Source organism: Nocardia alni (assembly GCF_019038435.1).
Classification (GTDB): domain Bacteria; phylum Actinomycetota; class Actinomycetes; order Mycobacteriales; family Mycobacteriaceae; genus Nocardia; species Nocardia alni.
In genome coordinates this window covers 1-56772 of the sequence record NZ_JAGPOX010000004.1, presented here as the reverse complement: position 1 = coordinate 56772, position 56772 = coordinate 1, and the positions used below count along the sequence as shown (strand labels likewise).

At 67.2% G+C, this 56772-nt stretch carries 60 protein-coding genes (1 of these 60 only partly in view); 41 read left to right on the top strand and 19 right to left on the bottom strand.

The features are described 5' to 3' along the window. Positions 1-555 carry the beginning of an NAD(P)-dependent oxidoreductase gene (locus JZ791_RS03095; protein ID WP_216892587.1) on the bottom strand. The gene continues 1329 nt to the left of window position 1, outside the view, so the window shows 555 of its 1884 coding nt (coding positions 1-555); it begins with the start codon at positions 553-555; its stop codon lies beyond the left edge, outside the window. 247 nt (positions 556-802) lie between these two features. On the opposite strand from JZ791_RS03095, the gene JZ791_RS03090 reads away from it, so the two are divergent. The 4 genes from JZ791_RS03090 to JZ791_RS03075 all read left to right on the top strand — a co-directional run bounded on the left by JZ791_RS03090 (position 803) and on the right by JZ791_RS03075 (position 4060). Next, entirely contained in the window at positions 803-1312 is a 510-nt protein-coding gene (locus JZ791_RS03090) for a hypothetical protein (protein WP_216892586.1), read from the top strand. A 26-nt stretch (positions 1313-1338) separates the two neighbouring features. Beyond that, positions 1339-2121 carry a helix-turn-helix domain-containing protein gene (locus tag JZ791_RS03085; RefSeq protein WP_216892585.1) on the top strand — a complete coding sequence of 261 codons (783 nt, stop codon included), beginning with the start codon at positions 1339-1341 and terminating at the stop codon, positions 2119-2121. 64 nt (positions 2122-2185) lie between these two features. Next, the gene (locus tag JZ791_RS03080; RefSeq protein ID WP_216892584.1) at positions 2186-3412 is read left to right on the top strand and encodes a M20 family metallopeptidase; all 1227 of its coding nucleotides are present in this window, start codon (positions 2186-2188) and stop codon (positions 3410-3412) included. A 447-nt stretch (positions 3413-3859) separates the two neighbouring features. Further along, positions 3860-4060, top strand: coding sequence for a hypothetical protein (locus tag JZ791_RS03075; RefSeq protein WP_216892583.1), 201 nt, complete (start codon positions 3860-3862; stop codon positions 4058-4060). Positions 4061-4386: 326 nt separating this feature from the next. Here JZ791_RS03075 and JZ791_RS03070 read toward each other — a convergent pair whose 3' ends face one another. Continuing rightward, complete coding sequence (locus tag JZ791_RS03070) at positions 4387-4890, bottom strand: EXPERA domain-containing protein (RefSeq protein WP_216892582.1); 504 nt, start codon at positions 4888-4890, stop codon at positions 4387-4389. A gap of 51 nt (positions 4891-4941) precedes the next feature. Between JZ791_RS03070 and JZ791_RS03065 the strand changes: the two genes are divergently transcribed. The 6 genes from JZ791_RS03065 (at position 4942) to JZ791_RS03040 (ending at position 11384) form a co-directional block, all read left to right on the top strand. Then, complete coding sequence (locus tag JZ791_RS03065; protein ID WP_216892581.1) at positions 4942-5736, top strand: DUF1295 domain-containing protein; 795 nt, start codon at positions 4942-4944, stop codon at positions 5734-5736. A gap of 103 nt (positions 5737-5839) precedes the next feature. Next, positions 5840-6292 carry a MaoC family dehydratase gene (locus JZ791_RS03060; RefSeq protein ID WP_216892580.1) on the top strand — a complete coding sequence of 151 codons (453 nt, stop codon included), beginning with the start codon at positions 5840-5842 and terminating at the stop codon, positions 6290-6292. Further along, positions 6289-7170, top strand: a complete 882-nt coding sequence (locus JZ791_RS03055) for an HpcH/HpaI aldolase/citrate lyase family protein (RefSeq protein ID WP_216892579.1) — start codon at positions 6289-6291, stop codon at positions 7168-7170. The genes JZ791_RS03060 and JZ791_RS03055 overlap by 4 nt, the downstream gene beginning before the upstream one ends. 745 nt (positions 7171-7915) lie before the next feature. Beyond that, complete coding sequence (locus JZ791_RS03050) at positions 7916-9610, top strand: AMP-binding protein (protein ID WP_216892578.1); 1695 nt, start codon at positions 7916-7918, stop codon at positions 9608-9610. After that, the gene (locus JZ791_RS03045) at positions 9607-10410 is read left to right on the top strand and encodes a PaaI family thioesterase (protein WP_216892577.1); all 804 of its coding nucleotides are present in this window, start codon (positions 9607-9609) and stop codon (positions 10408-10410) included. The genes JZ791_RS03050 and JZ791_RS03045 overlap by 4 nt, the downstream gene beginning before the upstream one ends. Then, on the top strand, positions 10407-11384 hold the full coding sequence (locus tag JZ791_RS03040; RefSeq protein ID WP_216892576.1) for a quinone oxidoreductase family protein: 978 nt from the start codon (positions 10407-10409) through the stop codon (positions 11382-11384). The genes JZ791_RS03045 and JZ791_RS03040 overlap by 4 nt, the downstream gene beginning before the upstream one ends. A 204-nt stretch (positions 11385-11588) precedes the next feature. On the opposite strand, the gene JZ791_RS03035 is transcribed toward JZ791_RS03040, so the two are convergent. Together JZ791_RS03035 and JZ791_RS03030 are read right to left on the bottom strand one after the other, a co-directional pair. Then, positions 11589-12005, bottom strand: coding sequence for a MaoC family dehydratase (locus tag JZ791_RS03035; RefSeq protein ID WP_216892575.1), 417 nt, complete (start codon positions 12003-12005; stop codon positions 11589-11591). Further along, positions 12002-12466: an FAS1-like dehydratase domain-containing protein gene (locus tag JZ791_RS03030; RefSeq protein ID WP_216892574.1), complete on the bottom strand. Its 465-nt coding sequence runs from the start codon at positions 12464-12466 to the stop codon at positions 12002-12004. The genes JZ791_RS03035 and JZ791_RS03030 overlap by 4 nt, the downstream gene beginning before the upstream one ends. Positions 12467-12533: 67 nt before the next feature. Between JZ791_RS03030 and JZ791_RS03025 the strand changes: the two genes are divergently transcribed. From JZ791_RS03025 to JZ791_RS02980, 10 genes are all read left to right on the top strand, one after another. Beyond that, on the top strand, positions 12534-13721 hold the full coding sequence (locus tag JZ791_RS03025) for an acyl-CoA dehydrogenase family protein (protein ID WP_216892573.1): 1188 nt from the start codon (positions 12534-12536) through the stop codon (positions 13719-13721). A gap of 13 nt (positions 13722-13734) precedes the next feature. Beyond that, the gene (locus JZ791_RS03020) at positions 13735-15684 is read left to right on the top strand and encodes an AMP-binding protein (protein ID WP_216892572.1); all 1950 of its coding nucleotides are present in this window, start codon (positions 13735-13737) and stop codon (positions 15682-15684) included. Positions 15685-15693: 9 nt separating this feature from the next. Beyond that, on the top strand, positions 15694-16761 hold the full coding sequence (locus tag JZ791_RS03015; RefSeq protein WP_216892571.1) for an acyl-CoA dehydrogenase family protein: 1068 nt from the start codon (positions 15694-15696) through the stop codon (positions 16759-16761). 63 nt (positions 16762-16824) lie between these two features. Beyond that, positions 16825-17991, top strand: a complete 1167-nt coding sequence (locus JZ791_RS03010; RefSeq protein ID WP_216892570.1) for an acyl-CoA dehydrogenase family protein — start codon at positions 16825-16827, stop codon at positions 17989-17991. Beyond that, positions 17991-18788 carry an SDR family NAD(P)-dependent oxidoreductase gene (locus tag JZ791_RS03005; protein WP_216892569.1) on the top strand — a complete coding sequence of 266 codons (798 nt, stop codon included), beginning with the start codon at positions 17991-17993 and terminating at the stop codon, positions 18786-18788. Before JZ791_RS03010 ends, JZ791_RS03005 begins: the two co-directional genes overlap by 1 nt. Before the next feature lies 1 nt (position 18789). Further along, entirely contained in the window at positions 18790-19989 is a 1200-nt protein-coding gene (locus JZ791_RS03000; protein WP_216892568.1) for a thiolase family protein, read from the top strand. Continuing rightward, positions 19989-21218: an acetyl-CoA hydrolase/transferase family protein gene (locus JZ791_RS02995; RefSeq protein ID WP_216892567.1), complete on the top strand. Its 1230-nt coding sequence runs from the start codon at positions 19989-19991 to the stop codon at positions 21216-21218. Before JZ791_RS03000 ends, JZ791_RS02995 begins: the two co-directional genes overlap by 1 nt. A gap of 34 nt (positions 21219-21252) precedes the next feature. Further along, positions 21253-22011, top strand: coding sequence for an SDR family NAD(P)-dependent oxidoreductase (locus tag JZ791_RS02990; RefSeq protein WP_216892566.1), 759 nt, complete (start codon positions 21253-21255; stop codon positions 22009-22011). A 2-nt stretch (positions 22012-22013) separates the two neighbouring features. Next, on the top strand, positions 22014-22862 hold the full coding sequence (gene menB / locus JZ791_RS02985; RefSeq protein WP_216892565.1) for a 1,4-dihydroxy-2-naphthoyl-CoA synthase: 849 nt from the start codon (positions 22014-22016) through the stop codon (positions 22860-22862). 22 nt (positions 22863-22884) lie between these two features. Then, positions 22885-23934, top strand: coding sequence for an LLM class flavin-dependent oxidoreductase (locus JZ791_RS02980; RefSeq protein ID WP_216892564.1), 1050 nt, complete (start codon positions 22885-22887; stop codon positions 23932-23934). 28 nt (positions 23935-23962) lie between these two features. On the opposite strand, the gene JZ791_RS02975 is transcribed toward JZ791_RS02980, so the two are convergent. Continuing rightward, a complete protein-coding gene (locus JZ791_RS02975) occupies positions 23963-24679 on the bottom strand; it encodes a FadR/GntR family transcriptional regulator (protein ID WP_254205132.1) in 717 nt (238 codons plus the stop codon). 182 nt (positions 24680-24861) lie between these two features. Here JZ791_RS02975 and JZ791_RS02970 point away from each other — a divergent pair, with 182 nt between their 5' ends. The 6 genes from JZ791_RS02970 (at position 24862) to JZ791_RS02945 (ending at position 31085) form a co-directional block, all read left to right on the top strand. After that, positions 24862-25644 carry an enoyl-CoA hydratase/isomerase family protein gene (locus JZ791_RS02970; RefSeq protein ID WP_216892562.1) on the top strand — a complete coding sequence of 261 codons (783 nt, stop codon included), beginning with the start codon at positions 24862-24864 and terminating at the stop codon, positions 25642-25644. Between the two features lie 39 nt (positions 25645-25683). Next, entirely contained in the window at positions 25684-26493 is an 810-nt protein-coding gene (locus tag JZ791_RS02965) for an enoyl-CoA hydratase/isomerase family protein (protein WP_216892561.1), read from the top strand. A gap of 27 nt (positions 26494-26520) precedes the next feature. Continuing rightward, positions 26521-27333: an enoyl-CoA hydratase/isomerase family protein gene (locus tag JZ791_RS02960; RefSeq protein ID WP_216892560.1), complete on the top strand. Its 813-nt coding sequence runs from the start codon at positions 26521-26523 to the stop codon at positions 27331-27333. A gap of 7 nt (positions 27334-27340) precedes the next feature. Then, on the top strand, positions 27341-28387 hold the full coding sequence (locus JZ791_RS02955; protein ID WP_216892559.1) for a phosphotransferase family protein: 1047 nt from the start codon (positions 27341-27343) through the stop codon (positions 28385-28387). Positions 28388-28401: 14 nt separating this feature from the next. Then, positions 28402-29424 (top strand): Rv3169 family protein, encoded by a 1023-nt coding sequence (locus tag JZ791_RS02950; protein ID WP_216892558.1) that lies wholly within the window; start codon positions 28402-28404, stop codon positions 29422-29424. A 140-nt stretch (positions 29425-29564) separates the two neighbouring features. After that, complete coding sequence (locus tag JZ791_RS02945) at positions 29565-31085, top strand: MFS transporter (RefSeq protein WP_216892557.1); 1521 nt, start codon at positions 29565-29567, stop codon at positions 31083-31085. A 5-nt stretch (positions 31086-31090) separates the two neighbouring features. Here JZ791_RS02945 and JZ791_RS02940 read toward each other — a convergent pair whose 3' ends face one another. The 4 genes from JZ791_RS02940 to JZ791_RS02925 form a co-directional block, all read right to left on the bottom strand. Continuing rightward, entirely contained in the window at positions 31091-31987 is an 897-nt protein-coding gene (locus JZ791_RS02940; protein ID WP_216892556.1) for an SDR family oxidoreductase, read from the bottom strand. A gap of 36 nt (positions 31988-32023) precedes the next feature. Next, the gene (locus tag JZ791_RS02935; protein WP_216892555.1) at positions 32024-33160 is read right to left on the bottom strand and encodes an acyl-CoA dehydrogenase family protein; all 1137 of its coding nucleotides are present in this window, start codon (positions 33158-33160) and stop codon (positions 32024-32026) included. Between the two features lies 1 nt (position 33161). Next, entirely contained in the window at positions 33162-33956 is a 795-nt protein-coding gene (locus tag JZ791_RS02930; protein WP_216892554.1) for an enoyl-CoA hydratase-related protein, read from the bottom strand. Positions 33957-34139: 183 nt separating this feature from the next. Further along, positions 34140-34466 carry a plasmid stabilization protein gene (locus JZ791_RS02925; protein ID WP_216892553.1) on the bottom strand — a complete coding sequence of 109 codons (327 nt, stop codon included), beginning with the start codon at positions 34464-34466 and terminating at the stop codon, positions 34140-34142. 122 nt (positions 34467-34588) lie between these two features. On the opposite strand from JZ791_RS02925, the gene JZ791_RS02920 reads away from it, so the two are divergent. Continuing rightward, on the top strand, positions 34589-35359 hold the full coding sequence (locus JZ791_RS02920) for a maleylpyruvate isomerase N-terminal domain-containing protein (RefSeq protein ID WP_216892552.1): 771 nt from the start codon (positions 34589-34591) through the stop codon (positions 35357-35359). Positions 35360-35381: 22 nt separating this feature from the next. Here JZ791_RS02920 and JZ791_RS02915 read toward each other — a convergent pair whose 3' ends face one another. Both JZ791_RS02915 and JZ791_RS02910 read right to left on the bottom strand, forming a co-directional pair. Next, the gene (locus JZ791_RS02915; protein ID WP_216892551.1) at positions 35382-37445 is read right to left on the bottom strand and encodes a catalase; all 2064 of its coding nucleotides are present in this window, start codon (positions 37443-37445) and stop codon (positions 35382-35384) included. 103 nt (positions 37446-37548) lie between these two features. Continuing rightward, complete coding sequence (locus JZ791_RS02910; RefSeq protein WP_216892550.1) at positions 37549-37740, bottom strand: DUF2795 domain-containing protein; 192 nt, start codon at positions 37738-37740, stop codon at positions 37549-37551. A 204-nt stretch (positions 37741-37944) separates the two neighbouring features. On the opposite strand from JZ791_RS02910, the gene JZ791_RS02905 reads away from it, so the two are divergent. Continuing rightward, positions 37945-38457 carry a DUF6328 family protein gene (locus tag JZ791_RS02905; protein WP_216892549.1) on the top strand — a complete coding sequence of 171 codons (513 nt, stop codon included), beginning with the start codon at positions 37945-37947 and terminating at the stop codon, positions 38455-38457. A gap of 18 nt (positions 38458-38475) precedes the next feature. Here the strand turns inward: JZ791_RS02905 and JZ791_RS44680 are convergent, their stop codons facing one another. Continuing rightward, entirely contained in the window at positions 38476-38808 is a 333-nt protein-coding gene (locus tag JZ791_RS44680) for a hypothetical protein (protein ID WP_254205131.1), read from the bottom strand. Between the two features lie 487 nt (positions 38809-39295). Between JZ791_RS44680 and JZ791_RS02895 the strand changes: the two genes are divergently transcribed. From JZ791_RS02895 to JZ791_RS02885, 3 genes are all read left to right on the top strand, one after another. After that, entirely contained in the window at positions 39296-40324 is a 1029-nt protein-coding gene (locus JZ791_RS02895) for a CE1 family esterase (protein WP_216892547.1), read from the top strand. Positions 40325-40657: 333 nt separating this feature from the next. Then, a complete protein-coding gene (locus JZ791_RS02890; RefSeq protein WP_254205130.1) occupies positions 40658-41593 on the top strand; it encodes a helix-turn-helix transcriptional regulator in 936 nt (311 codons plus the stop codon). A 170-nt stretch (positions 41594-41763) separates the two neighbouring features. Beyond that, the gene (locus JZ791_RS02885; RefSeq protein ID WP_216892545.1) at positions 41764-42588 is read left to right on the top strand and encodes a SigB/SigF/SigG family RNA polymerase sigma factor; all 825 of its coding nucleotides are present in this window, start codon (positions 41764-41766) and stop codon (positions 42586-42588) included. A gap of 28 nt (positions 42589-42616) precedes the next feature. On the opposite strand, the gene JZ791_RS02880 is transcribed toward JZ791_RS02885, so the two are convergent. Beyond that, positions 42617-43036 carry a helix-turn-helix domain-containing protein gene (locus JZ791_RS02880; RefSeq protein ID WP_216892544.1) on the bottom strand — a complete coding sequence of 140 codons (420 nt, stop codon included), beginning with the start codon at positions 43034-43036 and terminating at the stop codon, positions 42617-42619. Positions 43037-43258: 222 nt separating this feature from the next. Here JZ791_RS02880 and JZ791_RS02875 point away from each other — a divergent pair, with 222 nt between their 5' ends. Next, complete coding sequence (locus JZ791_RS02875; RefSeq protein ID WP_216892543.1) at positions 43259-44296, top strand: AraC family transcriptional regulator; 1038 nt, start codon at positions 43259-43261, stop codon at positions 44294-44296. Positions 44297-44302: 6 nt separating this feature from the next. Here the strand turns inward: JZ791_RS02875 and JZ791_RS02870 are convergent, their stop codons facing one another. Next, positions 44303-45331 (bottom strand): LacI family DNA-binding transcriptional regulator, encoded by a 1029-nt coding sequence (locus JZ791_RS02870; RefSeq protein ID WP_308162739.1) that lies wholly within the window; start codon positions 45329-45331, stop codon positions 44303-44305. 155 nt (positions 45332-45486) lie between these two features. On the opposite strand from JZ791_RS02870, the gene JZ791_RS02865 reads away from it, so the two are divergent. The 4 genes from JZ791_RS02865 to JZ791_RS02850 all read left to right on the top strand — a co-directional run bounded on the left by JZ791_RS02865 (position 45487) and on the right by JZ791_RS02850 (position 49387). Continuing rightward, a complete protein-coding gene (locus tag JZ791_RS02865) occupies positions 45487-46761 on the top strand; it encodes an arylsulfotransferase family protein (RefSeq protein WP_216892541.1) in 1275 nt (424 codons plus the stop codon). A gap of 432 nt (positions 46762-47193) precedes the next feature. Further along, the gene (locus JZ791_RS44675) at positions 47194-47634 is read left to right on the top strand and encodes an ABC transporter permease (RefSeq protein ID WP_254205129.1); all 441 of its coding nucleotides are present in this window, start codon (positions 47194-47196) and stop codon (positions 47632-47634) included. Next, positions 47634-48410, top strand: coding sequence for an ABC transporter ATP-binding protein (locus JZ791_RS02855; RefSeq protein ID WP_216892540.1), 777 nt, complete (start codon positions 47634-47636; stop codon positions 48408-48410). Before JZ791_RS44675 ends, JZ791_RS02855 begins: the two co-directional genes overlap by 1 nt. A gap of 11 nt (positions 48411-48421) precedes the next feature. Further along, positions 48422-49387, top strand: a complete 966-nt coding sequence (locus tag JZ791_RS02850; RefSeq protein WP_216892539.1) for an ABC transporter substrate-binding protein — start codon at positions 48422-48424, stop codon at positions 49385-49387. A gap of 14 nt (positions 49388-49401) precedes the next feature. Here JZ791_RS02850 and JZ791_RS02845 read toward each other — a convergent pair whose 3' ends face one another. Then, positions 49402-50079, bottom strand: coding sequence for a DUF1345 domain-containing protein (locus JZ791_RS02845; RefSeq protein ID WP_216892538.1), 678 nt, complete (start codon positions 50077-50079; stop codon positions 49402-49404). Positions 50080-50157: 78 nt separating this feature from the next. Continuing rightward, complete coding sequence (locus JZ791_RS02840) at positions 50158-50301, bottom strand: hypothetical protein (RefSeq protein WP_216892537.1); 144 nt, start codon at positions 50299-50301, stop codon at positions 50158-50160. A 189-nt stretch (positions 50302-50490) separates the two neighbouring features. On the opposite strand from JZ791_RS02840, the gene JZ791_RS02835 reads away from it, so the two are divergent. The 5 genes from JZ791_RS02835 (at position 50491) to JZ791_RS02815 (ending at position 55550) form a co-directional block, all read left to right on the top strand. Further along, complete coding sequence (locus JZ791_RS02835; RefSeq protein ID WP_216892536.1) at positions 50491-51297, top strand: hypothetical protein; 807 nt, start codon at positions 50491-50493, stop codon at positions 51295-51297. 290 nt (positions 51298-51587) lie between these two features. Next, positions 51588-51905: a WXG100 family type VII secretion target gene (locus JZ791_RS02830; protein ID WP_216892535.1), complete on the top strand. Its 318-nt coding sequence runs from the start codon at positions 51588-51590 to the stop codon at positions 51903-51905. 39 nt (positions 51906-51944) lie between these two features. Further along, complete coding sequence (locus JZ791_RS02825; protein ID WP_216892534.1) at positions 51945-53501, top strand: hypothetical protein; 1557 nt, start codon at positions 51945-51947, stop codon at positions 53499-53501. Next, complete coding sequence (locus JZ791_RS02820) at positions 53498-53974, top strand: hypothetical protein (protein WP_216892533.1); 477 nt, start codon at positions 53498-53500, stop codon at positions 53972-53974. The genes JZ791_RS02825 and JZ791_RS02820 overlap by 4 nt, the downstream gene beginning before the upstream one ends. Before the next feature lie 187 nt (positions 53975-54161). Beyond that, complete coding sequence (locus tag JZ791_RS02815; RefSeq protein WP_308162737.1) at positions 54162-55550, top strand: dihydrolipoyl dehydrogenase family protein; 1389 nt, start codon at positions 54162-54164, stop codon at positions 55548-55550. A gap of 18 nt (positions 55551-55568) precedes the next feature. On the opposite strand, the gene JZ791_RS02810 is transcribed toward JZ791_RS02815, so the two are convergent. The 3 genes from JZ791_RS02810 to JZ791_RS02800 all read right to left on the bottom strand — a co-directional run. Then, positions 55569-55787: a hypothetical protein gene (locus JZ791_RS02810; protein WP_216892531.1), complete on the bottom strand. Its 219-nt coding sequence runs from the start codon at positions 55785-55787 to the stop codon at positions 55569-55571. After that, positions 55784-56158 (bottom strand): DUF2218 domain-containing protein, encoded by a 375-nt coding sequence (locus JZ791_RS02805; RefSeq protein WP_216892530.1) that lies wholly within the window; start codon positions 56156-56158, stop codon positions 55784-55786. The genes JZ791_RS02810 and JZ791_RS02805 overlap by 4 nt, the downstream gene beginning before the upstream one ends. A 6-nt stretch (positions 56159-56164) precedes the next feature. After that, positions 56165-56772: class I SAM-dependent methyltransferase (locus tag JZ791_RS02800; RefSeq protein ID WP_216892529.1), on the bottom strand; the 608-nt coding region annotated here is incomplete at its 5' end.

The window sequence follows — 56772 nt, the reverse complement described above, 5'->3', positions numbered from 1 at the left end:
GGTGGCAGCAGCTGCGGCACCGACGTTCCCGCTGCCGATCACCACCACCCTGCCGGCCGGTGCGCCCTCGACAGCGCCGATCAGTACCCCTCGCCCGCCGAGATGCGACTGCAGTGCCAGCGCGCCGTGCATGACCGCTTGGACACCTGCGATCTGCCCGCCCGCGACCGCGAGCGGGAAACTGCCGTTCTGGCACAGAAATTCGTACGAGTACGCGCTCACCCCCGTCTCGGTGAGCGCCGCAAGCAGCCGTGGGTCTCCTTCGGCGTGGAACAGCGCGCCGATCGCCTGGCCCGGCTGCAATCGGCGCAGATCCGCTGGGTCCGGTGACTTGTACCGCAATACCAGCCCCGCCGACCACACCGTTTCCGGATCTGTGAAATGCACTCCCGCAGAGGACAGTTCGGTGTCGGATACGAACACGCCCGCACCGATTTCCGGTTCGGCGAGCACCTCGAATCCCGCCGCGGTCAGCGCGGCGGCCACCTGTGGGGTCAACAGTGTGCGCCGTTCGCTCGGCGCTGATTCACGGGGAAATCCGATCGTATGGCCCACTGCTGCCACCTCCGTGCCGGTTGATGTGAAATCTGTTGGGCTGCATCAACAATCCGGCACCGCTGACGGGAAAGCCAGGTCACGAGCGTGGCGCAATATTGCGGGAGGAAACGCAAATTCTCACGAATCTCGCGAAAACCCCACCCGGCCCATGGCGTCGCGGTAGCCCGAGCGCGGGTGGATAGACTGCGTCGCACGCACGATCGACAAGGGTGCGGTGGCGACCGGCCCGCGAAGGGGAGAGGTAGTGGACCTGTTCGAAGGTGCCGACATCGAGATTCGCCCGCCGAGAGTGCTGATGTCGCTGCACGCGGAGTACTACGACCTCATGTGGTCCGGGGAGAAGGTATTCGAGTACCGCAAGCGGTATGGCATCGATGGCCCATCCTCCTGGTACGTGTATCTCAACGCGCCGGTAAGCCGCCTCGCCGCGGTGATCGACCTGGATCCCCCGATCACGGGAGGCCCGACAGAGATTGCTGATCTGGCCGAACGCGCCCGCACCGGCAATGGCGCATCGGTCCTGGCCTATCTCGAGCCGGCCGGGCGAGGGGTCGCTCTGCCGATCCGGCATGTGCGCGAGTACCCCGGATTCACCGCCGAGCAACTGACCGCGGCACTGGGCAAATGGCACCCGCCGCAGGGATACACGGTGATCGATCGTCACCCAGCCCTGGCGAAAATCTGCGACGAACTCACGGCAGCGACGATTGTGCGTGAACAGCCCATCCAGGCGCGTATCGCCGTCGTACCCTGATCACATCATCAGGGAGGGGCTCGGCGGTGACCAGACACCATCCACCGGCCGTTCCGCCCGCCGCTGAACCTTCGGTGTCGCCGTTGCGGCAGGCCCGGCTCGATCGCCACGCGACTCTGGAGCACATTTGTGCCGAACTCGATGAACGCTCCGAGTCCGGCTCGTCGGGCGTGCACCCCGGCATGTTGTCCAAATGGGAAACCGGCATCCACCACACCAGCGCGAAGTACCGGCGGATGCTCAGCGACTACTACGGCCGCCCTGCCGAATCGCTGTTCGCCCACCAGGACCAACACCGAGACCATCCGGCGGTTGCGCCGCAACTGGTCCACACCCACAGTGCCCTGCAAGCCGCCATGCTCACGGTGGTTACCGAGGCCCGGGAGTACCTGGTCGGCACCGGGTCCCGCTCCCGCGACCCGGACTACCTGCACGCCATCGAAGACGCGCTCGCCCGCCGCGAGCACCTCGTGCACTACCGGGTCCTGTTCGGCCCGCCCCGTCACCGCATCCTGACCGAGCACCTGCTGCGCCTGATGGAACTACGCGACCCCGCCGACCGCTCCCACGGCGTGAAGACCCTGCACATCAGCATGATCGACAACCCCGACTACCCCGAACGACACCTCTTAGCCTCCGAACGCGGTGCCGTGGTCACTATTCCGTCGCTGACCTCCGCCGAGGGATTCGACACCGCCATCGTGCTCGGTACCCGCGAAGCGTCCCGCTATATCGAGCACGGCCGCCAGCTTTACCTGTGTGGTCGTAGGCTCGAAACGAACCAGGCCCTGACCACCCTGACCCCATGAATCCCCACCGGCTGGCACGCTTGTCACAGATCGCGGTACGACACCACACCGCAAGGAGCCCATCGTGACCTCATCCGCGCCCGCCGCGAGCACCACCATCACCCACGCACTGCGCCAGGCCGAGGCCGACGCTGTCTCCGTCACCGCCCTGGCCCAGGAACTGGTCCGAATACCCTCCTGCGGCGGAATCGACGACCCTGAACCGGTTCTCGCCGTCATCGAGACATGGTTCAACCAGCACGGACTACCTCACCGGCGGTTGTACGCCGACGACAAGACCCCCGCAGCGATCGTCATCGAGATATCGGGAGCCCATCCCGGCCCAGCCTGGGTCCTGGACGCATGCCTGGACACCGCGCCGATCGACGACGAAGCGACCTGGTCGTTCCCGCCCATCGCTGGGGATATCGTCGACAATCAGCTCCGAGGCCGTGGGGCTGCGGACTCCAAGATTGCCGCGGCCATGTTCTGCCACCTCGCTGTAGCGATCAGCCGCCAGAGCCGCGACCTGGCCGGCACGCTGGTCGTGCTGCTCGACGTCGACGAGCACACCGGAAACTTCAGCGGCGCAAAAGCATTACTCCACGCCATCGACCCATCGACCATCGGCGGAGCGATGATCGGCTACCCCGGCGCCGACGAGGTCATCATCGGCGGCCGGGGCGTATACCGCGCGCTGCTGCACGTGTACGGCCTCGCCGGGCACTCCGGCTCCTCCAAGCCCGCCGCCGCGAACGCCGCCACCCGGGCAGCCCGGCTCGCAGCCCGGCTCGAGGATCTCCCCCTGCCGAGCCCGGCTGCCGGAGGATTTCCGCTGCCTGCCAAGCTCACCGTCACCGAAATCCACAGCGGCGCAGGGTTCACCGTGGTCCCCGACCATGCTGTCGTCTCCATCGATGTCAGGCTCACCGATACCCTCGACGACACCGCCGCACACGAGCTGATCAGTACAGCCGTCGCACAACTGGACACCGACTACCCCGGCCCCCGCCCCACTGAGATCGAGTGCGTTCAATCATGGCCGCCCTACCGGCTCTCCGCCGAGGATCAGCCCGCCGCAGCCCTGATCCAAGCGGCTGCGACGGTCGGATTCTCCCCGCGGCCGAAGGTGGCCGGCCCCTCCAACATTGGCAATCTCCTCGCCCTCCACAGCATCGCCACCACAGCAGGATTCGGCCTGCCGTACACCGGCCTACACGGCACCGACGAACAAGTCGACCTGACTACCCTCCCGGCAGTCCAAGCCGCCTACCACCTTGCGACTTTGACCCTCATGCACCCAGAACGATGAAGCTGGACGGCCACAACGACCTCCGCGAAGATGAACTCCTGCCTGCGTGCGGAACGACCGCTGCGTCGGGGAATTGCATGTCATAAGTACGAAATCGACATTTATTCAGGTGCGTGCCACATCGGTCACATCGTCGAGTTTGTGTCAGGCAGGCCGAACGCGGCGGTTACAGCGAATCCGATGGTCTCGTAGTAGGTGATGTTCTCCTCACGAGTGCACACCAGGTAAGCGAGGTATTGGCACTGTCACAGTGCACGAGCCGAGGCCGCCTGACCGGCGTCGACAACGCCAATACCTGCCACCGCACCCACCAACTCGTGGTCGAGCACGCCCGCCGGTACGGGATCTCCGAGCCGACCGACATGATGAACCCGGGCGTCGACTCCGGCACGATCGCCGACATGGTGAGCACCGTGTTCCCCACCTACACGGCCGTCACCTGTGACAATGCTCTGCTCTTCGACGAACCAGCACCGGTGCTGGTTCGTCGAAGCATTGTTCAGCTTCTGCGGAATCGCAGCCGACACAGCCGAACGGCCTCAGATCATTACGGACCTGTCCAACACCGTCCACACCTGGTTCGAAGCGCATCCAGGTCAGCAATGGCGAGACCCCAAGGGCTACACCATCATCGTCGCCTACCGCTGACCCGGGTTCGGCAGTCGAACCCGCGTGACCTGGGGCGATGTGCCCACTCATGAGGTTGGTGCCACGGCAGCTGATCTGTGCTGACGTCTTCGTGGCTGCGGATACGGAACGGGGTCGGGCGGTTGTGCCGGCCGAGTGCCGCTATCTGACTACCGACTCACCGACACCGGCGTCATCGCCCCGGTGCTTCCGGTGATCGGCCCCGAACCCTCGAGATCATGACCACGGAACCAACTTTCTAAGACAGCACAGCTAGCTCACGGCTATCGAGCTGGCTCCAGGTCGCCATCGACGCCCTGATGATGAACACGATGTGGAACGGCGGATCAGAAGCGGCGGGTGAAGGGCAGTGGCTTGCGCATGCGGATCAGCAGGATCAGGGGTACGAGTACGTAGGGGAGGTTGAAGGCGAGGAACTTTGCGGGGTTGCCTGTGCGCGTTGCCGGGTCGCCGAAGAACTCGACGCCGAACACGACGATGCCGGTGAGTGTGACGATCATCGTCGCGTAGATCACGGCGAAGAGTTGGATCCAGTTCTTGCCCAGGAGTAGGCATACGACGAGCACGACGTAGAAGGGCATGTAGACGAACGCCGAGAGGCCTGTGACGATCCGCATCCAGTCCGGCGGGTGCATGAACAGTACGTCGGTGTCGTGGGCGTACCAGTAGTTGGAGTTGACGAAGAAGTTGCCGGACGGGTGCGAGAAGTTGACGCCGACTGTCGGCAACAGGTCGCTGATGAGCGAGGTGACGGTGAACGCGGCGAACACTATCGCGAAGAAGATATCGATCCTGCGTTGGCGTAGTGGCAGGTTCGCAGGAGCGGACATGCGCCGATCTTAAACGGATGGATCCGGCTGTGGCAGTAGAGTGGTGCGTTCGTGAACGCACTTCAGGTTTGCCTCTGTGTCTTCGTGGGTGTCTGCGCCCTGTGCTGGCTGCTCTCTGTCCTCACGCGGGAATACTCGTGGGTGGATCGGATCTGGTCGCTGGTGCCGGTAATCTATGTCGGCGTCTTCGCCGGCTTCGCGAGTTTCGCGGACGCGCGGCTCGACCTGATGTTCGCCTTGGTTCTGCTGTGGGGGGCGCGACTGACGTTCAACTTCGCGCGCAAGGGCGGATATGCGCGCGGCGGCGAGGACTATCGGTGGGTGATGCTGCGCGGGAAGATGGCGCCCTGGCAGTTCCAGGTTTTCAACTTCTTCTTCATCGCCATCTATCAAAATGCGATCTTGCTGCTGATCACGCTGCCCGCGTGGACGGCCCTGGCGAACCGCACGCCGTTGGGGATCGGTGACGTGGTCGTCGCGGTGGTCTTCGTCGCCTGTCTGGTGGGCGAGACCGTGGCCGACCAGCAGCAGTGGAACTTCCACGGATGGAAGAAGCGTGAGCTGGATGCCGGGCGCGTGCCGGACCCGATGTTCCTCCAGACCGGGTTGTTCCGCTTCTCGCGCCACCCGAACTTCTTCTTCGAGCAGGCGCAGTGGTGGCTGGTGTTCGCCTTCGGCGCCGTCGCGTCCGGCGCGGTGACCTGGACCATCGTCGGCGCCATCCTACTGACGCTGCTGTTCGTCGGCTCGACGACCTTCACCGAGAGCATCACGCGCGGCCGATACCCCGAGTACGCCGAATATCAGAGGCGCACATCGCCTATCGTCCCGTGGTTCCCGCGGTGACCGGCGATAAGCCGTATCGGCGAACCGAAGCAGCGGGTACAGGTCTGCTAATATAATTGGTCGTACCATAAAACTTTTCCTGTTCGATATGGAGGTGAGCGCCGTGGCTGGTGTGTGGTTCGACGAGTTGTCGGTGGGGCAGAGGTTCGAGCATCCGATTCGGCGCACGGTCACCGAGACGGACAACGTCCTGTTCACCGCCATGACGCACAATCCGGCGCTGCTGCACCTCGACGAGGAGTACATGAAGGGGACGCAGTTCGGGCAGCGGATCGTGAACAGCGCGTTCACCCTCGGGCTCATGGTCGGCATCTCGGTCGGCGACACGACGCTGGGTACGGCCGTGGCGAACCTGGGCTGGGACGAGGTCCGTTTCCCCAAGCCGCTGTTCCACGGCGACACGATCCACGTCGTCACCGAGGTGCTCGAGCTGCGTGACTCCAAGTCGCGCCCGGATCAGGGCATCGTGGTGTTCGGGCACCAGGCGTTCAATCAGCACGATGAACTGGTCGCGTCGTGTAAGCGGTCGGGTCTGCAACGGAAGAAGCTGCAGTGAGTTCGCCGCTGCGTTCGTTCCTGTTCGTCCCCGGCGACAGCGAGCGGAAGATCGCGAAGATCGCCGATTCGCCGGCGGACGCGGTGATCCTGGATCTGGAAGACGCGGTCAGCGCTGGCCGGAAGCCGCTGGCGCGACAGCTCGTGGCGGAATTCGTCGCCGCCGCGGCCGGTGGTCCGCAGTTGTGGGTGCGGATGAACCCGCTCGACACCGAGCACGCGCTCGCGGACTTGGCGGCGGTCGTCGCCTCGGGACCGGCCGGGATCATGATCCCCAAGATCGACGGCCCGGCGGATGTGCTGCGCGTGCACAATTACCTCGAGGTGCTCGAAGCCGCACACGGCCTGGAGCCCGGAGGCATCCGCGTGCTGCCGGTCGCCACCGAAACGCCGCGGGCGCCGTTCCGGCTGGGCGAGTTCGCCGACGCCGGTATCCGCCGGTTGTATGGGCTCACCTGGGGCGCGGAAGATCTGAGTGCGGCACTGGGGGCCTCGACCAACCTCGGGCCGACCGGTGAGTGGGCCACCACCTACCAGATGGTGCGATCGCTGACTTTGATGGCCGCGCGCGCCGCGGACGTCGAGGCCGTCGAGACGCTGTATGTGGACATCCGCGACGATGACGGCCTCGGCGAATCTTCTCGACGCGCCCGCGCGGAGGGGTTCAGCGGCCGAATCGCCATCCACCCCGGGCAGGTCGACACCATCAACGCCGCCTTCACCCCGTCGGCCGACGAAGTAGACTTCGCCAGGCGCGTGGTCGAAGCCTTCTCGGCCGATGTCGGAACCGTCGCGCTGGACGGCAAGATGCTCGATCTTCCGCACCTGAAGCAGGCCGAACGCGTCCTAGCGCTGGCCGGACATATTCAAGCGCCTTAATCCTGATACACATCCCGCGCGCCGCGACTTGAACGGACGGCGAGCGGCGCGGGACTCTCTCACGTGCTGTGGCTCGTGCGGCGGTCGCGTGGCGGATCGCCTGCTGGATCCCTGGTGGCCGGCTGCTGGGTCCCTGCTGGACGGGGAAGATGCTTGATCTTCCGCACCTGAAGCAGGTGTCCTCGCCCTCGCCGGACATAGGAAAGCCCGACGCACGCCCTGCACGCCGTCCGAACGGACGGCGGCGCGGCTGTTGCAGAGGGGGCGTGATCACCGCGTCCGCGCCGATCCGCGACGAATTGCGGAGCTGGCCCGGCACCGCATCCCGACCATATTCGCGGCGCCTTTGGACTCGTCGGCGGTCGTGTGGCAGGCCTCCCCACGGGCGCAGGCAAATGGGTTCGATCACTGCCTGTACCCAGGGCTCGGCAAGTCGCGCGGTGAGGGAATCCAGATGAGTGGCACAGGCGAGGGCACGGTCGTGACCGCTCGGTGACCTGTTCCTCATTGTGAACGGCATCACGCCGGATGACCAGATCTCGGTGAAACTGCCTCAGCGGTCTGTTCGGGCTACGTATCCGGTGTAGGTGCCGCAGCGGGACGATACTGCCTGATAAACAGCCCTGTATCGCATGCCGGACGGTTGCCCGGGAACGATTCGGCAGCTCCGAACGCTTGCGCTATTCGGTCCGACCATTCTAACCTTCAGACTAAGAGTCTGATAGACCGATAGAGGACGGGCACCATGACCAGCGAGCGAAACCTCGGTAGATACACCCCGGCGCAGATCGATGACTTCTACGCGACCGGACAGTGGGCCGACGTCAACTTCACCGAGTTGCTGCGCTCGCGTGCCGAGGCCAACCCGGACAAGGTGTTCGTCACCGACGGCACCTACGCCCTGACCTTCGTCGAGCTCTACGCCACGTCGCAACGGCTCGCGCTGGGCCTGCACGAGCACGGTCTGCGGGCCGGCGATCGCGTGGCCGTCCAACTGCCGAACTGGGCCGCCTTCGTGGCGATCGCGGCCGCGGTGTCCCGCATCGGCGCGGTGATGGTGCCGGTCATGCCGATCTACCGCAAGGACGAGGTCTCGCACGTCGTGTCGGACGCCTCGGTGCGCATGGCGATCGCACCGGCGCAGTACAAGGGCTTCGACTACCTGGCCATGTTCGAAGAGATCCGGGAAAGCTCGGACAGCCTCGAGTCGATCGTCGCGGTCCGCGCCACCGACGATGCCCGCGATTCGCTGACCGCGCGCGGGATCGCCGTGCTGGAAGACCTGATCCTCGCCGATGCCGATCTCGCCCACATCGACGCGACGCTCGACCGGCGCACCCACCCCGATGATCCGTTCGTCATCGTCTACACCTCCGGCACGACCTCACGGCCGAAAGGGTGTGTGCACACCTTCAACACCTACGCCTCGGGCGCACGCGCGCTGACCGTGGCCTTCGGGCACACCGAGGCCGACGTCCAGTTCGGCCCGTCGCCGATCACGCACACGACCGGCCTGGTGACCAGCGTGCTGATCCCGTTGATCGTCGGCGCGGCGACCCATCTGATGGCGGAATGGAATCCGGAACGTGGGCTGGCCGAGATCGAGAAGTACGGCTGCACCGCGGCGGTCACGGCGACGACGTTCCTGCAGACGCTGATCGCGGCGGCCCACGAGCACCCCGAAGCCGATCTGTCCTCGCTGCGGGTGTGGGTCTGCGCGGGCGCGCCGATTCCCGCGGCGGTGGTCGAGCACGCGAAAGCCCAGCTGCCGACCACGAATGTGCTGTCGCTGTACGGGCGCAGCGAGAACCTGACCACGACGACGTGCCGCATCACCGGAGATCCGCACCGGGCCATCGTCTCCGACGGCGCCGCCCTGCCGGGGTCGGAGGTCAAGGTCCTCGGACCGGACGACACGGAACTGCCCCGGGGAGCCGAGGGCGACATCGCTTTCCGGGGCCCCTCGCACATGATCGAATATCTGAATCGTCCGGAGGAGACGGCCGAGCTGTTCACCGCCGACGGCTTCTCGCGCTCGGGCGACCTGGGCATCATGGACGACATGGGATACGTCCGAGTCACCGGCCGCACCAAGGACATCGTGATCCGTGGCGGCATGAACATCAGCGTCCGCGAGGTCGAGGACAAACTGGCCGATCACCCGGATCTGGCGGAACTCGCGGTCGTGGGCATGCCCGATGACAGACTGGGGGAGAAGGTGTGCTGCTTCGTGGTCGCCAAGAAGGGCCACGCCGCGCCCACGGTAGAGCAGTTGCGCACCTTCCTCACCGACCGGGGAGTCGCCATCCAGAAGACGCCGGAACGTGTCGTCGCCGTCGATCAATTACCGATGACGGCGACCGGAAAGATCCAGAAGCACCTGTTGCGGATGCGTGTCGCCGCGGAACTCGACCAGCCGACCGCGGCGGGCGCCCGGTGAGCCTGACACCGGCTACCACCCGGGATTTTCTCTGCAACGGAGCCGAGGCCCTGGTCCGGGTCGAACCGGTCGAGCTGACACCCGAACGGGCGGAGTTGTCCGTCGACACGGGCCCCTGGCTGCGCGACCCGGTGGCGGGCTTCAGCCGTGCCGCTTTGGCGGTGCCGCTCGACGACGTCACCGGTCACATCATCGCGGCGGGCTCGGCGCGGGACAGATGGCCCGTCAGCCTCGGCATCCGGATCGATCTGCTGGCGGACCCGCCCGTCGACGGCTCACGGCTGACCGTGACCGGCGAGCTGATCACCCGCGATGATCGAGCCGGTACCACCCGGGGGACGACGACCGATGCCGCCGGAACGGTGATCGCGCTGATCACCCAGAGATCTCACCTGGTGTCGGTGGACGTCCCGCCGATCTCGCCCGCCACGCCCTTCACCCCACCGCCGAGCGAGGTATCGATCCGTGACGCGCTCGGCATTCGTGAACGCGGTCGCGGCATAGTCGACCTGCCGCCAACGGTGCTGGCGGCCAACGGGATCGGCAGTGTGCATGGCGGAATCATCATCTGCGGAGCGGAATTCGCCGCGATGTCGGCCCTGGAGGCCGGCGGTGAATTCCGTAGTACGAGTATCGATGTCGCGTTCGTCCGGCCCGGCAGCGCGCAGGACACCACGACCTTCCGCGGTGAGGTCGTGCACTCCGGCCGATCCCTGGCCGTCGTTCGTGTGAACGCCACGAACTCCTCGGGCAAGACGTGCGCGATCGCGACGGTCACGGCGCAGCGGGTGGACTCGTGAAGGCCATCGTGATGTCGCAGTACGGCGGCCCGGACGCGCTGGTGCCGCGCGAGGTCGACGAGCCGGTCCCACGACCCGGCTGGGTCACGGTCGATCTGCGAGCGAGCGCGTTGAACTGGCACGACGTCCTCGTGCGTCGCGGGCGGTACGGGTCGCCGCTGCCGCACACGCCCGGCGCGGACGGTGCCGGGATACGCACCGATACCGGTGCGGAAGTGGTGCTGCTTCCCTCGCTGTTCTGGGGTGAGCGCCCGTCCGCTCCCTCGCGGGAGTTCGAGATCCTGGGCGATCGGACTGCGGGCACCTATGCGCAACGGGTGTGCGTGCCGGAAGAATCGTTGGCGCCCAAGCCGATCGGGTATTCCTGGGAGCAGGCGGCGGCGCTGCCGCTGGTGGGTGTCACGTCCTACCGTGCGCTGGTCACCCGGGCCGGTCTGAGCGCGGGCGAATCGCTGCTCATCATCGGGGCCGGCGGCGGGATCGCCACGATGGCGCTGTCATTGGCGACCGCGCTGGGTGCGCGAACCTTCGTGACCGCGTCCTCGGAGGAGAAGCTGGCGCGAGCGCGCGCCGGCGGCGCCGCGGGCGGTGTGCTGCACACGAACGAGGGCTGGCCGTCGTGGGCGAAGTCTCTGTCACCGTGCGGCGAGGGCTTCGATGTGATCCTGGATCCGGTCGGACTGTGGGATCGCTCCGTACACGCGCTGCGTCCCGGCGGGCGGATCGTGGTCCTGGGCGCCAATGTCGCCGAACAGGTCATGATGGACGTGCGCGAATTCTTCTTCGGCCAGTACAGCCTGCTGGGCACCACGATGGGCGGTCCGGCGGACTTCCGTGGACTGCTCGATCTGGTCGCGACCGGCAGCGTGGCTCCGCCGCCCATCGCCGCCACCTACCCTTTGGAGGACGCCGCCGAGGCGCATCGTCTGCTGGAGGCCGGTGGCCGGTTCGGCAAGATCGTGCTGACCCCATAGCCGGTACACCCGAGTCGTTCGAGCCCGATCGCCGGAGCGGACCGGCCATGCGGTGCAGGGCGCTCCGGAATTGCCCGTCTCACCGAACGGATGGGCAGAACCCTGGTGGAGCAGAAGGATTCTCACCTGAGCGATGCCGAGGAGTCGGTGAGGGGCACACCAACTCCCCGGAATTCGCCACAGAATTCACGTTCGGACCCGACGTTATTGGGAGAGAAGTACTCTCACCCGCGCACTGCCGGCGACCACCACGCGATCCGCGCTGGTGGCGTGCAGCGACAACGTCGCCACGGACGTGGCGGGGTCGACCGATTCGACCGTCCCGCCCAATTCCAGTGTCTCGCCGATACTAAGCGGTGAGACGAACCGCACCGAATACGACATCACATGCTCCACGTGCGCGAGGTCGGCGACCCACGCGGCGAGCATCCCGGCCTGCATCTGCCCCATCGAGATGACGCCGGGTAGCCCGGCGCGCGCGGCATAGTCGCCATCGTGGTGCAGCGGATTGAAATCCCCGCCCGCGCCGGCGAACCGGACGATATCGGTCTGGGTTATCGGCCCGATGCGCTTGGCGTCGAGCTGCTGGCCGGCGGTCAGCGTCACCGGAGTGCGGCTCATCGCGCGGCCCTTTCGATCAGAACTTCGCGCTGCACGACCGAGGTCTCGCCGGAGGCGTCGACCCATTCGGTCTCCAGGGTGACCAGTCGCATCGTGCCGCCGCGCTTACCTTCGCGCGTGCTGTCGTCCGCGATCCGCCGGGTGCCGGTCAGATGGTCGCCCACGACGAGCGGACGGGTGTACTCCCATTCCACCGAACCGACGACCACCCGTTCGATGGCCAGGCCCAATGCCGCGACGAACTCCTTCTGATCCCTGTGGTGCCCGGCGACGACCACATGTGTCGGAGTCGCGGGAATGCTGGGAAACCCGGCGGCCACGGCGGCGTACCGATCGGTGTGCACCGGATCCTCCGCGCGCGTCGCGATCGCGAACTCCCTCACCTTTCCGGCCTCCACCTCGAACGATACGACGTCGAGGACGCTGCCGACGGATAACTTCCGAGCCGTGGAACTCGTCACGGTCACCTCCCTGGATTTTTTGGTCTGACCTATTGTAACGTTGGTCCGTAAACACGTGGAGGTTCAGATGGATCTGACCGATTCGCCGGACGAGGCTCGGTTCCGCACGCGCATTCGCGACTGGCTGACCGAGACCCTGCCGACGCTGCCGTGGCCGGAGCCGGCCCGGCTCGAGGACAAGCGCGCCTTCTGGTCGGTCTGGCAGCACAAGCTGTTCGAGGCAGGCTTCGCGGGTCTGTCGTGGCCGGCCGAATTCGGCGGCGCGGGCGCCGACGCCAAGATCAAGGCCATCTTCACCGAGGAGACCGACCGCGCCGGCGCGCCCGAACGGCTCAACATCATCGGCGAGGATTTCGCGGGCCCCACCATCGTCGCGTTCGGCAGTGACGAGCAGAAACAGCGCTACCTGGGACCGATCCTCCAGGGCGAGCAGATCTGGTGCCAGCTGTTCTCCGAGCCCGAATCCGGATCGGATCTGGCCTCGCTGCGCACCAAGGCGACCAAGGTCGACGGGGGATGGAAGATCCAGGGCCAGAAGATCTGGACCTCGCGGGCGCAGATCGCCGACAACGCGATCCTGCTGGCCCGCACCGGCGGCGGCGATCGCCACAAGGGCATCACCTACTTCCTGCTGCCGATGTCGTCCGAGGGCGTCACCGTGCGCCCGCTGGCGCACATGCTCGGCGAGGCGGAGTTCAACGAGGTGTTCCTCGACGACGTCTTCCTGCCGGACGACGCGGTCGTCGGCGCGGTCGACGGCGGGTGGAAGGTCGCGATGGGCACCCTGGCCTTCGAGCGGGTCGGCATCGCGACGGGCCGGGTGAACACCACCCGCGCGGTCGACGACCTCATCGCGCAGGTCAAGGCCAAGACCGACGAGCAGGGCGCCCCCCTGAGCGGCACATCCGAGATCCGGCAGCGCATCGCCGATCTCTACGGCCGCGCCCTGACCCACTACCTGATCGGCCAGCGAGTCATCACCGGCGCGGCGTCCGGGCAGCCCCCGGGGCCCGTCACCTCCATCGGCAAGCTCTACTTCTGCCCGCTGGTCGAGGACATCGCGGACCTCGGTCTGGAAATCACCGAATTCGGCGGGCAGTTCGGTCTCGCGGAGGACGGCGACAGCGCGGACCCGGACCAGCAGCGATGGCTGCGGCTGGCCTATCAGGCGCGCGGCACCGCCATTGCCGGCGGGTCGACCTTCATCCAGCGCAACATCGCCGCCGAGCGTGTGCTCGGAATGCCCCGAAGCTGAGAAAGACTGCGTGATGAGCACCTACGTGTGGAACCCGACACCCGACTACATCGAGAACGCGAACGTGCTGCGATTGGCGCGGGCGCACGGCATCGACTCGATCGACGAACTGCGCAGGCGATCGACCGCGGATATCTCCTGGTACTGGGACGCGGCGGTCACCGACCTGGACATCCCGTTCTCGACACCGTACGAGGCCGTGGTCGATCTGACGAACGGGATCCAGTTCCCGGACTGGTTCGTCGGCGGAACCTTCAACGCCGTCGACGCGTGCATCACCCGGTGGCTGCCCGAGAGCTCCGATCGGGCGGCGATCGTGCACGAGGCCGAGGACGGGTCGGTCCGCACGATCACCTACGGTGAACTGGCACAGCAGGTTTCGCGTGTCGCGACGGGGCTGGCGGAACTCGGGATCGGTGAGGGCGACGCGGTGGGCATCTACCTGCCGATGATCCCCGAGGCGGTTGTCGCGTGCTACGCCGCGGCGGGGATCGGCGCGATACTCGTGCCGTTGTTCTCCGGCTTCGCGGCGCCGGCCGTCGCCTCGCGACTGAACGACGCGCAGGTCAAGGCGGTCATCGTCGCCGACGGGACGATTCGCCGGGGCCGCAAGGTCGGCATGGCGGACGAGCTAGCCGCGGCGCTGGCGCAGACACCGTCGGTGCGAGCGGTCGTCGTGGTCGACAACATCGGCGAGGCAACCGATTTCGAGGGTCTGGGCGTCACCGCGAGCCCGTGGGACGCGCTCGTCGACGCCGTGGTCCCGTCGTACTCGTTCCGCCCGTTTCCCGCGATGCAGACGCTGATGCTCGGCTACACCTCCGGCACCACGGGCAAACCCAAAGGCGCGGTGCACACCCACGCCGGATTCACCATCAAGGTCGCATCCGAGGTCGCCTACTCCTTCGACATCAACGAGGGAGACGCCTTCTGCTGGATCACCGACATGGGCTGGGTGATGGGCCCGCTGGCGGCCTTCGGCACCCATGCCAACGGCGCCACCCTGGTGCTCTACGAGGGCTCGCCCGACGTTCCGGATGGTTGCAGACTGTGGGATCTGGTGCAGCGGCACCGGATCGCCATGCTCGGCGTCTCGCCCACACTCATCCGCGCGCTGCGCTCGACACCGGTCGCCGAGATCGCCGAGCGGGATCTGAGTTCGGTGCACACTCTCGGATCCACCGGTGAACCCTGGGACCCCGACTCCTACGACTGGATGGCCGAGCAGGTCTTCGGCGGCCGCGTGCCGGTCATCAACTTCTCCGGCGGCACCGAGGTCGGCGGCTCGTTCCTGGCGCCGTATCCGGTCGAGCCGATCCCGAGCTGCTCGCTGGGCGGGCCGTCGCTCGGCATGGACGTGGACGTGGTCGGCGACGACGGACAGCCGCTGCGCGGCAGCATCGGCGAACTGGTCTGCCGCCAACCGTGGCCGGCCATGACGCGCGGAGTGTGGCGCGATCGGGAGCGGTATCTCGAGTCCTACTGGTCCAGATTCCCCGGGATCTGGTGTCACGGCGACTACGCGCGGGTCGAGGACGGCCAGTGGTACCTGCTCGGCCGTTCGGACGACGTCATGAACGTGGCCGGAAAGCGGCTGGCCCCGGCCGAGGTGGAATCGGTCCTGACCACCCATCCTGCGGTGGCCGAGGCGGCGGCCGTCGGCGTTCCGGATCCGCGCAAGGGCGAAAGCGTCTGGGCCTTCTGGGTGCCGCGCAAGGGCGCCGACACCGAAGGGGTCTCCGAGGAACTGCGCGCGCTGGTCGCGGCGGGTGTGGGCAAGCCGTTCGCCCCGGCGAAGGTCTGGGCGGTCGAAGCCCTGCCCAAGACCCGCTCGGCCAAGATCCTGCGGCGCGCGGTCCGCGCCGCCGCGCTGGGAACCGATCCCGGCGATCTGTCTAGCGCGGAGAACCCCGAGGCCGTGGAGGGCATCCGAGATGTCGTCCACCGCACGAGCGAGAGCTGAGGAGAAGCGATGCACTGGGAGCTGTCCGAGGAGCAGGAGCTGTTCGCCACGTCCCTGCGTGAGTGGGCCGCCGCCAAATTCCCGCCCGAGGCCGTGCGGAAGATGCAGACCTCCGAGGAGATGAACCGGTTCACCGAGGCGCTCATCCGGGACGGTTGGTGGGGCGTCGGCTATTCGGAAGACGTGTCCGGGCAGGGCGGGGGAGTCCTCGAACAGGCACTCGCCGCTCGGGAGTTCGGCCGTGCCGCGGTACCCGACTCGCGCTGGCTCGCGGCGGCTCTGAGCGCCCCCCTGCTGACCACGCGGGAACTGAGCGAGCAGGTGGCGGGCCGGCATCGGTTCGCGGCGGCGATCCGGGCCGACCGGATCCCGGCGTGGACGCCGCTGCCCGCCGCGTCGGATCGGCTGAGCGCGACCGTGCCCCATGTGCTCGGCGCCCTCGAGGCGGACACCTTCCTCGTGCCGGTGACCGGGCCGGACGGTTTCGGCCTGGCCAGGGTGCTGGCGTCGGACGCGGTCGTCCGACGAGACGACCTGCTCGACCGCTCGCGCGTCACCGGCGCGGTCGAGTTCTCGGACGCGCCGATCGTCGAGATCGTCGCCGCGGACGAAACCTCGCTGTCCCGGACCGCGGCACTGGCCGCGGTGCTGACGGCCGCCGACGCCCTGGGTAGCGCGGAGCGCATGCTCGAACTCTCCGTCGAATACAGCAAGCAGCGCAAGCAATTCGGGCAGTTCATCGGTTCCTTCCAGGCCGTGAAGCACGCCGCCGCGCAGATGCTGGTGACGGTCGAGGCGTCGTATTCGACGGCTCTCTACGCCGCGGCCGCGCTCGACGCGGGAATCGCCGACGCCGCGACGATCGCCGCGGTCGCGAAGGCCCAGGTGACCGGGCCGGTGGCGGATCTCGCGGAATCGGCGCTCACCGTGCACGGCGCGATCGGCTACACGTGGGAACACGATCTGCACCTGTTCTACAAGCGCGCCAAGCTCGACCGCACCCTGTTCGGCCCGCCGAGCGCCTGGAACGAGCGGATCGCCGCCGCACTGCTGGACGAGCCGGCGCGTGCGGGCTGACCCTTTCGTCTTTTGGTCAGTCCATTGTTATAGTTAGTAGAGTTTGAGGGATGGAGTACGGACGTGGATTTCGAACTGACAGAGGATCAGGTCACGATCCGTGACGCGGTCACGGAGCTGGCGGCCAAGTTCGACGACCGGTACTGGCAGGAGAAGGACGAGAAGCACGAGTTCCCGACGGAGTTCTACAACGCGTTCGCCGCGGGCGGGTGGCTGGGTATCACCACACCCGAGCAGTACGGCGGCCACGGCTACGGGATCACCGAGGCATCGATCATTCTGGAACAGGTGGCCGCGTCCGGGGCGGGTATGAACGGCGCGAGCTCGATGCACCTGTCGATCTTCGGTATGCATCCGGTGATCGTGCACGGCAGCGAGGAGCTCAAGCAGCGGACCCTGCCGCGCATCGTCAACGGCGATCTGCACGTGTGCTTCGGCGTCACCGAGCCGGGGGCGGGCCTGGACACCACCAAGATCACGACCTTCGCCAAGCGGGACGGTGACAAATACATCGTCAACGGCAAGAAGGTCTGGATCTCCAAGGCCGTGGAGTCCGAGAAGATCCTCCTGCTGACCCGGACCGCACGGTTCGAGGATTCGCCGCGCAAGACCGACGGCCTGACGCTGTTCCTCACCGATCTCGACCGGGACAGGGTGGATATCCGGCCCATCAAGAAGATGGGCCGCAACGCGGTGACCTCCAACGAACTGTTCATCGATAATCTGGAGATCCCGGTGGAGGATCGTGTCGGTGAAGAGGGCAAGGGTTTCAAGTACATTCTCGACGGCCTGAATCCCGAGCGGATGCTGGTAGCCGCCGAGGCACTCGGCATCGGTCGCGCCGCCCTGCGGGCCGGGGTGCGGTACGGCAACGATCGTGAGGTCTTCGGCCGTCAGATCGGCAAGAACCAGGGCATCCAATTCCCCCTCGCGGATTCGCTGGCCCGGCTCGACGCCGCCGAGTTGATGCTGCGCAAGGCCACCTGGCTCTACGACAACGGCAAACCCTGTGGGCGCGAAGCGAATACGGCCAAGTACCTGTGTGCCGATGCGGGTTTCGAGGCTGCCGACCGTGCTCTGCAGACGCATGGTGGTATGGGCTATTCGGAGGAGTACAACGTCGCGCGGTACTTCCGTGAGGCCCGGCTGACCCGTATCGCGCCGATCAGCCAGGAAATGATCCTGAACTATCTCGGTTCACACGTGCTCGGCCTCCCGAGGAGCTACTGATGAGCGATCCGACAGCGACACCAGGCACTACGCCGTCCGGCATCCGGGCGTTCAGCCTCGACGGGCGGACCGCGCTGGTCACCGGCGCCGGCGGCGGCGTGGGAGCCGCAGTGGCCGAGGCCTTCGCCGCGGCCGGTGCGGCGGTGCTGGTGACCGATATCGACAAGGACGCGGCCGTCGCCGTGAGCGAACGGATTCGCGCGGCCGGTGGTGTCGCCGAGCCCTTCACCCTGGACGTCTGCGACGGCGACAACGCGCGTGAGGCCGTGGCCGCGGCGGCGAAACTCGGCGGCGGGGTGCTGAACATCCTGGTGAACAACGCCGGCGTGATCGCTCCGGCCATGTTCCCCAAGATGGACGAGGCCAAGTTCCGCAAGGTGCTGGACACCCACCTGATGGGCAGCTACCACTGCAGCCACGCCGCGCTCGAGTACCTCCCCGACGACGGCACCGGCCGCATCATCAACGTCACCTCGGCGGCGGGATTGACCGGGACGATCGGCCAGGCCAACTATGGCGCGGCCAAGGCGGCCATCGTCGGGCTGACCAAGTCGCTCGCCCGCGAGCTGGCCAGGCAGTCGATCACCGTGAACGCGGTCGCGCCGCTGGCCGCGACGGCGATGACCGAGAACATCCGCAGCAACGAGAAGCTCGCCGCCAAGACGCTGGCGCGAATCCCGTTGGGGCGCTGGGCATATCCCGACGAGATCGCCCCCACCTTCGTCTTCCTGGCCTCCGGCGCCGCGGGCTACATCACCGGTCAGGTGCTGCCGGTCGACGGCGGGACGGTGATCTGACATGAGCGCACGAGTCACCGGCCCCTTCGCCACCTCCGGACGAGAGGTCGTCATCGCCGAGGCGGTACGCACGCCCATCGGAAAATCACATCCGGACAAGGGTTGGTTCCGGGATATCCATCCCAACGCGATGCTGGCCGCCTGCTACCAGGACCTGATCGCCCGCGCGGGAATCGATCCCGGCGTCGTGGAGGATCTGGTCATCGGATGCACGGCCCCGTTCGGTGAGCAGTCCCGCAATATCGGCCGTAATGCGTGGTTGCAGGCCGGATATCCGGCGGAGGTCCCGGCCACCACGCTGGATCGCCGCTGCGGCTCTGCCCAGACCGCCGTGAATTTCGCCGCGGCCCTGGTGTCCTCGGGCGTGCACGACATCGTGATCGCCGGCGGCGTCGAACATATGGGACATGTGCCGATGAATTCACCGGCCAAGATCAGTGAACTGTACGGCGACCCGTGGCCCGCGGCGCTGCGCGAGCGCTACGACTTCGTCACTCAGGGCGAGAGCGCCGAACTCATCGCCGAGCAATGGAATATCTCGCGCACGGAGATGGACGAATTCGCGGTGCGCTCGCACGCGCTCGCTGCCGACGCCATCGCCGCCGGTCGTTTCGCCGACGAGATGGTGCGGATGGAACTGGACGGCGAGATTCGCACCGGCGACCAGACGGTCCGCCCGGGAACGTCGCTGGAGACGCTCGGGAAACTGAAGACCGTCTTCCGTCCCGAGAACGGCCGCATCACCGCCGGCACGTCCAGCCCGATCTGCGACAGCGCGGCCGCGGTCCTGCTGTGCACCCGGGAGGCGGCCGAGCGCCACGGCCTGCGCGTGCGCGCCCGCATCGCCGACCAGACGACCGTCGGCGTCGATCCGATCATCATGCTCACCGGACCGATCCCGGCGACCCGAAAACTGCTGGAGCGCAACGATCTGACGATCGACGACATCGACCTGTTCGAGGTCAACGAGGCGTTCTCCTCGGTCGTGCTGGCGTGGCAGCGCGAGCTGAAGCCCGATATGGACCGGGTCAACGTGAACGGCGGAGCGATCGCCCTCGGCCATGCGGTGGGCGCTACGGGCGCTCGGCTGATCGCCACGATCCTCGCCGAAATGGAGCGGCGGGACAGCGGGCTCGGCCTGGTGACCATGTGCTGCGGCGGCGGTCTGGGTACGGGCACGCTGATCGAGCGGGTGGACTGATGCTCGACTTCGCCGAGCATCTGCGAGCGGGTATGGGGGTCTGGTGGAGCCAGGCCGCCGCCGAGCCGCGCCCGCTGGTCGACCGGTTGCTCGCGCAGGCGCCGGAACTCGGATCTCTGCGCCTGTTCACCGGCTTGAGCTGGAACGACCAACTGGCACAGTCGATGTCGCCGACCGACATCATGGTGTCCTACGGTGGCCTCGGCGCCCTGCGGGAGCTGGGCGCCACCGATCGGCTCGAGGTCGTGCCCTGCCACTACTCGGCGCTGCCCCGGATGTTCGCCGAGCATCGGCTGCCGTGCGACGCCGGACTGCTCCAGGTCGCGCCGCCCGATCGGGACGGAATGTGTTCGCTGGGAATCGGCGTGGACTACATGGCCGACGCGATCTGTCACACCCCGCTGCTGTTCGCCGAGATCAACAAGCAGATGCCGGTGGTGCCGGGCTCACCGCGAATTGCGTTGAGCCGCTTCGCCGCGACGCTCGAGACCGACCGGCCGCTACAGCAGGAGGCCCTTCGCCCCGCCGGTGACGTCGATCGCCTCATCGCCGCGCACATCGCGAGTCTGGTGGACGACGGTGACACGCTGCAGGTCGGCATCGGCTCCATGGGCGCGGCCGTCTTCGACGCACTGTCGGGGCATCGCGATCTGGGCGTGCACACCGGGATGATCACCGACGGCGTCCTCGAGCTCATCGACGCCGGAGTGATCACCGGCGAGCGCAAGCAACTCGATCGCGGATTCGCGGTGGCGGGAACGGCACTGGGGTCGGCCGAGCTGTACGCCCGGGTCGCGGGGCTGCCCGTGCTGTTCCGGCCGACCAGCTACACCCATGCGCCGCAGGTGCTTTCGCAGCTCTCCACGCTGGTCGCGGTCAACTTCGCGATCGAGGTGGACCTGACCGGACAGGTCGGCGCGGAGATGAGCCGGGGCACCTACCTCGGCGCGGTCGGCGGCCAGGTGGATTTCGCTCGCGCGGCCGCGCTGACCGGCAAGCGCTCGATCGTCGCGCTGCGCTCGACCGTGCGCGGACGTTCGTCCATCAAGTTCACCCTCGACGAGGGGATCGTGACCACCGCGCGCGCCGACGTCGACTGCGTCGTAACCGAACACGGCGTCGCGCATCTGCGCGGTCAGCCGCTCGGCGAACGGCGCCGCCGGTTGATCGCCGTCGCGGCCCCGGAGTTCCGCGACGAACTCGCGAACGCCGTACAGCTCGCCTCTTGACCCCAATCCCTGTCATCGAAAGGAAACGACAACCATGAGTAATCGTGTCGCGCTGGTCACCGGCGGCGCCCAGGGGATCGGCGAGGGAATCTCGCGCAGGCTCGGCGCGGCGGGCTTCCAGGTCGCCGTCGCCGACCTGAATCACGAAGTGGCGCAGCAGACCGCCAAGGAGATCGTCTCCGCCGGCGGCAAGGCGATCGCGGTCCCGATCGACGTCACGAACACCGAGTCGGTCCAGGCCGCCGTCGCGCAGATCACCGAGAGCCTCGGTCCCGTGGACGTCGCGGTGAACAACGCCGGCTGGGACGACTTCATGACGTTCCTCGAGACCGACGAGGCGTTCTGGGACAAGATCCTGAACATCAACTTCAAGGGCGCGTTGCGGGTCAACCACACCGTCGTACCGGGCATGGTCGAGCGCGGCTTCGGCCGGGTGATCAACATCGGCTCCGACGCGGGACGGGTCGGATCGTCGCTGGAGGCGGTGTACTCGGGCGCCAAGGGCGGGATCATCGCCTTCACCAAGACCCTGGCCCGCGAGGTCGCCACCAAGGGCGTCACCGTCAACACCGTGTGCCCCGGCCCCACCGACACCCCCGCGCTGCGCAAGTTCGCCGACAACTCCGGACAGGACGCCGACAAGGTGCTGGGCGGGATGACGCGCGCGGTGCCGATGAAGCGCCTGGCTCAGCCGTCCGACATCGCCGCGGCCGTGGCGTTCTTCGCCTCCGACGAGACCGGTTACATCACCGGCCAGACGCTGTCGGTCAGCGGCGGCCTGACGATGGCATAGGGATGACGGTGACAGACGACACGCAGGAGTGGTCGACCGTCCGCCGATACGACGACGTCGACTACTCCCGGACCGCGGACGGCATCGCCAGGATCATGATCTGCCGCCCGCAGGTGCACAACGCCTTCCGGCCGCAGACGTTGATCGAGATCTCCGACGCGCTCACGCACGCCCGGGAGGATCCCTCGATCGGCGTCATCGTCCTGACCGGCGAGGGCGATCGCGCCTTCTGCTCCGGCGGCGATCAGCGTGTGCGCGGCGATACGGGATATCTCACGGACCCCGACCGGCCCGACGCGGTCGGGCGCTTCCACGTCACGGATTTGCAGGTACAGATCCGCCGGCTGCCGAAGCCGGTCGTGGCGATGGTCGCCGGGTACGCGATCGGCGGCGGGCATGTACTGCAGATCGTGTGTGACCTCACGATCGCCGCGGACAACGCTCGTCTCGGACAGGTCGGCCCCAAGGTCGGTTCCTTCGACGGCGGGTTCGGCGCCGGGCTGCTGGCCGACATGGTCGGTGTGCGCAAGGCCAAGGAGATCTGGTTCCTGTGCCGGCAGTACGACGCCGCCGAGGCGCTGGAGATGGGGCTGGTCAACACCGTGGTTCCCCTCGCCGACCTCGAATCGGAGACCCTGGCGTGGTGCCGGCGCATGATGGAGCTGTCACCGATGGCGCTGCGCCTGATGAAGGCCAGTTTTCACGCGGCCGAGGACGGCCTGGCCGGTATCCAGCAGCTCGCGCACGACGCGAATCTGCTGTTCTACGCGACCGAAGAGGCCAAGGAGGGCCGCGAGGCGTTCAAGGCCAAGCGGAAGCCCGAGTTCGACCGGTTCGCGCGTCGAGCCTGACTACATCCGGAGGATCTGCGATATGACGACGTTCGGAGTCAACGCATTCGGGGTCGGCCGCGGACCGGAACGGTTCGCGGCGATGACCGAGCTGGCACGGGAGGCCGAGGAGATCGGTTGCGCGGCAGTGTGGACGAGCGAGCTGTACAGCCGCTCGGCCACCGTGCCGATGGCGGCGCTGGCCGCGGGTACCCGCACGATCCAGATCGGCTCGAATATCGCCTACGGTGTGGGCCGCAGCCCGCTGATGTGGGCGGCGGAGGCGCGTGATCTGGACGAATTGTCCGGTGGCAGGGTCATTCTCGGACTCGGCAACGGCACGCCGAAGATGATGGAGGCCTGGCACGGTGTGTCCGGCGAGGCGCCCGCCGCGCGGATGGCCGAACTGCTCACCGTGCTCAAGGCGCTGTGGCGCCTGCACGAGGGGCCGGTGCACCACGACGGCCGCTTCTACCACGTGCACATCACACCGACATCCGATGTGCTGGAACCGATCCGGCCGGAGATTCCGCTCTGGATCGCGGGGGTGAACAAGCTGATGCTGCGCACCGCCGGTGAACTCGCCGACGGACTCGTCGGCCATCCGATGTACACGGCCGATTACGTCCGCGGGCCGGTCGCGGACGAAATCGCCGCCGGCGCGGCGGTTTCCGGTCGTGATCCAGCCGACGTGACCGTCATGGGCATCCGGATGTGCGCGATCAACCAGGACGTCGAGCTGGCGCGGCGTCAGGCGGCGTACGCCATCGGTCAGTACGCGGCTTCTCGTGTCTACGACCGGCTCTTCGAGCTGCACGGCTGGAGCGCCGAGCAGCAGAAGATCCGTCAGGCGGCCCGTGAGCGTGACGACGAGGCCCTGATCGCCGCCGTGACGGACGATATGATCGACGCGATCGCGATCGCCTGCGCGCCGGCCGATTTTCCGGCGGCGCTGGCACGGATCCCGGAGGGGTTCGACCACCTCGACCTGGTCGCGCCGCCGTGGGGACTCAGCGATCAGGAGACCCGTGCGATCAACACCGAAATCCTGTCGGGCTTGCGGATCCACCTCGCGAGCCCGGTATCGGTATGAGGCGTAGGCGAATTCAGGACTCCGCTTTTCAGGACTCCTCGATCTCGATCTCGGTGCGCTTCTCGACCTGCACCACGGCCTCGGCGTAACCGTGGACGTGCTTGGTCATGCGGCGCGTGGCGGCCGCGGAGTCGCCGAGGCGGATGGCATCGGTGATCGTCTTGTGCGCCCGGTAGGTGGTCGTGCGGACCTCCTCGTCGACGAAGGCGGTGTTCTCCGTCGAGCTGTAGATGGCCTTCGACAGCGCGGTCATGAAACCCGTCAGCAGTTCGTTGTGGCTGGCGGCGGCGACCGCGAGGTGCCAGTCCACATTGGCCTGGAGGAATCGTTCGAGCGGAATATCGAGATCGCCGAGTGTCGCGTTGGCCGCGTCGAGGACGGCGATGTCGTCGTCGGTGCGGTACTTCGCCGCCAGGCCCGCGCAGGCGGGCTCGATGGCCTCGCGGGTCTCCAGCAGGTCGATCAGCCGCAACTGCTGGCCACGGATGAGCAGGGTCGCCGAGGAGGCCACGGCCGCGCCGCCGGGCTGCTGCACGAACGCGCCGCCGGAGCGGCCGGTCTTGATGACGATCAGGCCCTGCACCTCGAGGATGCGCAGTGCCTCGCGGACGGTCGTGCGGCTCATCTGGGTCTGGGTGACCAGTTCGCGCTCGGGCGGCAGGGCCGTGCCCGAGGGAAACTCGCCGCGCAGGATGCGCTCGCGCAGGTCGTTCGCGAGGACGTCCGACGCCTTGGGCACCTGCATCGGCTGTAACTGAACCGGGTGTCGCGCAACAGTGCTCGACGAGGGCGACTCGGGCATCGTTACCTGCTTTCTGTGCATTTGGTCTTACCTAATCTATCAGCAAATAGTCCTGCCATGCGAGTTTGCAGCTGGGGCGGCTAAAGTGTAATTTGGTCTTACCAAAGAAATGGTTGGAGGGCGACGTGGCAGAACTGGCGCAGGATGTGGTCACCTGGAAGGCGGTCGAACCGGGGGTCGTGGCGGTGACCATGCGCCGCCCGCCCGCCAACGCGCTGGGGATCCCGCTGCTGGAGGGCATGCATCGCGCCATGGACGCCGCCGAGAAGGCGGGCGACGTCAAGGTCATGGTGCTCGAATCCGCCCTGACGGGTTTCTTCGCCGCCGGCGCCGACATCAAGCACCTCTCGACGATCGATGCGGCGAGCTTCACCGCTTACGGCGACAAGATGCGCGAGGTCAACGACCGACTCGCCGCGGCGCCCTGGATTTCCATCGCCGCCGTCGACGGTGTGGCGCTGGGCGGCGGCCTGGAGCTCGCGATGGCGTGCACGTTGCGGGTGGCGGGGCCCGGCGGCAAGTTCGGGCTGCCGGAGGTCAAACTGGGATTGATCCCCGGCGCCGGCGGTACCCAGCGGCTCCCGCGACTGGTCGGAAAGGGGCGTGCGCTGGACATCATGCTGACCGCACGGCAGGTCGCCGCCGACGAGGCGTACCGAATCGGCCTCGTGGATCGGCTGACCGACGGCGACGCGACAGCGGCCGCGCTGGCGTTCGCCCGCGAACTCCTCGGCCCCTCGCTGCCCGCCCAGCTCGCGGTGGTCCGCACGGTGGACGCGGCGTTCGACCTGCCGCTCGGGCAGGGGACGCGATACGAGGTCGAGCAGATTCAAGCGTTGTTCGAAGACGGCGAAGCGGCCGAGGGCATCAGCGCCTTCGTCGGCAAGCGCAAGCCGCGGTTCCGCTAGCCACTGTTCGCCGTCGTCCGCTCGTTGGAGGAGTTCCGGATGAAGACCCTGGAAGAGAAGTTCGAAACCCTGCTGGCCGAGGAGGTCGAGCCGGGCATCGTGGTGGTCACGTTGAATCGTCCCGAACGGTACAACGCGATGACCAATACGATGTTCGTCGAACTCGAACAGCTCGCGTGGGGGCTCGAGACCGAGGACGCCTGCCGGGTCGTGATCCTCACCGGCGCGGGCAAGGCCTTCTGCTCCGGGTACGACCTGGCCGACGCCGACGACCTGCCGAACCTGGGCGCCCTGGGCATGCTGGATCAGCAGGAGCGCGCCGCACGGGCACTGACCGCGATCCGCTCGCTGCGCGTTCCGGTGATCGCGGCGGTGAACGGACCGGCCGCCGGTGGCGGCCTGGCGCTGGCGCTCGCCGCCGATATCCGCCTGGCCGGGCCGAACGCGGTGTTCAACGCCGCGTTCGTGCGGATCGGGCTGTCCGCGGGCGATCTGGGCACCTCCTGGCTGCTGACCCGGCTGATCGGACCGGCGAAGACCAGTGAAATCTGTTTCACCGGAAGGAAAGTCGGCGCCGCCGAGGCGGTGGAGCTGGGCCTGGTCAACTCGGTCGGCGCGGGCGACGCCGTCTCCGACGCGCTGGCTCTCGCGAAACAGATCGTCGCGAATTCCCCGGGCGGCGTGCAGCTTTCCAAACGAGCGTTGCAGGCCAACCTCGAGGTCGGCTCCTACGCGGCGGCCATCGAACTCGAGAACCGCGGCCAGGCGCTGCTCACCCGCAGTCCGGACATGATCGAGGCGCTGAACGCCTTCAAAGAGAAGCGCGCGCCCGTCTTCGAGGGCAAATAGCAGAGCTGGACGAGACGAGGCCACGACATGAGCATCAACCTTCCCGAACTACAGACCCTGACCTTCGAAGAGGCCGAACCCGGCGTCGGCGTCCTGCGCATCAACCGGCCCGACCGGATGAACGCGCAGACCGTGGCGATGTTCCACGACTACCTGGCCGCGGGGCGTGCGCTGCGCGACAGCGGTCTACGCGCGCTCATCCTCACAGGGGCCGGAGAGCGTGCGTTCTGCGCCGGCTTCGACCTCGACGAGATCCAGGTGATCACCGAGATGGGCGTGCGGGAGTTCCTGCGATTTCAGGAGACCGCCACGGGCGGCATCCAATCCATCCGCCATCTCCCGTTTCCGGTGATCGCCGCCGTCCACGGCGCCGCGACGGGCGGCGGGATGGCGCTGGCGCTGGCCGCCGACATTCGGCTGGCCGCACCGACTCTCAAGATGAGCGCGGCGTTCGTGAAGGTCGGGCTGTCGGTCGGTGAGCTGGGCACCTCCTACAACCTGTCCAGGCTCGTCGGTCCGGCGCGAGCGGCCGAGATCGCTTACACCGCACGGATCGTCGGGGCCGAGGAGGCGTTGCGGATCGGCCTGGTCAACCAGGTCGTGCCGGCCGACCGGTTGCTCGACGAGGCGCTCGCCATGGCACGCGTGATCGCGCAGAACTCGCCCGGCGGCGTGCGGATGTCCAAGCGCGCCATTCAGCGCAACACCGAAATCGGCTCGTACGAAGCGGCTCTCGAACTCGAGAACCGCGGCCAGGCCCTGCTGACGAGGACCGAGGACATGCCCGAAGCGCTCGCTGCCTTCAAAGCCAAGCGCCCGCCGCAGTTCTCGGGCCGGTGAGGCCGCGATGACGTGGGATTGGACGGCCGAAACGCGAAAGGCGCTGGGGGAGTTCCTCGCCGCGCACGAGATACTGTCGGGGCCGATCACGACCAAGGCCATCGGAGACGGGCACTCCAACCTGACGTTCCTGGTGAGCGACGGCAGCACCGGCGTCGTGGTACGCCGCCCGCCGCCGCCGCCGATTCCCCCGGGCGCCAACGACATGCTCCGGGAGGCGACACTGCTGAAGGCGCTGCGGGACACCGCGGTGCCGGTCCCGCGGGTGCTCGCCGTGGCGGCGGAGGGCGAGGTGCTCGATGTCCCGTTCTACGTGATGAGCTTCGCCGCGGGACCGGTCGTCACCACTCACACACCCGCGCCGCTCGACTCGGTCCACCAACGGCGATCCATCGGCTACGACCTGATCGACACCCTGGCGGATCTGCACGAAGTCGATTGGCGTGCTGTGGGTCTGGCCGACATGGGACGGCCGGCGGGCTTCAACGCCAGACACCTGCGGCGGATGCGGCGGCTCGTGGCCGACGACGAGGGCAATCCACCGGCCGAGTTCGCGGATGTCGACTCCTGGCTCGAGGCGAACACGCCGCCGGAGTCGGGCGCCTCGCTCGTGCACTGTGATTTCCGGATCGGCAACCTCGTGCTCGCACCGGACGCTCCGGGGCGCATCGCGGCGGTGCTGGACTGGGAGCTCGCCACGATCGGCGATCCACTGCTCGACGTGGGGTATCTGATGGCGACGATCCCCGAGCCCGGCCGGCCGATGAACCCGACCGCGGAGCTCGGCGCGGCGATGCTGGAGAACGGCTATCCGTCGAAAGAGGAACTGGCACAGCGTTACAGCGCCCGTACCGGCCAGGATCTCGGGAACCTCGCGTGGTATACGACGCTGTCGTTGTGGAAGCTGGCCGTGCTGTACGAATACAGTCGCCGGCGCGTTCTGGATGGGATCGGGGATCCCTACTATTCCGATCCCGAGTTGGTCCGGCGGTTCCTCGACGATGCGCGACGCGTCGCCGGAATCGCGGCCGCCGACTCCACCGCCCGGCTGTAATCAAGGAGTTCTCGATGGCCATCACGCCCGGCACCGCCTTCCATGATCCGCTCGTCGGGCCGGAGGTCCGCGATCTCCCGGACGGCTTCTTCGATCGGCTCATGTTCAACATGCATCCGATCGATGCCGTAACCCCCTCGGTGATCATGGGTTTCGGCATCTACCCGCCCAAGGACACCGCGGACGGCTTCGTGGTCGTCAGCGACGGGGACCAGCAGCGCAACCTGCGGTTCTCCACCCAGCTGAGCGCGACGAACCGCGACGGCGCCGGCCCGTTTCGCTTCGAAACGGTCGAGCCGAACCAGCTGTGGCGACTTCACCTGGGCCCCAACCCGATCGGCGCCGAGTTCGATCTGACCTGGCGGGCTCGCACGCCCGCGTGGTCCGGCGAGATCGCCGTCACCAATACCTCCTCGGTCCGCACCTCGTTCGACCACCTCTTCCAATCCGGTTGGTACGAGGGCACGTTGCGCGTCGACGACCGGCAGTACGTCGCGGATGGCTGGTACGGGCAGCGGGATCGCTCTCGCGGCGTGCGCACGATGTCCGGCGGCCAGGGGCTGCACATCTGGTATCAGGCGCAGTTCCCGAGGTTCTCGATCGGCTTCCTGCTCGTCGAAACCCGTGCGCACGAAAGGCTTCTGCTCGAGGGGGCCGTCATGCACGAGGACGGCCGCCTGGACGCGATCACCGATGTGCGGCACGCGCTCGTGTTCACCTCCGACCTCGACCTGGTCGAGGGAGACGTCGAGGTCCGAACGGCCGACGGGAAGCGCTACCTGGTGCACGCCGACGGCCGGGCGGGTGGCGGCTATATGGCCGGGGCCGGCTACGGCGGCCATCACGGCGTCTCGTCCGGCGTCGATCACGTCGAGTCGGATCGTTACCCCCTCGACGGTTCGGTAACGCCACGCTCCCTGGACTCGGCCCTCACCGACCGGCTGTGCACCTTCACCCTCGGCACCATTCGTGGATCGGGCATCTTCGAGTTCGCCCTGACGCGCAGCAGTAGGTACCAGTACCAGCCGACGCTGTGATCAACGCACGGGATCTGCTCTAAATTGTAAAACAATATTGGCTATATGCTTCTTCTTTGGCGTCTCTGTAGGTGATACTTGCCTTCTGGCTTTCTGGATTGCATGACAATCTCGGCGAGCCGATGATGAAGGAGACAGCCTTGGACCACTCAACGACGCAGCACCACGACGAGGGGACGGGCGAGCCCCGAAACCCGGGCACCGACGGCCGAGGCAGCGGTCGCGTCCTGATCGCCATGTGTCTCGGCCTGATGCTGTCGATGCTCAACACGTCGATGATGCACATCATCACGCCGCAGATCGGGGCGGCGGTGGGCGTCTCCTCACTGACCGGGTTGCAGTGGGTGGGTGACATCTACACCCTCGGCTACGCTGCCCTGCTGCTGCCCGGTGGTGCGCTCGGCAACCGGATCGGCCGTCGCAACGCTTTTCTCTGTGGCGTCGCCCTTTTCGCGCTGGGGTCACTGCTGTGCGCGGTCTCGCTGAATCTGCCGATGTTGCTCGTGGCCCGGGTGGTTCAGGCTGTCGGCGTCGCGGTCATGCTCCCGCAGACCCTGTCCGTCCTGGTCCACGAGTATCCGGACAAGGGCGCTCGCGCCCGTGCCGTGGGGATCTGGGCCGGGGTGTCCAGCCTCGGCATGGCGGGAGGTCCGGTCCTGGGCGGTGTGCTGATCGCCATCGCCGACTGGCGGGCCGCTTTCTTGCTGTCCCTACTGCTCGCGTTGGTCGCCCTGGCGCTGGGCTACCGCGCGCTGCCCGAGTCCCGGCACGGTCGCCCCGCCGCGGCCGCGCCGGTCGACCTGCTGGGCGGCGCGGTGAGCGTGGTCTGGCTGATCGCGCTGGTCTACGGCTTGATCGAGGTGAGCGCCTATGGTTGGACCTCGCCACGGATCATCGTCTGTTTCGTGGTCGCCGCAGGGGGAGCCGTACTGTTCTGCGTGCTCCAAGCGCGGACCGCACGCCGCGGCCGGGTGCCGATGATGCCCCTGCACCTGTGGCGGGCCCGCGGATTCATCGCCGCCAACGTGGCCGGCCTGGTCTACTTCCTCACCCAGACCGGGATCATCTTCTACTACAACCTCTACTTCCAGCATTACCAGCACCGCTCGGCGCTGGTCTCCGGGCTGCTGTTCCTGCCGATGACGTGCCTGATGGCCGGGCTCGCCCCGTTCGCCGGACGGCTGGCCGCCCGCTTCGGCATCCGCGTCGTGCTGGTCGGCGGTCTGGTCGTGTCCGGACTGGGCTGCCTGGTGTTGGCGCTGCTGTCGGACGACGCGTCGGTGATACAGGTGGAATGGCGAATCGCGGTGTTCGGCATCGGAGTCGGGCTGATGAGTTCCGCGATGAGCAACGCCGCGGTGTCCAGCGTCTCGGCCGATTTCAGCGGTGTCGCCTCCGCCGTCCACAACACCTGCCGCAAGATCGGCAGCACCCTGGGCGTCGCACTGCTCGGTGTCATCGTCCAGGCGGGCGGATCGGGGACGGCGTCGCGGACCGGCTTCCTGTACGGGGTGAGCACCGCCATGATGTTCTGCGCGGCGCTGCTGCTGGCCTGCGCGGCGATAGTCCTGGTACTGATGTGGCCGGCCGCTGGCCCTGAAACAGACAGGGAGGGTGCGCATCTCGTGGATGCGCACCCTCCCTCGAGTGGTGAGCGCTGATGGGCTCACACGGTTCGCTGGGCCTTGCTCGACTCGGAGGCGGCCTTGCTGGTCTCCCTGATCTGCTGCCAGTCGGCGTCGGTGAGAGTGGTCAGACCGGCGAAGGTGCCCGGTCCGGCCAGCATCTGCCCGCCATCCATGGCGATGGTCTGGCCGGTCAGGTAGTCGCAGGCGTCCGACAGCAGGAACATCGTCAGGTTCGCCAGTTCTTCGATGGTCCCGGTGCGTCCGGCGGGGATCTGGTCGGCCTGGGTCGCGCCGACCGATGACTTGTCGGTCGGGTTGAGCATCTCCCACGCGTAGTCGGTCGGGATGGGCCCGGGGGCAAGCGCATTGAGCCGAATCCCGTACTTGGCCCATTCCACGGCCAGGGACATGGTCATCGAATGCACCGCGGCCTTCGCCATGGCGGACGGGACGACGAACGCGGATCCCGTCCACACCCACGTGGTCAGTGTCGACAGGACGCTTCCGGGTAGACCGTCGGCGATCCAGCGTTTGCCCGCCGCGTGGGTGGTGTGGAACGAGCCGTTCATCACCGTGCTCGTGATCGCCTGAAATGCCCTGGGGCTCAAGTCTTTCGTCTGGGCGATGAAGTTGGCGGCCGCGTTGTTGACCACGCCGGTCAGCGGACCGTGCTCGGCCCAGATCCGACCCATCGTCTCATCGACGTTCTCGTAGTCCCGGACGTCGACGGAGTGGTAGTGCACCGATCCGGGCCGGGAGGCGGAGGCCTCCTGCGCGGCCTCGGCCAGGACCGCCTCACGCCGGCCCCACAGGTGCACCTCGGCGCCGTGGTCGACAAGGTGCCGCGCCACGCCGCGGCCGAGTCCGGTGCCGCCGCCCGTGATCAGGATTCGCTTGCCGGACAACAGCGTCGGCGCGAAGGCCGTATCGGTCATCATGTACCTCGTCACTCGAAGGGTGGTTCCGGCGGTCTACAGGCCGATGTGCTTGGCGATGATCTCGCGCTGAATTTCGTTGGTACCGCCGTAGATCGGCGGCGCGAGGGCGCGACGCACCTGGCCTTCCATACCGTATTCCCGGGCATAGCCGTAGCCGCCCATCATCTGCATCGCCTCGAGGGTCGCGTGTTTGGCGGTCTCGGTGCATCGCATCTTGGCCATCGCGCTCTCGCGGGCGAGGTCGTCCTCCAACCCCGCGTCGATCTTGGTCGCCACGTCGTAGACGAACGTGCGCGCCAGCTCGATGTCGGTGGCCAGATCGGCGAGGCGATGGCGAAGGGCCTGGAACGAGGAGATCGGGCGACCGAACTGCTCACGTTCCCGCGCGTACGCGACCGCGTCGTCCAGTGCGCGGCGCGCGCCGCCGATGCTCATCGCGGCGATGATCAGGCGCTCGATGGACAGGCCGCGCATGAGCTGTTTCCAGGCGTTGCGCGGCTCGCCCACCACTGCCGACACCGGGACCTCGACGTCGCTGAAGAATACGTCGTTGCAGGTGTGCGGCTCCATCGTCTGGATGGCGCGAATGGTGAGGCCGGGGGCGTCGGTCGGCACCATGAGCAGCGTCATGCCCTGATGCTTGCTGCCGGAATTGTCCTCACGGGTCAGCACCAGGATGTGTTCGGCCACATGCGCCGCGGAGATCCAGGTCTTCTGGCCGTTGATCAGATAGCGCTCGCCGTCGAGGCGGGAGCTGACCCGCAGGCCGGCGAGATCGGAGCCCGCGCCGGGTTCGCTCAGCGCGATCGCCTCGAGGCGCCCGGCTGTGAGATTCGCGACGATCGTCTTCTTCTGGTCGTCGGTGCCCCAGCGCATATAGGTCTGCGCCGCGGTCAGACCGGTGGAGTACCCGGTGATGGGCGCGAGGCCGCGAGCGGCCTCCTCCAGGAAGATGCACTCGTCGACGAATCCCGCTCCGCCGCCGCCGAATTGCTCCGGGAGCGAAACTCCCAGCCATCCGTTGCGGGCCATATCGGCCAGCACCTGGGGGCTGTTGGACAGGGTTCCGCCCTCGGTGACCGCGTCGCGCTGTGCGACAGTCGCGAGATGGCGGTGGCAATACTCGGTGATCGCCGCCGCGAACTCGCGCTGTTCGGTTGAGAACTGCACCTCACTTACCCCGGAACGGTGTGAAGTCGGGCTTGCGCTTCTCGTTGAAGGCGTTGATCCCTTCCTGCGCCTCCGGGGTCTCGCCGAACATCGCCAGGGTGGAGTACGCCATGGTGCCGATGCTGACGAAGTGCTCGGTGTCGGTGTTCATCGACTGCTTGAGCACCTTGAGGGCCGTCGGCGAGAAGTCGAGCATCTGATCGGCCCAGGCGCGCACCTCGGCCTTCAGATCGGCGGCGGGAACGACCTTGTTCACCAGGCCCCACTCCAGCGCCTCCTGCGCGGACAGCCGGCGCAGCATGAACCAGATCTCGCGGGCCCGCTTCTCCCCGACGACGCGGGCCAGGTAGCCCGAGCCCAGGCCGGCGTCGAAGGAGCCGACGCGCGGGCCGTTCTGCCCGAACTGGGCGGTGTCGGCGGCGATCGTGAGGTCGCAGAGCACGTGCAGCACGTGGCCGCCGCCGATCGCGAGGCCGTTGACGGCCGCGATGACGGGCTTGGGTGCGTCGCGGATCACCCGGTGCAGGGCCTCGACCTCGAACAGCCCGCTCGCGGACGGGCCGTAGTCGCCGGTCTCCATGCGCTGCTTCTGGTCGCCGCCCGCGCAGAACGCCTTGTCGCCGGCGCCGGTCAGGGCGATGACCCCGACCTCGCTGCTGGCCCACGCGCGCTTGAAGGCCATGACCAGTTCATCGACCGTCTGCGCGCGGAAGGCGTTGTAGCGCTCCGGGCGGTTGATCGTGATCCATGCCAGCCCGTTGTCGATCTCGAACGTGATGTCGGTGAATTCGGTCATCAGACTCCAGTGTCCTTCCGGGTGATGAGTTCGGGTTCAGATGGTCTTTGGACTGACCATTTGCACAATAGTATATTTAACCGCGATCTACATGCAAGGGCGACGCCGGCGGGCCGGGAAACAGCTCGGCCACCCGCCGAGGAGTCAGCGGGTGGCCGAAGTGCGATGTGTCGACTTTCCGGGTCAGTCCCGGCCCAGGGCGTGGGCCAGCTGGGACTTGTTCATCTTGGAGCGGCCGTCGATCTTGCGTTGGCGCGCTTCGTTGTACAGCTGCTCGTAGGTGGGCCCCTGCGCGCCCGAATGGGAGCGCTGCCCGCCTCGCCGCTGTGGTGACATGTCCTGGACCGAGGAGCGGCTGGCCGTGCGTGCCTGGCCGGACTGGGCGCGGTTCTTGTTCACCGTGCGCGCGGCGATCTCCTTCGCCCGGGTGGCGCTCGCGCCTCGGGACTTCTCCGAGTCGCGGATGTGCTCGTATTCGCGTTCCTGTTTGTCGGTCCACGCCTTGGGCATGAGAGATACCTCCTGTCGGGGTGGGCCCGGGTTCGGGTCCGGAGCTATGGCCGCCATACCCGCTCGGCGGCGGTCCACACTCCGATTTGTTTGCGATGGACCGGATCGGGCAGTCGCGCGATATGAGGGAGATAGCCACCGATGTGCTGCCCGAGCTGGACGCGTTCGCCAATGCGGTGCGGGCGCGAGACCCGCGGGCCGGGTCGTGGTGCGAGGCGTGGACCGTGCGGGACATCGTCATCCACCAGGCCGGCAATGCCGAGGAGTTGGCGCGCGTGCTCTCGGCGCACCTGTCCGGGCGGCCGGTGCCGACGCGGCGGTTCGAGGAGCGGGAGACGCCCTACCGGGCGATGGGTGATCTCGAGCTGTGGTCGGCCTTCCTCGATCGCTGTACCGAACTCGCCGAAGTCTGCGCCGAGGCCGAAAGCACCGCGGAGCAGGACACCGAGATCGAATGGACAGGACGCACGGTCACGGTGCCGTTCTTCGCCGAGCACATGCGGGAGGAGCTGATTCTGCACCGATGGGACGTGACCGGCGACGATTCCACCGCGCAGCAGGCCCTCAGCGAGCCGTGGATGACCCGCCACAGCGTGCTGCAGGTCGGCCGTCCGCTGCTCGCCCGCGGCGCCGCCCATCTGCCGCTGGACGATCGGCATGTGATTCGCGGCAGGCTGCGCGTGTCCGGCACGGACGACATCGTCGTCACGGCGGGTGCCGAGAGCACCGACATAGGATTCGCCTCGCAGGAGGGGGCCGCCACGATCGAGAGCGACGCCGCGACCCGGGCACTGCTGCTCTGGGGCCGCCGCCCGGCCAATCCGAACAGATGGCACAGCGACGCCGAGCCCGAGGAGCTGCGCAGCTTACGGCTGCTGCTCTCGGGCTACTGAGGCGTGCGCTGTTCTCGGGGCCTTATGAACGGGCCCAGTACCGGATATCGCGGCACCGGACGACGAAATCGGCGGGCGAGCTGTCGCCGGCCAGGTCGATGATGCCCGCGTCATGCTCGCCGGTTACCCCTGCGGCGGTGAACAGCGCGTCGGCGCCGCGGTGCGCGATGAACTTGCAGTGGGCGTAGGCGTCGCTGACGAAGTCGCGGGCCGGGGGGAGTGCGGCCAGTTGGGCGGCGGCCTTGTCGGTCGCGAGGACGGCCACGGCGTCGTAGATCACCGACGGTGCGCCATCGATCTTCTGATCGGCCTCGATGTGATTTCCGTCGTCCGCGACGACGCCGCCGACCTTCGCGGCGATGATCTCGATCACCGCCCCCTCCTCGCGGATGGCGTCTCGCAACTGCGACAGCAGGTTCGCGTCCACACCGTCGGTGACGAGCACGCCGATCTTGCGGCCCGCGAACGTCCGCGGGCCGTTGCGCAGGATGCTCAGGGCGGGCGATTGCGGCAGGTCGGTGCGGGGTTCGCGGGCGCAGGGTGCGGGGTCGGGAAGTGCCGGCAGCCCGAGGCCGTCGGCCACGGACCCGGCGAGCGTGTCGTCCACATTGCGCAATGCCGCGACGACGCGCGCGCGAACCTCCACACGCTCACACTTGCTCAACTCGAACACGAACGCGTCGATGATGTGTTGCTGCTCGACTTCGGTCTGACTGGCGAAGAATTGACGGGCCTGGCTGTAATGGTCGGCGAAACTCTCCGGACGCAGCCGGCGCTTGGGGCCCGAAACGTCCTCCGGGACGGTCTGGAAACCCCGTTCCGGATCTTCGCGTGGGCCTTTGATCTCCGAGGGCCAGGAGTTGGGCTCGTAATTGACCCGGTTCGCCGGATTCGCCGTCGCCATGTGACCGTCCTGCTGAAATGTCGCGAACGGACATTTCGGCGCGTTCACCGGTAGCCGGGTGAAGTTCGGGCTGCCGAGGCGTTTGAGTTGCGTATCCAGATAGGAGAAGTTCCTGCCCTGCAACAGCGGATCGTTCGTGAAGTCGATACCCGGGATGATGTTCTGCGTGCAGAAAGCGACCTGCTCGGTCTCGGCGAAGAAATTGTCGACCACCCGATCGAGCACCAGCGTGCCGACCCGGCGCACCGGCACCTCCTCCTCCGGCACGAACTTCGTCGGATCGAGGATGTCGAAGGCGAACCGGTCGGCGAAGTCCTCGTCGAACAGCTGCATCCCGAGTTCCCATTCGGGGAAGTCGCCCGCCTGGATGGCGTCCCACAGATCACGGCGGTGGAAGTCAGGATCGGCGCCGTTGATCTTCACCGCCTCGTTCCACACCACCGACTGCATGCCCTGTTTCGGCTTCCAGTGGAACTTGACGAAGGTCGAGCGGCCCTCGGCGTTCACCAGCCGGAAGGTGTGGACGCCGAAACCCTCCATGAACCGGAACGAACGGGGAATGGCACGGTCGGACATGATCCACAGCAGCATGTGGGTCGATTCGGGGGTCAGCGAGACGAAATCCCAGAAATTGTCGTGCGCGGTCTGCGCCTGCGGAAAACCGCGGTCCGGTTCCTCCTTGGCCGCATGGACCACGTCCGGGAACTTCATGGCATCCTGAATGAAGAAGACCGGCATATTGTTGCCGACCAGATCCCAATTTCCTTCCCCGGTATACATTTTCACGGCGAATCCGCGAACGTCACGCGCGAGATCGGCAGACCCCTTGTTCCCCGCGACCGTGGAGAACCGCACGAACACCTCGGTCCTGCGGCCCGCCTCCCGAAACGGGTCGGCGATCGTCAGATCGTCCAGCGCCGCGTCGTTCTCGAAGTAACCGTGCGCGCCGAAGCCGCGAGCGTGCACCACACGCTCGGGGATCCGCTCATGATCGAAATGGAAAAGCTTCTCCCGAAAATGGAAATCCTCCAGCAGCGCCGGACCACGCTCCCCGGCTCGCAGGGTGTTCTGATCGTCCGCGACCACCACACCCTGCTGCGTGGTGAGGCGTACGTCGTCACCCGATGCCTGCTGGTGAGTCTCTCCGCCGTGTCCCTGTTCACCTGCGATGCCGTCGGTCATACGGTCGTCTCCTGTCCGGTGTGGTCGAACCTTTCGGATAGGGCGCGCCTACCCGCCGCCCACGCCGGTAAACAGTCGGTGCCGTACGCCGGGGACCGCCTGCTCACCGGTGAGTCACGGCCTGGCTCACCGCGTCCGGGCCGCGGTACAGATGATCGGGAATCTGCTCGAGCTCACTGATCACGGCCGCGTCCGCGCCGTTGCTCCGGGCCACACGCACCAGATCCTCGCGGTCAGCGGGATAATCGGCACCGTGTAAGCATCTCCGTACTTGAATCGGGTTGATCTGACTCATCGTCCGCGTTCCTCGACTTTCGACTTCCTTCGCTCGCGGGTGTTCTCGCGGGTGTTTCTACGCGATACCACCCGACACAGCGTGCAAACAGCACTCTCGGGTCAGCGTTCGGATAGGGCTTGGCGGTGGGGACGGGCTGCCTCGAACCGGTGTGTCAACCCATGGCGGGACGGGTAGATCGTCCCGGTACGAGAGGAGAGTGTCATGGATGGTGACCCCGCCGCAGGTGCACGTGATGGGGAAGATCGGTCGTGGGATCGCCAGGCACGGGGGGAGACCGAGGCGGAGCAGTTGGATCGCAATTTATCCAGCTTGTTGCAGGAGTTGCGGGTAGTACAGACGGGGGTGCAGCTGCTGACCGGATTTCTGCTGACGTTGCCGTTCCAGGCGAGGTTCACGGACCTGTCGGCCGCGATGCGGGACCTCTATCTCGTGGTCGTGTCCGCATCGATCACCGCGACGGTTCTGCTCACCGCTCCCGTGGCCGCGCATCGAGTGTTGTTCCGCCACCATCGGCTGGCCAGGGTGGTGCGGACGGCGCATCATTTCGCGCTGGCCGGACTGTTGCTGCTGGGGGTGGCGCTGACCGGAGTGGCCGTCCTGATCTTCGATACCGTGATCGGCACGACGGTCGCGTGCTGCGCGGGCGCGGTGGTCGCCGCGCTGTTCATCGGGGTATGGGTCGTTCATCCCTGGTGGCAGCGTCTGCGGCGATAATTGGGGGGAGTGCACCGATCAGGCGAGGGCGAACGTGAGCTGGATCGTCGGTGGGGTGGCGCCGCGCTGCCAGGAATAACCGAACCAGACGCCCGGGGTTATTTCGCGAATTTCGTCGTAGGTTTGCGGGGTTGGGGACTGGGCGTAGTTCAGTGCCCAGGTCGGTTTGCCATCCAGGATCGCGGGGGCGGTGTAGACGTCGGCGCGGATGCCCTCTATTCCGGCGCCGGTGAAGCGGTTCATCAGGTATCCGCCGTCGGGGCCCGTATAGAAGGTCTTGCCGATCCACAGGCCCGAGGTCGGCGCCTGCATATCGCGCGGCCGGACCACCCAGCCGTTTTTCACACCCATCGGGACCGCTCCGCGTTGCGCGTCGTGGAAAATCGCGTCCTGTTGGCGGTCGGAGCAGCGAAATCTCAGTGAATCGACGGTCACTGCGCGATTATTGTTGTCCAGAACGCAGCCTCCGCCGTAATCGGTTATGGGGGCTGCCGATGCCGCGGGAAGTGAAATAAAACTGGATATGCACAGGGAAAATGCGAGTGCGCACAAACTGATTACCCGGTTGATACGCATATCGTCTCCAGAATTGCCGTATGGATCGACCTGGTTCCGATGCTAGGGCCGAATTCGCCGCCGATCTACCGGTGATAGCCGAACTGTTACCGTGCGCCTTTCGCGGGCTACCGCATCGCCACCGCCGTCTGATCGGTCGCGACAGGCAACCGCCCGGGTGCATGTTGACCAGGTGTCCGGGCCTTGTGACCTGTTACAAACATCAGGTTTCCTGTTAATTCTGTCGATGGTCGATGAGAACATGCTTCTCATGTTCAGAAATATGACTTCCGCATGGAGAGCGCGGCGCGGACTGCGGCGCATCGTCGGGACCGCCACGGTGGTGATGACGGTTTCCGGGGCCTTCGCCGCACCCGTGGCCATGGCGCAGCCGGACGTGTCCGCTCCGGCACCCTCGGCGGGATGCGGTGTCGCGCATCCGGTTTCGGGCCAATCGAACCAGCAGTTCGGCACCGCGAGCCGGTCCGGTCACTACGTCCTCGATGTGCCTCCCGGCGCCGATCGGCCCACTCCGGTGGTCGTGGATCTGCACGGATACCTGGAACCGGCCGAGATCGAGCGCACGAGCAGCGGACTCGGTGAGTTCGGCGAGCGGCACGGGTTCGTGACCGTCACCCCGGCGATCGACGAATCCGGCCTGCCGCGTTGGGATTTCGAGCCGGGCAGCGCCGATGTCGCCTACCTGTCGAACCTGCTGACCCACGTGGAGTCGACGCTGTGTGTGGATCAGCGCCGGGTCTACGTGTCCGGGCTGTCGATGGGCGCCTTCACCAGTTCCGCTCTGGCGTGCCAGCTTTCGGATCGGATCGCGGCGGCGGCCCCGGTGGCCGGGCTGCAGGACTTCGGCTGGTGCCATCCCCGGCGGCCGGTGCCGATCGTCGCCTTCCACGGCACCGCAGATCCGATCGTCGCCTACAACGGCGGTACGGGCCCGAACGCCCGGTTCCTGCCGTCGCCGGACGGCAGCGGTTCGGTTCAGACGCAGAACAACGGTCCCGCGGTGGACGGTCCTGGGCCGCAGAGCATTCCGGCCAACGCCGCGGCCTGGGCGCGGCGCAACGGCTGCGGCAGCACGCCCACGCATCAGCGCGTCACCCACGATGTCGACCTGACCCGTTACCCGTGCCCGGCGACCGGTGACGTCGAACTCTATTCGGTGCTGGGCGGCGGCCACACCTGGCCCGGCAGCACGTACCCGAGTCCGGCCCCGCTCACCGGCGCCACCACGACGTCCATCAACGCCGACCAGCTCATCTGGGACTTCTTCCGCGCACACCCCATGCCGCGCTGAGACGCCCTCGCCGGCGCCCGCTGTGACTCCACGGGCCCGGCGTCCGGCCGCCCACGTCGACGGCCGGACGCCCGGTAGAGCCGGTAATCGGACAAACAGCATCAGCTCCGGGGGCGGTGGCCGGTATGCTGGTTTCCCTGCCCCTGCAACCCGCCTACGTGCAGGGACGGTGGATCAACGTCCCGGCCGAGGCCGGGGTCACGTGGCGGGACCGTATTCATCGAGACGAAAACGGGTATTGCTTGGTCCGGAAGTAGCAGCCCCGCGGACGATGTGGTTCGCCATAGCTCCGAGTTTGTCGTCGGAGCGGAGGAGGAACGCGACGGTATGGGGATGGAGTTCGATAGCGGCAGCCTGGAGGCTACCGAGGAGTTTCTGAACCGGAACTACACGACCATGCAGATCGGAAACACCGCCGAGGGGCCGATCCGCAGCCGAATCACGCGCGACACGGTCGCGGCGGTCAGCCTGGACCGGCTCGAGTTGGACTTCGATATGCGCTACGACGCCGACCCGCTGGGGAAGATCTGCGTGTGCGCGGTGGAGTCGGGGTCCATCGAGGAGAACTACCTCGACGAGGGAGTCACCGATGTCTTCGAGCCGGGGGATATCGGGGTACTCACGCCGCCCGACCTGCCGTACTCGGGTGTCCTCCATAACGCTCGCTACACGATCACCATGTTCGATCCGCAGGAGCTGGCCCGTGTCGCCTCGGCCGATGCGACGCCGGTGGCGCTGATCGGGCATCGCCCGCTCTCGCCGGCGGCCGGCGAGCGGCTGAAGTCGGCGATCGCACACGTGCGTGAGATGGCCGCCGAGTACGACGGCGTGATGCCGCGATTGGTCGCGTCGACGGCGACGCAGTATCTGGTGGCCAGCGTGCTGGAGGCGTTCCCGAACACCCTGGCCGCCGAGTCCGCGGCCGGTGATCGCAACGATGCCCACTCGGCCACGGTCCGCCGCGCGGTCGCGTACATGGAATCCAATGTGCGCGAGGACATCGCGGTCGGGGACATCGCCGCGGCGTCGTATGTCACGGTGCGCGCGCTGCAGCTGGCGTTCCGCCGTCACTACGGCACGACGCCGATGGAATATCTGCGGCGTCTGCGGCTCCGGGGCGCCCACGAGGAACTTCTCGCCCACACCGTCGACGACGGCGCGACCGTCGGTTCGATCGCCGCCAGGTGGGGATTCGGTCACCAGGGCCGTTTCGCTGCGCGATACCGCTGCCACTACGGGCAGTCACCGGGGACGACACTCGATACGTGAGCGGATAAAGCCCGGATGATCGTGGTTTTTCGCCCAACGGCTCGACCGCTTCGTTTTCTGCACTGACGTGACCCGGACCCTGGACCAGGCTGGAGAGTGCGGCCTGCTGATGGGTATGCGTTCAACACCGAGCGTCCGACCCGCAATCGATCCGTCGCCGGAGGCAGTTCATGACCTCTCTGACCGCAATCCCGCCCCTCAGCGCCTCACGATCGAACCGGGGAAGCGACCCATACGACGGCATCGAGCCGTGGCTGGAGAAGATGGCGTCGCTGCCCGAGCACAGCCCCGAACGCGCTGCGCTCCGCGAGGAGATCGTGGGTCGCTGCCTGTCCTTGGCCGAGCACATCGCGCGCCGCTATACCCGGCGAGGCGAATCGTACGACGATCTCTATCAGGTCGCGTCCCTGGGTTTGCTGCTCTCGATCGACCGTTTCGACCCGGTACGAGGGACCCCGTTCGTGGCCTTCGCCGTGCCCACGATCATGGGTGAGGTGCGCCGCCATTTCCGCGACCGCACGTGGGCGCTCCGGGTGCCGCGCGCGGTGAAACTGCTGCAAGCCGATATCGGGCCCGCCGTGGAACGGCTCGCGCAGCGGGGGCATCGCATGCCCACCGTCTCCGAACTGGCCGCCGAACTCGAGGTCGACCGTCTGGACGTCACCCAGGCACTGCTGGCCGCCAACGCCTTCTCGACCGAGACGATCGACAACTCGCCCGACGACAGCGGCCGGGTCCCCGCCGCCACCCGCGCGGCCGCGGAACTCGGTACCGAGGACGACGGCTACCACCTCACCGAGGACGCGCTCGCGGTAGCGCCACTGCTGCGCGAACTGCCGGCCCGCGAGCGGGACGTACTGCGGATGCGATTCTTCGAGGACCAGACCCAGCACCAGATCGCCGAGCGGCTGGGAGTCTCCCAGATGCAGGTCTCCCGCATCCTCACCAGAACCCTCGCCACGCTGCGGGAGCAAGCGCTGGCCGATCGACGGTAGTGGAGGCCGCCGCGCGACCGGGTGCGGCTCAATCCAGCGATCCGGGGCGGGCCGGGGGAAGACCCTCGCTCGCCCGCAGCTTGTCCGCCAGGGATGTCAGAAGATTCAGGGACTCCTCGGACAGATCGAACGCGCGGCTGGACAGCCGGCGTAGTTCGTATCCCTGGATCTGGGACAGCAGTTCGAGGTCATGGTCGATCTTCGCGGCGTAGACGTCGTCGGAGAAGTAACTCGGGTCGACCTTGAAGAACCGTGCCAGGGCCGCGATCGTATCCTCGGAGGGATGCGTCCGCCGACCCGACCGTAGTTGGGACAGATACGGTTTCGAGATCGGATGACCGGCCCTGGACAGCACGTCGCACACTTCGGAGTTGGTGTGCGGCGGACGACCTGGCGGATGCACCATGTCGAACAGTTTGTTCAAGCGCTCGGCGAACTCCGCGCTCATACCGGGCCACCTGCTAGAGATTTGCTCACAACGCCCCTCCGCTCCGGTGCTCGATCGCGGTTCCCGATCGTAGCGTGTATTGGCCTGGAGTTCAGCCGAAGTGGGCCATGCTGTCCGGTTTCTCCTCCTGGGACAGGGCGAATCGGACTGCTTCGCTACGCATTTGCCCAGCCGGTGCGGATTTGCCCCGAATACTTGCCAGTTGTTTGCGAGAATGGCGAGATGTACAACCAGGGGGACGCCGCGGCGCGTGTGCGGTCCATCCACAGTGCCGTACTGCTGGCCGAGTTCGGCATCGCGAGAGGGCTGCCGGTCGATGTTGTCCTGCGGGGCACGGGGATCGGGGCCGGCGATCTGACCGATCCGTCGGCGGAGATCACCCTCGAGCAGGAATTCGCCGTGATGCGCAATGTGGTCACCGGTGTCGGTGACGAGCCCGGGCTCGGTTTGCTGGCCGGGATGTCGTGCCATCCGGCGAGCATGGGTATCTGGGGTTTTGCTATCAGCGCCAGCCCCACCCTGCGGGACGCGCTGGAGATCGGTCTGCGGTACGCCGACCTGTCGTTCACCGCCGCGACGCATCACCTGACCGACCGGGGTCAGGACGTGCTCGTCGTGCGCGACGACAGTATGGTGCCGGCCGAGATTCGCCGGTTCGCGCTCGAGCGCGACCTGGTCGGCATCGGGACCATGCAGCAGGATGTGCTGCCGATCCGGCTTCCGGCGGTGCGGCTGGAGCTGGACCTCGTCGCGCACCTGGTGTACGAGGCGGTGATGCCGCAGTTCGGGGTGTGCGAGATGGTCTTCGACGCGTCGCGGACCGTGCTGATCCTGCGGGCGTCCTCGCTGGAGCTCGCGCTGCCACAGGCGAATCCGGCGAGCAGGGCGCTGTACGAGCAACAGTGCGCCGCGATCGTGCAGCAGCGCAATCACCGGCGCGGATTCAGCGCGCAGGTGCGTGAGCTGCTGATCGGTCACCGGGGCATGGCCGATCAGTCCGATATCGCGGCGTGTCTGGGGATCAGCGTGCGGACGCTGCGGCGACGTCTGGACCAGGACGGGACGAGCTTTCGGGAGTTGCGTTGCGAGACGGTCGGATTGCTCGCCGAGGAGCTGCTCGGCGCCGGGCTCACGGTGGAGAGTGTGGCCGCCCGGCTCGGCTATTCGAGCGTCTCGGCGTTCAGCCTGAAGTTTCAGTCATGGAAAGGACAGACACCCGGCCAATTCGCTCGCCGGCGCCGCATGCGGGGGCTGGACTGACACCGATCAGCAGCCGCACGTCTCGCCGATGTCGAGGTGGGCCTCGATTGGTTCGGGCGCCGGAGTGTCGCTGGCCGGCGAGGTGTCGGCGGCTTCCAGCACGCGCGAGAGGGCGGTGCGGGCAATCGTGTCGATCGGCTGCTGGACGGTCGTGAGCCTCAGTGCCGCATAGGCGTTCGCCGTGTCGGCGTCGTATCCGACGACCGCGATGTCGTGCGGAACGCGAAGGCCCGCATCGGAAATGGCGCGCAGGGTGGCGGCGGCCTGGCCGTAGGTGCCGACGACCATGCCGTCGGGTGGTGCCTGGTTCGACAGGTGCCGGCTCACGGCGTGGTAGGCGCCCGCGGGAGTGAGGTCGGTGTGGATCTGATGGGCCGCCCGCGCGCCCACGACCGATTCGTACCCCGCGTAGCGCTGGGCGACGGTCTCGCGGTCACCGTGCTGGACGTCGGCCGGGGTGAATCCGCCGACGAATACGGTGTTTTCGCGATGGTGGACGTCCACGAGGTGGCGGGTGGCCAGCGTGCCGGTGTGCACATGATCGGCGCCGATCACGTGTGAGTCGACCTGGTCCCGGTTGTTGTGCACCCAGACGATCGGGATGCGTGCCTGACGGCAGAGTTCGGCGGTCGCCGCGCCGCCCGCGCCGCCGACGACGATCAGGCCCTCGATCCCGGAATCGACGAAGGCCGAGGCGAATTCGACCTCGCGCTCGGGGTCGTATCCGGTGTTGCCGATCAACGTCAGGTGGTCTCGGTCGCGCGCTTCGACCTCGATATGGCCGACGAGGGTCGCGAACAGCGGCAGCCGCACATCGGGGACCAGCAGCCCGATGTGCCGCCAGCGCCGCGGCCGCCGCAGTGCGCGTGCGGCCCGGTCCGGCCGATAGTTGAGCTCGTCGAGCGCCTCGAGCACTCGGGCGCGCAGCCTGTCCGATACCGGTCGCGGGCCGTCGTTGAGCACATAGCTGACAACGGCCGTGGACGTCCCCGCCCGCTGGGCGACATCGGCGAGTGTCGCGCGTTTGACAGTCACATTCGTTCCAATCTCGTCGCCCGCGCGCCGCCGCACCATGCTTGAAATCGTTCTGATTCTTACAGTATCGACACCGGTGTAGTACGACGCAAATCGATTAGATTCGTAACATCCGCGATCTAATCGTTTAACAAGCGCATGATGGAGTGAACTGCATGGCATACGTACGACTCACCGGTGTCACCCACCACGACCCGGAGTCAGCCCATGACAGCTACATCCTGTTCACCGGCGCGGACTCGGTCACCCGGCTCATCGATACCGGCGGCGCGGTTCGCCGGCAGTGGCCTTTCCCGGGGGTTCCGCCGCGCATCATCGACCCGCGGTTCACCGGCGGCCGCCTGGGTGACGTGGGCCTGCAACTGTCGTCCAGCGGCGATTCCCGGGGCGGAATCTACGCCAATGGCACTGTGGGACAACTGACATGGGAGGGGGAGCGAGTGTGGGAGTGGGGTACGCAGGCGCCGGGCGGGGCCGCTCGGCAGAACCACGACTGGGAGCTGCTGGACAACGGCAACCGGTTGCTGCTGGTCACGATCCCGCGGGTGGTGCCCGCCCTGGGCCCATGGGTCGTCGGCGATCAGGGTCTGTACGAGGTCAGCCCGGACGGCGCGATCGTATGGGAGTGGCGCGCCGGCGATCACCTCGATGAGCTGGGGTTCTCCGAGGAGGGCTGGAAAGCCCTGCGTGAGACGGTCGCCCGTGATCCCGGCGACCCGTGGGGATACCTGGAGATCAACAGCGCCAAGACGCTGGGCCCGAACCGCTGGCACAGTGCGGACACAGGCAGCGTGTTCCACCCGGACAACATCCTCATCAGCTCCCGCAAGGCGAACATCGTCGCGCTGATCGACAAAGCCACGAAATCCGTTGTGTGGCAGCTGGGCCCGTACTTCGCCGCCGAATCCGGGGCGCAGCACCAGCGGATCAACGCGCACAAGGTACCCCGGCCGCTCGATCAGATCTCCGGGCAGCACAACCCGCACATCATCGCCGAAGGCCTTCCTGGAGCGGGCAATATCCTCCTGTTCGACTGCCAGGGCGGCGCGGGCTACCCACCGGCTCCGCTGGGAATCTACGCGGGATCGCGCGTGCTGGAGATCGATCCGACCACCGAGCAGATCGTCTGGCAGTACACCGCCGAGGATTCCGGGCTGCCCTCGTGGACCTTCTTCAGCTCCTTCGTCAGCAACGCCCAGCGGCTGCCCAACGGCAATACCCTCATCACCGAGGGTATGCAGGGCAGGATCTTTCAGGTGACCCCCGACGGGCAGGTGGTCTGGGAGTATCTGTCGCCGTACGTGGGATTGGGTGTCGCCGGTGAACCGGAGGTAGGCGAACCCCGGGTGCCGGGCGTGGACCGCCTCACCTCGACGCCGCTGATCTATCGGGCCCAGGCCGTGCCGTTCGAGTGGGTGCCCATCCCATGACCGCCCATTCCATGACATCGAGCCCGCACACCGTAACGGACAGCGCGGATTCGCCGGAGCCCGCGGCCAGGGCTCCGCGTCCGTGGTCGGCGCTGCTCACCGGCCGAGGCGCGCGGCGCTGGCGGGCCGTCGGCGGAACTGTCGCCGGACTCGCCGTGGCGGCGCTCGTCTGGTCGGCGGTGGCCGCGACCGGAGTCTTTCCGCGCCAGCTGTTTCCGGCGGTTCCGCAGATCATCCGAGCCGGGCACACACTGTGGACCAGCGGGCTCCTGGCACCCGACATCGGTGCGAGCCTGCGACGAGCCCTGCTCGGCCTGGCGGCCGGTGGCGGAGCGGGTGTCGCCGTCGCCATCGTCACCGCGACGACGCGCACCGGGCGCGGCCTGCTGCAGCCCGTACTGCGGCTGCTGGCGCCGGTGCCGACGATCGGCCTTGTGCCGCTGGCGATCCTGTGGTTCGGGCTGGGCGAAGGACAGCAAGATTCTCGTCATCGCACTCGGCGTCTTCGTGCCGGTCTGGATGAACAGCCATTCCGGATTCGCCGGCACCCCAGCCGATTACCTCCAGGCCGCGCGGTGTCTGGGCGCGGGCCGCTGGCAGACGCTGACCAGGATCGTCGTGCCCGAGGCGGTGCCCGATGTGGTGGCGGGCGTCCGGGTCGGCGCGGCGATGTCGTTCGTCCTGATCGTCGTCGCCGAGATGACCGGCACCACCGCGGGCATCGGCTATCGGATCTATCAGGCGCAGCTGTACTCGCAGGCCGACCGCCTGATCTTCTGCCTGATCGTGCTCGGCGTGCTCGGCGCGGCCTGTGACGCGGCGATCGTCGTGATCACCGCGCCTGTCGTGCGCTGGGCCCGGGAGGTGCGCTGATGGGTATCGCGGCAGAAGGACTCGTCGTGCATTTCCCGGGCAGTCCGCACCCCACCCTGCGCGAGGTCGAGATGAGCGTGCCCGACGGCTCGTTCACCGTCCTGGTCGGCGCTTCGGGAAGCGGGAAATCGACGCTGCTGCATTGTCTCGCCGGGCTCATCACCCCCACCTCGGGCACGGTCACCGACAACGGCGAGCCGGTCCTCGCGCCCGATCCGCGGCGGGGCGTGGCATTCCAGCGGGATGTGCTGTTTCCGTGGATGAGCGTCGCGGCGAATATCGACTTCGCGCTGCGCGCGCATCGGGTCGCCGCCGGGCAACGCCGCCGCCGGATCGAGGAGTTGCTCGACCTCGTCGGCCTACCCGGCGATGTCGGCAGGAAACGGCCGAATCAGCTCTCGGGCGGCATGCGCCAGCGCGTCGGTATAGCCCGAATGCTCGCCGGCGAACCGGAAGTCATGCTGATGGACGAGCCGTTCGCCGCGCTCGACGCCCTCACCCGGCTGAACATGCAGGACCTGCTCACCGACCTGTGGACCCGGTTGCGGCGCACGGTCGTGTTCGTCACCCACGACGTCGACGAGGCGATCCGGTTGTCGGACACGATCAATGTGCTGGGCGGCGGCCGGATCACCAACCGGATCACCAACCCGCTGGGCCGCCCGCGTCCCGCCGACACACTCGCCGATCAGCCCGCGTACAGCGAGCTGCGACGCACCCTCCACCATGAGCTCGGCATCGAGCGCAACGACTTCGCAGATCCACCGACACCATGAAGAGAAGATCCATGAAAACTGCCGTCTTCCGCCCGCTCGCCCTGGCCGTCGCACTCACCGCCGTCGTGGCGTCCCTCGCCGGATGCGGTGCGCGCGAGGATTCCGATCCATCCACGCTCACAGTCGGATTCGTCGTCGACCCGTCGTGGGCGCAGATACCCGTCGCCCAGCAGGACGGATATTTCGCGAACCACCACGTCAAGGTGAAGGTCATCGACTTCTCGACCGGTGTGGAGGCGCTGCAGGCACTGGCCGCGCATCAGGTCGATGTCACCACCGCCGCCGATGTGCCGACCGCGGCGGCGCTGACGCGCACACCGACGGTGCGCATCGTCGGGGACGGATCACGCTGGCAGGGTTCGCGAATCGTCGCCCGGCGCAGCGCCGGAATCACCTCCCTGCGGGATCTGGCCGGTCGATCGGTCGGCACGCCACTGGGTACCAGCGCGGCGTACTTCGCCTCGAATGCGCTGGCGCACACCGATATCACCGACAAGCTCGTCCAGGTGGCGCCGCAGGCCGCGGTCACCGCCGCGACGCAGCGCAATGTCGACGCCATCTCGATTTTCCAGCCGTACCAGGCGCAGGTCATCGCGGCGCTCGGCAATGACGCGGTCGAACTGGCCGGTGGCAGCTACAGTCAGCACAGCCTGTACCTGGCCACCGACACCGCGATCTCCGGTAAATCCGCCGCCCTGACCGCCTTCTTCGCCGCACTGAACGACGCGAGCGGGCAACTCACGTCCCGCACTCCCGCGGCGATCTCGGCCGTGGCCGCGGCGACACAACTGTCGCCGGACCTGATCGGGAAGATCCTCCCGGAGTTCGACTACACGCTGCAACTGCCGCCGGACCTGGCCCAGGTCCTCGCCGACCAGGCGCGCTGGGCGAAAATGCAAGGGGCGGTGGACCCGTCGGTCCAACTACCCGACTACGGCAGGTTGGCCGACGGTGATTTCCTGCCGCACGGCAAGTAGGGATCGCCCCACCGCTACTTCAGGACGTTCACCGCGCGGGCGATGACCAGGATCCCGGTCACGAAGGAGATCGCGGCCTGCACGGTCATCATCGCCTTCACCCACCGGGACAGCGGCATGACGTCGGTCGGGCTGAAGGCGGTCGCGTTGGTGAAGGCCAGATAGAAATAGTCGGCGAATTGCGGTTCCCACTCCTTGTCGGCCAGCTTTCCCATCTGCATTTGCGGGAACAACAGATCGGGATGTTTCTTGCGGCCGTGCGCGCGGGCGGCCGGGCCGCCCCGATCGAATTCCCAATACCACAGTGCGAATACCAGGACATTGGTCGCCCAGACCTCCGCGCCCGAGGAGAGTAATACGCCGGGGTCGTTGCTGAGTTTTCCGTCGATCAGCCCGGCGACCAGGCGGTCGACCGACCATGCTGTCGCCACGCTCAGCAGCGCCGACAGCGCGAGGCCGGCCGAGCGCAACCAGGTGGCCTCGCGGTCGATGCGGACCGGATTCGCCACGATCAACACCACCATCAGGATCAGCGCCAGTCCGGGAATCACCGCGACCGGTTTCACCACGAGCCGATCGGGGAGCAGCAACTGCAGGGCGATGACGACGATGACGGCGACCGTGGCGGCGATTCGGGACTCACCCGCGCTACGCCGCGCCCAGGCTGGGACCGAGTCGGTGTCTTCATTCATCGGGCACAGTATTCACCCGTGAGCGCTGGGGGCGGTCGATCTTGTGCCCCGGTGCGAACTGTGTCGGCGCGGCGCGGGCTATTCGAGGACTTTTCCGGCCAGCAGCAGGACGGCGAAAACGCCGACCGCGATCACGAGCCCGTAGTGATCCCCGGACCTGCCGTAGTCATAAATCGATGCGCCGACGACGACCGCGATGACGAGAAATAAAAAACGCTTCACCTTGACCCCTCAACCTCACCTCACCCTAGAAAGCGTGGCTTCGGTTGCGCCACAAGGGAGTACGCCAGTGGCAGCTGAGTGGCGGCGACAGGACAGCGGGACCGCCCCTCGTGCCGAGCGGTCCTGGACTGAACCCAACTCGCCCCCGAGTCGTATTGATCTGTATCACCGGCCGACACAAGGGGCATCATGCAGATACCGACCTGCCTGCACGCTGGCGTCGCAGCCACGGGGATCGCCGTCGCGGGCATCGCCGCCATGGGGGTCGCATCCGCGGCCCCGGTACCTCAGTCACCGTCGGCCGTGGCGCCCGCAGTGGTTCCGCCCGGCGGTCTGATCACCACCTTCGTGCACAATCAGATCGTCTACTGCTCGATCATCTGCCCGCTGATGGTCCAGACCGGCGAAACGGCTGTCACCACGACCGCGCAGGCGCCGGGCACGTACCGGGCCGCACTACGATCGGGTGACCAAGACAAGGCGATGGGCGTCACCGCCGCGTCGATCACCGGGCCCACGAACGTCGCGGCGGAGAAGGCCATCCTCGCCGACGGCACGGAAGTGGCGCCGCGGGCGCTGAACGCGTTCGAGGTCGGCGTGGTCGGCCTGCTCGACGTCGGCCCCGCCGCCGCGGGCGGCCCGCCCGCGATTGCCGCGGCGCTCCAGACCGCCCGCCAGGACACCTACACCGCGATGAACCGGCCGATCGTGCCCAACCCCACGCCGACCGTCGAGCCGCACGGCGTCGGTCAGGTCGCCGTGGTGGGTGCGATCAACATCGGCGCGTCGGTCGTCTTCCCAGCCTTCAACGACGTCCTGTCCGGCGCATTCGAAGCCCCCGACGCCGCAGCTCGGACCCTGGCGACAACCGGCGACCCCGCTCGAGCGGCCGCCGCGGCCGCCGACACCGCAACCGGAGTACACACCGCGGCCGACGCCGTCATCTCGCAGGCGGTCACCACCGCGGTCGACAACCTCCGCGCGGCCAACGGCTAACCCGCACCCACCAGCCGGACTCTGCTTCTCAGCAGGCCGGCTGCGAAGCCCTAGCAGACTCGTCCAACCTGGGCCGATTCAATAAGCCTCCGCCGCCCACCACTGCCATCCACGACTCGGCAGATACAGTTCCCGATCGGTTCGCGCATGTTCCCGACCTGGAGCCAGCTTCGGTGACGTCGCCGCCCCGTGGACCTCGCGCGGTCTTGTGTTCCCACGGGATGGAGGCCTGCGGGTCGGTGCTGGCAATAGCCTCCTGATGTAGATTCCGATCGTCAGGAAGGCCGACCATGCTTGATCCGATTGCCAAGAGCTGGAACGGTACCCAATTCAAGGTCGATCCCGCGACTTTGAACGGTGCGGCGGGACGGATCGGTGCCGCATACGACGAAGTAAACACAACACTCGGCGCGCTTACGGAGTCCGGCACTCCGTCTGCCGATTTCGGCGCCGTACTGTCGGCGCACGATAGGTTCGCCGCGGCATGGCTGCCGGAGACGTCGGTATTCCTGTCGGCGTTGGGCGAGACCGTCCAGAAGTTGCTCGATTCCGCGCAGCTTTACCAGGAGACTGATGCCTCGTCGGCTCGACTGTTCACCACGGGGTAACTGCCCTGACCTCGGACGGACCCGAAGGATACGACAATCATGAGCGCCGGCTCAGAATTCAAGAGCATTATGGACCAGCTGCTGGCGAACTATAAGAGCATGACGGCAAGCGAGCTCGAAGGGTATCTCGTCGAGGCGCTGAAACCATCAGGCCCGCCCGGTTCACCGAGCTCGATCGCGAGTCAGGCGCAGGTCTACCAGAACGTCCAGAAGAATTGCAGCAGCGCCCTGCAGGCATTGCAAGGCATCGGCCCCCATCTGATCTGGCAGAGTTTCGGAGCCGATAAAGCTCAGCAGGTCATTGCCGGGCTCATTTTCGAGGCCGGGCTGGCGAGCCAGGCGTTCGGTGCTGCGAACACCGCCCTGACCAACTGGGCCGACTGGCTGTCACAGGCACAGCAGAACGATGCCGCCGCGTGCCAGGGGATGAATGAGTTGCTCGCGGACCTGGCCGCACAGCAGGCGCAGTCAGCGGAGGAGGCACACCCGATACCCGTGGGGATGACAACGGTCCTGAGCGCCGCCGGGTTCTGCTCGGATCGTCTGAGTGTCGCACAGCAGACCGTGGCGGCGGCGGCAGAGGCTGCCAGCATACTGGGCGAGTTCACTGAAATGGCTTGGGCGCATCAGATTGCCGGTCCGTCGGGCGACCCGCTAGCAGCCGTGGTGACCGCCGCCACGGGTGGCGGCAATTCGGCGATCGTGAATCCGGCGGTTCTCGCGCGCGCAGCCCAGCAGTTGGAGAACATGACGCCAGCCGAGCAGAAAAGTTTCGACGCCTTGCTGGCCGACTGCAAGTCTCCGGCCGAGGCGGCCTACGTGTGGAAGGCTCTGGGCGCCGGTTACACGGTGAGCCAGGTACAGGCGTTCGATGCCGCGATCCATCCACACGGCGGCGATGACAAGTGGCTCAACACCCATCTGATGCCCGACATCACCAACGACACTCTGGCCACATACGACGGCAAGGTGGATCCGCAGTTGGACACTATCGGCCTTGATATCTATGACCAGGGCGAAGTAGGTGATTGTGTTGCCGCGTCGACCGTGGTCGCCAGAGCAAGTGTCGATCCGGTGTACATGCTCGGCCTGACCACTGGGTACGGTCTGCCCGCCCCCAGCGACAAACGCTCCAACGGCATGCCACCTGTCGGCGATGACAGCGCGCCGGCGTTCTATGACCGGCTCCAGCAGGCCTATGCAGGTGGATTCGACCAATACGGGACCGATTCGTCATCGCAAGCGGTGGCACTGCTGGATCAACCGACCGGCAAAGTCTATGTGCCCACCTCGCTGGGTTCTGCGGCGGACCGGCAGGCGGCAATACCACAGATCGAGGCGGCGGTGAACTCGGGCCAGCCGGTGCCGATCGACATATATGGGACCTCCACCAACGCGCAGGGGCAGGTGGAGGAGCCCGCGCACCAGGTGGTCATCATCGGTCGGGCGGGTGCGGCGCTCGAGATCTACAACCCGTGGGGTTCGACCACGTGGGTAAGCGAGAAGGACTTCGTCGACGGCACAATGGGTGATGTCACCTCCAACAGTCCAGAGGGCGGGATGCCGATTCCCTACGAAGTCATCACGCCCCAGTGACGATCCGAGATCTGGTGAACCGGTCGCCCCGACGCGATGCCGACCTGCGTGGTCTGGATGTAACGGCGGTCATCACACAAGGCATGTTGCTGCCGGGTACTGCACGTTCGGCTATGTTCACCGAGGCCGCTATCGCCGCATCCTGGGAGGTGCAAGATCACGGCATCGGCCCGTACCCGCTGCGATTCCTGGCGGGATGCGTCCGTGCGATGGGGCTGCGTGCCGCGCTCGCGCTGCCACAACCGCTGATCGGAGCCGAACCGGCTGAACTGGTGCACGGCTGGCTGGCAGCCGCGGTCGGATGGCAGGACAGCATCGCAGACGACGAGATGTTCGCCCGGTGGCTGGACATGGTCGCCACCATGCTCGCCGTCCGCCGGGCCGTCGGTCGTGATGTCGCCGGACGATCCGGGCGACCTTCGCCGCAGGAAGGCGAGATCAGCTCTGGAAGTCCGGACAAGCCGCGTGCTTGACGTCTCCGAACCGTTCCGCATTTCTCAACTGCCCGGCCGGCACGCCATTCGGTGCTGAACTGCACGTCAATCGCGATGGTGGTTGTGCGCTCTGGCTGCGGCCGACTGAACGGCAGTGATCCGGGGTATGGCGAAGAATATGACGGATGGTCGAATGGATAACGACTACGCGACAGGGAGTGTGACCGTGACGACCGATGGGACAGGGACGATCGACACCGCGGACGCTGTGGTGATCGGGATGGGACCCGGCGGCGAGGATGTGGCCACCCGGCTGGCCACCGCGGGCCTGGAGGTGGTCGGCGTCGAGGGTCGTCTGGTCGGCGGCGAGTGCCCCTATTACGCCTGTGTCCCGACCAAGATGATGATCCGTGCCGCGAACACCCTGGCCGAGGCCCGGCGGGTCGGCGAGTTGGCCGGGGCCGCGACGGTGCGGCCGGACTGGGGTCCGGTCGCGGCGCGTATCCGGGAGGAGGCGACCGACAACTGGGACGACACGGTAGCTGTCGAACGATTCGAGAAGGCCGGGGGCCGGTTCGTGCGCGGCTGGGGCCGGATCAGCGCGCGAGGTGAGGTCACCGTGGAGACCGCGAACGGCCCTCGAATCATTCACGTACGCAAGGCAATCGTTCTGAATCCGGGCACCTCGCCGCTGATCCCGCCGATCCCGGGCCTGGACGGCACGCCGTACTGGACCAACCGCGACGCCGTGGCGGTCACCGAGGCGCCGGAGTCGCTGATCGTCCTCGGCGGCGGGCCGGTCGCCAGCGAATTCTCCCAGCTGTTCGCACGGTTCGGCGCGGAGGTCACGACCCTCGTGCGGTCGAGCCTGCTCTCCCGCGACGAGCCCGAGGCCGGTCGGCTGCTGGCCGATGTCTTTGCGAAGGAAGGCATTACGGTCCTGACCGATACCGAGGCCACGCGGATCGAACACGACGGGCGCCGCTTCGCCGTGCACCTCGGCGCCGGCGAGGTCCGCCACGCCCAGCACCTGCTGGTCGCCACCGGCCGCCGCACCGACCTCGCCGCACTGGGCGTGGCCACGGCCGGTATGGACGACACCGCGCACACCATCCCCGTCGACGAGCGGATGCGCGCCGCCGAGGGCGTCTGGGCGATCGGCGACGTGACAGGTCACGGCGCATTCACCCACATGTCGATGTATCAGGCCCGCATCGCCGTGGGTGACATCCTCGGCGTCACAACCGAATCGGCCGACTACAGGGCCACGCCCCGGGTCACGTTCACCGATCCGGAGGTAGGCGCCGTCGGCCTCACCGAGGCCCAGGCCCGCGCCGCGGGCCTGCAGGTCACAGTGGGCGCCACCCAGGTCCCCACATCGGTCCGCGGCTGGATCCACAAGGCGGGCAACGAGGGTTTCATCAAACTCGTCACCGACGCCGACCGTGGCATCCTCGTGGGCGCCACCTCGGTCGGACCCACCGGCGGTGAAGTATTGGGCGCGTTGGCTGTCGCCGTACACGCCCAGGTCCCGGTGAATACCCTGCGCGAAATGATCTACGCCTACCCGACTTTCCACCGCGCGATCGAATCCGCACTGGAGGCTCTGGAGTAAACAGACTTCGGCGGCGGTTCAGCGGCGGCGTGTTCGCACGGTGCGATATCCGAGCATCAGCAGGAGCTTGGCGACGGCGGCCAGTCCGGCGATGCCCAGGGCGGTTGCCGACCACCGCCAGTGGGTGAGCGCGTAGTCGGCCAGGCCGAGATGCACGGCGACGGCTGCGACGGCGACCGCTGCGAGCAAGGGGATCGGTCGCCGGATCGGGTGTGTGGGCAGGTGCGGGCGCTTCACCGGGGATCGGGGGCGGTGTCGTCGACCTCGGTCCAGTCGATGGCGAGCCCGCTGCGTCCGAATCGTTCGAGATCGCGGCCTATGGTGTCGCGGATTCGTTGCAGCGCTTGGTTATCGACCGCGTCGATCCGCACGGTCAGGTCGTCGGGCGAGGCGTCCATTCGGCACCTTCCCAAGGGGTCGAAGACGATCGTGGCGTGGGTATCGGCCTGTTCGACGCGTAGGCGGACCTCGCCGAGTGCGGACGGTGCGCCGCCGTGCATGCGCATGCGGTGGGCCTTCGGTGAGCCCATCGCGGTGGCGTGCTTGCAGAATTGGCGCAGATATCGGGCGGCTCGGTCGGTCGCTATCCGGGTTTCGATGGTAGGCATCGTCGGTCACACGCGGGTGATAGCGGCGAGCCACGCCTCGACGCGGCCGGGTTCCGGGGTGATGTCCAAGGTGGCCTCGACCAGCGAGTCGATGCGCCAGCCGTCGGTGAAGGCCGATTCGATATCGGTGCGCGACAACCGATGTGGACCCCACCCACCGGGCTGACGGTCGCTGAAGCCGAGCATGAAGTAGTGGCCGCCCGGCCGGAGGACCGCCGCCAGGGCCGCGGTGTAGGCAGTGCGGGCCTCGCCGGTGAAGATATGGAACAGGCCCGAATCGAGCACGGTATCGAAGGATTCGCCGAGGTCGGCCAGCGCCAGGGCGTCGTGGCGGACGAATCGGACCTCCAGGCCGCGATCGGTCGCCTTCTCCCGCGCCCGGCCGATCGCCTGGGCCGACTGATCGACACCGACCGCGTCGAGTCCGGAATGTGCGGCCATGAGGGCGTGTTCTCCTGTGCCGCAGCCGATATCGAGGACTCGTCCGGTGATCTGCCCGGTATCGGCCAGCGCGTGGAATGCCGGTTGCGGCCGGTCGATGTCCCAGGGGGGTTTGCTCGTGTAGAGGTCCTCGGGTCCGTTCGGGGGGCGGTAGCCGGGGTGCGGGGAATGGG

Coding starts and splice junctions, on each gene's coding strand:
- JZ791_RS02990 (WP_216892566.1), top strand. CDS start 21,253: ATGAGTAATCGTGTCGCGCTGGTCACCGGCGGCGCCCAGGGGATCGGC.
- JZ791_RS02850 (WP_216892539.1), top strand. CDS start 48,422: ATGAAAACTGCCGTCTTCCGCCCGCTCGCCCTGGCCGTCGCACTCACC.
- JZ791_RS03005 (WP_216892569.1), top strand. CDS start 17,991: ATGAGCGATCCGACAGCGACACCAGGCACTACGCCGTCCGGCATCCGG.
- JZ791_RS02950 (WP_216892558.1), top strand. CDS start 28,402: ATGGCCATCACGCCCGGCACCGCCTTCCATGATCCGCTCGTCGGGCCG.
- JZ791_RS02955 (WP_216892559.1), top strand. CDS start 27,341: ATGACGTGGGATTGGACGGCCGAAACGCGAAAGGCGCTGGGGGAGTTC.
- menB (WP_216892565.1), top strand. CDS start 22,014: ATGACGGTGACAGACGACACGCAGGAGTGGTCGACCGTCCGCCGATAC.
- JZ791_RS02925 (WP_216892553.1), bottom strand. CDS start 34,466: ATGCCCAAGGCGTGGACCGACAAACAGGAACGCGAATACGAGCACATC.
- JZ791_RS03025 (WP_216892573.1), top strand. CDS start 12,534: ATGGATCTGACCGATTCGCCGGACGAGGCTCGGTTCCGCACGCGCATT.
- JZ791_RS02880 (WP_216892544.1), bottom strand. CDS start 43,036: ATGAGCGCGGAGTTCGCCGAGCGCTTGAACAAACTGTTCGACATGGTG.
- JZ791_RS02805 (WP_216892530.1), bottom strand. CDS start 56,158: ATGCCTACCATCGAAACCCGGATAGCGACCGACCGAGCCGCCCGATAT.
- JZ791_RS02975 (WP_254205132.1), bottom strand. CDS start 24,679: ATGCAGGTGCCCAAGGCGTCGGACGTCCTCGCGAACGACCTGCGCGAG.
- JZ791_RS02895 (WP_216892547.1), top strand. CDS start 39,296: ATGACTTCCGCATGGAGAGCGCGGCGCGGACTGCGGCGCATCGTCGGG.
- JZ791_RS02835 (WP_216892536.1), top strand. CDS start 50,491: ATGCAGATACCGACCTGCCTGCACGCTGGCGTCGCAGCCACGGGGATC.
- JZ791_RS02920 (WP_216892552.1), top strand. CDS start 34,589: ATGAGGGAGATAGCCACCGATGTGCTGCCCGAGCTGGACGCGTTCGCC.
- JZ791_RS02980 (WP_216892564.1), top strand. CDS start 22,885: ATGACGACGTTCGGAGTCAACGCATTCGGGGTCGGCCGCGGACCGGAA.
- JZ791_RS02905 (WP_216892549.1), top strand. CDS start 37,945: ATGGATGGTGACCCCGCCGCAGGTGCACGTGATGGGGAAGATCGGTCG.
- JZ791_RS02930 (WP_216892554.1), bottom strand. CDS start 33,956: ATGACCGAATTCACCGACATCACGTTCGAGATCGACAACGGGCTGGCA.
- JZ791_RS03050 (WP_216892578.1), top strand. CDS start 7,916: ATGACCAGCGAGCGAAACCTCGGTAGATACACCCCGGCGCAGATCGAT.
- JZ791_RS44680 (WP_254205131.1), bottom strand. CDS start 38,808: ATGGGTGTGAAAAACGGCTGGGTGGTCCGGCCGCGCGATATGCAGGCG.
- JZ791_RS03020 (WP_216892572.1), top strand. CDS start 13,735: ATGAGCACCTACGTGTGGAACCCGACACCCGACTACATCGAGAACGCG.
- JZ791_RS03000 (WP_216892568.1), top strand. CDS start 18,790: ATGAGCGCACGAGTCACCGGCCCCTTCGCCACCTCCGGACGAGAGGTC.
- JZ791_RS02865 (WP_216892541.1), top strand. CDS start 45,487: ATGGCATACGTACGACTCACCGGTGTCACCCACCACGACCCGGAGTCA.
- JZ791_RS02855 (WP_216892540.1), top strand. CDS start 47,634: ATGGGTATCGCGGCAGAAGGACTCGTCGTGCATTTCCCGGGCAGTCCG.
- JZ791_RS02845 (WP_216892538.1), bottom strand. CDS start 50,079: ATGAATGAAGACACCGACTCGGTCCCAGCCTGGGCGCGGCGTAGCGCG.
- JZ791_RS02910 (WP_216892550.1), bottom strand. CDS start 37,740: ATGAGTCAGATCAACCCGATTCAAGTACGGAGATGCTTACACGGTGCC.
- JZ791_RS02995 (WP_216892567.1), top strand. CDS start 19,989: ATGCTCGACTTCGCCGAGCATCTGCGAGCGGGTATGGGGGTCTGGTGG.
- JZ791_RS02885 (WP_216892545.1), top strand. CDS start 41,764: ATGACCTCTCTGACCGCAATCCCGCCCCTCAGCGCCTCACGATCGAAC.
- JZ791_RS02825 (WP_216892534.1), top strand. CDS start 51,945: ATGAGCGCCGGCTCAGAATTCAAGAGCATTATGGACCAGCTGCTGGCG.
- JZ791_RS02830 (WP_216892535.1), top strand. CDS start 51,588: ATGCTTGATCCGATTGCCAAGAGCTGGAACGGTACCCAATTCAAGGTC.
- JZ791_RS02915 (WP_216892551.1), bottom strand. CDS start 37,445: ATGACCGACGGCATCGCAGGTGAACAGGGACACGGCGGAGAGACTCAC.
- JZ791_RS03035 (WP_216892575.1), bottom strand. CDS start 12,005: ATGAGCCGCACTCCGGTGACGCTGACCGCCGGCCAGCAGCTCGACGCC.
- JZ791_RS03070 (WP_216892582.1), bottom strand. CDS start 4,890: ATGTCCGCTCCTGCGAACCTGCCACTACGCCAACGCAGGATCGATATC.
- JZ791_RS02960 (WP_216892560.1), top strand. CDS start 26,521: ATGAGCATCAACCTTCCCGAACTACAGACCCTGACCTTCGAAGAGGCC.
- JZ791_RS02875 (WP_216892543.1), top strand. CDS start 43,259: ATGTACAACCAGGGGGACGCCGCGGCGCGTGTGCGGTCCATCCACAGT.
- JZ791_RS03015 (WP_216892571.1), top strand. CDS start 15,694: ATGCACTGGGAGCTGTCCGAGGAGCAGGAGCTGTTCGCCACGTCCCTG.
- JZ791_RS03075 (WP_216892583.1), top strand. CDS start 3,860: ATGCTCTGCTCTTCGACGAACCAGCACCGGTGCTGGTTCGTCGAAGCA.
- JZ791_RS02890 (WP_254205130.1), top strand. CDS start 40,658: ATGGAGTTCGATAGCGGCAGCCTGGAGGCTACCGAGGAGTTTCTGAAC.
- JZ791_RS02965 (WP_216892561.1), top strand. CDS start 25,684: ATGAAGACCCTGGAAGAGAAGTTCGAAACCCTGCTGGCCGAGGAGGTC.
- JZ791_RS02940 (WP_216892556.1), bottom strand. CDS start 31,987: ATGACCGATACGGCCTTCGCGCCGACGCTGTTGTCCGGCAAGCGAATC.